Annotated in this window: 55 protein-coding genes and 1 pseudogene (1 of these 56 cut by a window edge); 31 read left to right on the forward strand and 25 right to left on the reverse strand. The window is 59.1% G+C overall.

Going from position 1 to position 56665, the window contains the following annotated elements; translation table 11 throughout:
• Positions 1-232 (reverse strand): hypothetical protein (locus tag B7L09_RS32185; RefSeq protein WP_217902020.1); only part of this gene is annotated, 232 nt, incomplete at its 3' end.
• Here B7L09_RS32185 and B7L09_RS24835 point away from each other — a divergent pair.
• On the forward strand, positions 224-757 hold the full coding sequence (locus B7L09_RS24835) for a gluconokinase (protein WP_094471060.1): 534 nt from the start codon (positions 224-226) through the stop codon (positions 755-757). The genes B7L09_RS32185 and B7L09_RS24835 overlap by 9 nt on opposite strands.
• An 82-nt stretch (positions 758-839) precedes the next feature.
• Positions 840-2192: a GntP family permease gene (locus B7L09_RS24840; RefSeq protein WP_094471061.1), complete on the forward strand. Its 1353-nt coding sequence runs from the start codon at positions 840-842 to the stop codon at positions 2190-2192.
• Positions 2193-2305: 113 nt separating this feature from the next.
• On the opposite strand, the gene alaC is transcribed toward B7L09_RS24840, so the two are convergent.
• Positions 2306-3523 (reverse strand): alanine transaminase, encoded by a 1218-nt coding sequence (alaC, locus tag B7L09_RS24845; protein WP_094471062.1) that lies wholly within the window; start codon positions 3521-3523, stop codon positions 2306-2308.
• A 138-nt stretch (positions 3524-3661) separates the two neighbouring features.
• On the opposite strand from alaC, the gene B7L09_RS24850 reads away from it, so the two are divergent.
• The 3 genes from B7L09_RS24850 to B7L09_RS24860 all read left to right on the forward strand — a co-directional run bounded on the left by B7L09_RS24850 (position 3662) and on the right by B7L09_RS24860 (position 5681).
• Positions 3662-4324: a LysE family translocator gene (locus B7L09_RS24850; RefSeq protein ID WP_094471063.1), complete on the forward strand. Its 663-nt coding sequence runs from the start codon at positions 3662-3664 to the stop codon at positions 4322-4324.
• Between the two features lie 68 nt (positions 4325-4392).
• Positions 4393-4878, forward strand: a complete 486-nt coding sequence (locus tag B7L09_RS24855) for a GyrI-like domain-containing protein (protein WP_094471064.1) — start codon at positions 4393-4395, stop codon at positions 4876-4878.
• 305 nt (positions 4879-5183) lie between these two features.
• The gene (locus B7L09_RS24860; RefSeq protein WP_094471065.1) at positions 5184-5681 is read left to right on the forward strand and encodes a GNAT family N-acetyltransferase; all 498 of its coding nucleotides are present in this window, start codon (positions 5184-5186) and stop codon (positions 5679-5681) included.
• 134 nt (positions 5682-5815) lie between these two features.
• Here B7L09_RS24860 and B7L09_RS24865 read toward each other — a convergent pair whose 3' ends face one another.
• Positions 5816-6421, reverse strand: a complete 606-nt coding sequence (locus B7L09_RS24865; RefSeq protein WP_094471066.1) for a pyridoxamine 5'-phosphate oxidase family protein — start codon at positions 6419-6421, stop codon at positions 5816-5818.
• Positions 6422-6428: 7 nt separating this feature from the next.
• Positions 6429-6914: a GNAT family N-acetyltransferase gene (locus B7L09_RS24870; RefSeq protein ID WP_094471067.1), complete on the reverse strand. Its 486-nt coding sequence runs from the start codon at positions 6912-6914 to the stop codon at positions 6429-6431.
• Positions 6915-7055: 141 nt separating this feature from the next.
• Here B7L09_RS24870 and B7L09_RS24875 point away from each other — a divergent pair, with 141 nt between their 5' ends.
• The 4 genes from B7L09_RS24875 (at position 7056) to B7L09_RS24890 (ending at position 9661) form a co-directional block, all read left to right on the forward strand.
• Entirely contained in the window at positions 7056-7481 is a 426-nt protein-coding gene (locus B7L09_RS24875; protein WP_094471068.1) for a YybH family protein, read from the forward strand.
• An 81-nt stretch (positions 7482-7562) separates the two neighbouring features.
• Complete coding sequence (locus B7L09_RS24880) at positions 7563-7907, forward strand: YciI family protein (RefSeq protein WP_094471069.1); 345 nt, start codon at positions 7563-7565, stop codon at positions 7905-7907.
• 27 nt (positions 7908-7934) lie between these two features.
• Complete coding sequence (locus B7L09_RS24885; protein WP_094471070.1) at positions 7935-8426, forward strand: SRPBCC family protein; 492 nt, start codon at positions 7935-7937, stop codon at positions 8424-8426.
• Entirely contained in the window at positions 8426-9661 is a 1236-nt protein-coding gene (locus B7L09_RS24890) for an RNA polymerase sigma factor (RefSeq protein WP_094471071.1), read from the forward strand. Before B7L09_RS24885 ends, B7L09_RS24890 begins: the two co-directional genes overlap by 1 nt.
• 121 nt (positions 9662-9782) lie before the next feature.
• Here B7L09_RS24890 and B7L09_RS24895 read toward each other — a convergent pair whose 3' ends face one another.
• On the reverse strand, positions 9783-10637 hold the full coding sequence (locus tag B7L09_RS24895; RefSeq protein ID WP_094471072.1) for a LysR family transcriptional regulator: 855 nt from the start codon (positions 10635-10637) through the stop codon (positions 9783-9785).
• Between the two features lie 90 nt (positions 10638-10727).
• On the opposite strand from B7L09_RS24895, the gene B7L09_RS24900 reads away from it, so the two are divergent.
• Positions 10728-11162 (forward strand): multidrug/biocide efflux PACE transporter, encoded by a 435-nt coding sequence (locus B7L09_RS24900; RefSeq protein ID WP_094471073.1) that lies wholly within the window; start codon positions 10728-10730, stop codon positions 11160-11162.
• Between the two features lie 151 nt (positions 11163-11313).
• Here B7L09_RS24900 and B7L09_RS24905 read toward each other — a convergent pair whose 3' ends face one another.
• Entirely contained in the window at positions 11314-12072 is a 759-nt protein-coding gene (locus tag B7L09_RS24905; RefSeq protein WP_094471074.1) for an SDR family NAD(P)-dependent oxidoreductase, read from the reverse strand.
• A gap of 121 nt (positions 12073-12193) precedes the next feature.
• Between B7L09_RS24905 and B7L09_RS24910 the strand changes: the two genes are divergently transcribed.
• Positions 12194-13090: a LysR family transcriptional regulator gene (locus tag B7L09_RS24910; RefSeq protein ID WP_094471075.1), complete on the forward strand. Its 897-nt coding sequence runs from the start codon at positions 12194-12196 to the stop codon at positions 13088-13090.
• 130 nt (positions 13091-13220) lie between these two features.
• Here B7L09_RS24910 and B7L09_RS24915 read toward each other — a convergent pair whose 3' ends face one another.
• Both B7L09_RS24915 and B7L09_RS24920 read right to left on the reverse strand, forming a co-directional pair.
• A complete protein-coding gene (locus B7L09_RS24915; RefSeq protein WP_094471076.1) occupies positions 13221-14837 on the reverse strand; it encodes an inorganic phosphate transporter in 1617 nt (538 codons plus the stop codon).
• 220 nt (positions 14838-15057) lie between these two features.
• Positions 15058-16080 carry a transporter gene (locus B7L09_RS24920; RefSeq protein WP_094471077.1) on the reverse strand — a complete coding sequence of 341 codons (1023 nt, stop codon included), beginning with the start codon at positions 16078-16080 and terminating at the stop codon, positions 15058-15060.
• Positions 16081-16363: 283 nt separating this feature from the next.
• Here B7L09_RS24920 and B7L09_RS24925 point away from each other — a divergent pair, with 283 nt between their 5' ends.
• Complete coding sequence (locus tag B7L09_RS24925; protein ID WP_094471078.1) at positions 16364-17986, forward strand: methyl-accepting chemotaxis protein; 1623 nt, start codon at positions 16364-16366, stop codon at positions 17984-17986.
• Positions 17987-18190: 204 nt separating this feature from the next.
• Positions 18191-18535, forward strand: a complete 345-nt coding sequence (locus B7L09_RS24930) for a hypothetical protein (RefSeq protein WP_094471079.1) — start codon at positions 18191-18193, stop codon at positions 18533-18535.
• Here the strand turns inward: B7L09_RS24930 and B7L09_RS24935 are convergent.
• From B7L09_RS24935 to B7L09_RS24945, 3 genes are all read right to left on the reverse strand, one after another.
• Positions 18532-19710, reverse strand: coding sequence for a GAF domain-containing sensor histidine kinase (locus B7L09_RS24935; protein ID WP_094471080.1), 1179 nt, complete (start codon positions 19708-19710; stop codon positions 18532-18534). The genes B7L09_RS24930 and B7L09_RS24935 overlap by 4 nt on opposite strands.
• Before the next feature lie 137 nt (positions 19711-19847).
• Positions 19848-20153 (reverse strand): PepSY domain-containing protein, encoded by a 306-nt coding sequence (locus B7L09_RS24940; RefSeq protein WP_010457288.1) that lies wholly within the window; start codon positions 20151-20153, stop codon positions 19848-19850.
• A gap of 249 nt (positions 20154-20402) precedes the next feature.
• Positions 20403-21530: a glycerophosphodiester phosphodiesterase gene (locus tag B7L09_RS24945; RefSeq protein ID WP_094471081.1), complete on the reverse strand. Its 1128-nt coding sequence runs from the start codon at positions 21528-21530 to the stop codon at positions 20403-20405.
• Between the two features lie 235 nt (positions 21531-21765).
• Between B7L09_RS24945 and B7L09_RS24950 the strand changes: the two genes are divergently transcribed.
• A complete protein-coding gene (locus tag B7L09_RS24950) occupies positions 21766-22092 on the forward strand; it encodes a DUF2025 family protein (RefSeq protein ID WP_094471082.1) in 327 nt (108 codons plus the stop codon).
• A gap of 123 nt (positions 22093-22215) precedes the next feature.
• On the opposite strand, the gene B7L09_RS24955 is transcribed toward B7L09_RS24950, so the two are convergent.
• Positions 22216-22539, reverse strand: coding sequence for an antibiotic biosynthesis monooxygenase family protein (locus B7L09_RS24955; protein ID WP_094471083.1), 324 nt, complete (start codon positions 22537-22539; stop codon positions 22216-22218).
• A complete protein-coding gene (locus tag B7L09_RS24960; protein WP_094471084.1) occupies positions 22536-23243 on the reverse strand; it encodes a CTP synthase C-terminal region-related (seleno)protein in 708 nt (235 codons plus the stop codon). Before B7L09_RS24960 ends, B7L09_RS24955 begins: the two co-directional genes overlap by 4 nt.
• Before the next feature lie 15 nt (positions 23244-23258).
• Here B7L09_RS24960 and B7L09_RS24965 point away from each other — a divergent pair, with 15 nt between their 5' ends.
• Positions 23259-24200, forward strand: coding sequence for a LysR family transcriptional regulator (locus tag B7L09_RS24965; RefSeq protein ID WP_094471085.1), 942 nt, complete (start codon positions 23259-23261; stop codon positions 24198-24200).
• Positions 24201-24207: 7 nt separating this feature from the next.
• On the opposite strand, the gene B7L09_RS24970 is transcribed toward B7L09_RS24965, so the two are convergent.
• Both B7L09_RS24970 and B7L09_RS24975 read right to left on the reverse strand, forming a co-directional pair.
• On the reverse strand, positions 24208-24744 hold the full coding sequence (locus B7L09_RS24970) for a DUF1003 domain-containing protein (protein ID WP_094471086.1): 537 nt from the start codon (positions 24742-24744) through the stop codon (positions 24208-24210).
• Positions 24745-24883: 139 nt separating this feature from the next.
• On the reverse strand, positions 24884-25492 hold the full coding sequence (locus tag B7L09_RS24975; protein WP_094471087.1) for a TetR/AcrR family transcriptional regulator: 609 nt from the start codon (positions 25490-25492) through the stop codon (positions 24884-24886).
• Positions 25493-25703: 211 nt separating this feature from the next.
• On the opposite strand from B7L09_RS24975, the gene B7L09_RS24980 reads away from it, so the two are divergent.
• Both B7L09_RS24980 and B7L09_RS24985 read left to right on the forward strand, forming a co-directional pair.
• Positions 25704-26762, forward strand: a complete 1059-nt coding sequence (locus B7L09_RS24980) for an MBL fold metallo-hydrolase (protein ID WP_094471088.1) — start codon at positions 25704-25706, stop codon at positions 26760-26762.
• 131 nt (positions 26763-26893) lie between these two features.
• Complete coding sequence (locus tag B7L09_RS24985) at positions 26894-28423, forward strand: amidase family protein (protein WP_010457273.1); 1530 nt, start codon at positions 26894-26896, stop codon at positions 28421-28423.
• Between the two features lie 99 nt (positions 28424-28522).
• On the opposite strand, the gene B7L09_RS24990 is transcribed toward B7L09_RS24985, so the two are convergent.
• The 3 genes from B7L09_RS24990 to B7L09_RS25000 form a co-directional block, all read right to left on the reverse strand.
• Positions 28523-28795: an XRE family transcriptional regulator gene (locus B7L09_RS24990; protein WP_141213502.1), complete on the reverse strand. Its 273-nt coding sequence runs from the start codon at positions 28793-28795 to the stop codon at positions 28523-28525.
• Between the two features lie 11 nt (positions 28796-28806).
• Entirely contained in the window at positions 28807-29124 is a 318-nt protein-coding gene (locus B7L09_RS24995) for a helix-turn-helix domain-containing protein (RefSeq protein ID WP_094471089.1), read from the reverse strand.
• A gap of 93 nt (positions 29125-29217) precedes the next feature.
• Positions 29218-29985: an AraC family transcriptional regulator gene (locus B7L09_RS25000; RefSeq protein ID WP_094471090.1), complete on the reverse strand. Its 768-nt coding sequence runs from the start codon at positions 29983-29985 to the stop codon at positions 29218-29220.
• A 112-nt stretch (positions 29986-30097) separates the two neighbouring features.
• Here B7L09_RS25000 and B7L09_RS25005 point away from each other — a divergent pair, with 112 nt between their 5' ends.
• Positions 30098-30913, forward strand: coding sequence for a sulfite exporter TauE/SafE family protein (locus B7L09_RS25005; RefSeq protein WP_094471091.1), 816 nt, complete (start codon positions 30098-30100; stop codon positions 30911-30913).
• A 152-nt stretch (positions 30914-31065) separates the two neighbouring features.
• The gene (locus B7L09_RS25010; RefSeq protein ID WP_255142562.1) at positions 31066-32163 is read left to right on the forward strand and encodes a hypothetical protein; all 1098 of its coding nucleotides are present in this window, start codon (positions 31066-31068) and stop codon (positions 32161-32163) included.
• A 30-nt stretch (positions 32164-32193) separates the two neighbouring features.
• Here the strand turns inward: B7L09_RS25010 and B7L09_RS25015 are convergent, their stop codons facing one another.
• The gene (locus tag B7L09_RS25015) at positions 32194-33180 is read right to left on the reverse strand and encodes a hypothetical protein (RefSeq protein ID WP_094471092.1); all 987 of its coding nucleotides are present in this window, start codon (positions 33178-33180) and stop codon (positions 32194-32196) included.
• A 288-nt stretch (positions 33181-33468) separates the two neighbouring features.
• Here B7L09_RS25015 and B7L09_RS25020 point away from each other — a divergent pair, with 288 nt between their 5' ends.
• Entirely contained in the window at positions 33469-34566 is a 1098-nt protein-coding gene (locus tag B7L09_RS25020) for an HNH endonuclease (protein WP_010457266.1), read from the forward strand.
• Positions 34567-34725: 159 nt separating this feature from the next.
• On the opposite strand, the gene B7L09_RS25025 is transcribed toward B7L09_RS25020, so the two are convergent.
• The 5 genes from B7L09_RS25025 to B7L09_RS31750 all read right to left on the reverse strand — a co-directional run bounded on the left by B7L09_RS25025 (position 34726) and on the right by B7L09_RS31750 (position 38495).
• Positions 34726-35259, reverse strand: coding sequence for a BRO-N domain-containing protein (locus B7L09_RS25025; protein ID WP_094471093.1), 534 nt, complete (start codon positions 35257-35259; stop codon positions 34726-34728).
• 432 nt (positions 35260-35691) lie between these two features.
• Positions 35692-36942 carry a ribonucleotide-diphosphate reductase subunit beta gene (locus B7L09_RS25030; protein ID WP_094471094.1) on the reverse strand — a complete coding sequence of 417 codons (1251 nt, stop codon included), beginning with the start codon at positions 36940-36942 and terminating at the stop codon, positions 35692-35694.
• A gap of 517 nt (positions 36943-37459) precedes the next feature.
• Complete coding sequence (locus B7L09_RS25035; protein ID WP_094471095.1) at positions 37460-37744, reverse strand: hypothetical protein; 285 nt, start codon at positions 37742-37744, stop codon at positions 37460-37462.
• A gap of 188 nt (positions 37745-37932) precedes the next feature.
• Entirely contained in the window at positions 37933-38196 is a 264-nt protein-coding gene (locus tag B7L09_RS25040) for a DUF2790 domain-containing protein (RefSeq protein ID WP_094471096.1), read from the reverse strand.
• A gap of 116 nt (positions 38197-38312) precedes the next feature.
• Complete coding sequence (locus B7L09_RS31750; protein WP_141213503.1) at positions 38313-38495, reverse strand: hypothetical protein; 183 nt, start codon at positions 38493-38495, stop codon at positions 38313-38315.
• Between the two features lie 161 nt (positions 38496-38656).
• Here B7L09_RS31750 and acs point away from each other — a divergent pair.
• The 7 genes and pseudogenes from acs to argR all read left to right on the forward strand — a co-directional run bounded on the left by acs (position 38657) and on the right by argR (position 46696).
• Positions 38657-40615: pseudogene (gene acs / locus B7L09_RS25045) on the forward strand (acetate--CoA ligase).
• Between the two features lie 699 nt (positions 40616-41314).
• Positions 41315-42088 carry an ABC transporter substrate-binding protein gene (locus tag B7L09_RS25050; protein ID WP_094471097.1) on the forward strand — a complete coding sequence of 258 codons (774 nt, stop codon included), beginning with the start codon at positions 41315-41317 and terminating at the stop codon, positions 42086-42088.
• A 91-nt stretch (positions 42089-42179) separates the two neighbouring features.
• Positions 42180-42869, forward strand: a complete 690-nt coding sequence (locus B7L09_RS25055) for an ABC transporter permease (RefSeq protein ID WP_094471098.1) — start codon at positions 42180-42182, stop codon at positions 42867-42869.
• Positions 42866-43564 (forward strand): ABC transporter permease, encoded by a 699-nt coding sequence (locus B7L09_RS25060; RefSeq protein WP_094471099.1) that lies wholly within the window; start codon positions 42866-42868, stop codon positions 43562-43564. The genes B7L09_RS25055 and B7L09_RS25060 overlap by 4 nt, the downstream gene beginning before the upstream one ends.
• A gap of 1 nt (position 43565) precedes the next feature.
• On the forward strand, positions 43566-44678 hold the full coding sequence (locus B7L09_RS25065; RefSeq protein WP_094471100.1) for a M14 family metallopeptidase: 1113 nt from the start codon (positions 43566-43568) through the stop codon (positions 44676-44678).
• 27 nt (positions 44679-44705) lie between these two features.
• Positions 44706-45470, forward strand: coding sequence for an ABC transporter ATP-binding protein (locus tag B7L09_RS25070; RefSeq protein ID WP_094471101.1), 765 nt, complete (start codon positions 44706-44708; stop codon positions 45468-45470).
• Between the two features lie 245 nt (positions 45471-45715).
• The gene (gene argR, locus B7L09_RS25075; RefSeq protein ID WP_094471102.1) at positions 45716-46696 is read left to right on the forward strand and encodes a transcriptional regulator ArgR; all 981 of its coding nucleotides are present in this window, start codon (positions 45716-45718) and stop codon (positions 46694-46696) included.
• 2 nt (positions 46697-46698) lie between these two features.
• On the opposite strand, the gene B7L09_RS25080 is transcribed toward argR, so the two are convergent.
• Positions 46699-51564 (reverse strand): dermonecrotic toxin domain-containing protein, encoded by a 4866-nt coding sequence (locus B7L09_RS25080; protein WP_094471103.1) that lies wholly within the window; start codon positions 51562-51564, stop codon positions 46699-46701.
• 286 nt (positions 51565-51850) lie between these two features.
• On the opposite strand from B7L09_RS25080, the gene B7L09_RS25085 reads away from it, so the two are divergent.
• The 4 genes from B7L09_RS25085 to astD form a co-directional block, all read left to right on the forward strand.
• Positions 51851-53071 carry an aspartate aminotransferase family protein gene (locus tag B7L09_RS25085; RefSeq protein ID WP_094471104.1) on the forward strand — a complete coding sequence of 407 codons (1221 nt, stop codon included), beginning with the start codon at positions 51851-51853 and terminating at the stop codon, positions 53069-53071.
• A 205-nt stretch (positions 53072-53276) separates the two neighbouring features.
• Complete coding sequence (gene aruF / locus B7L09_RS25090) at positions 53277-54296, forward strand: arginine/ornithine succinyltransferase subunit alpha (protein ID WP_094471105.1); 1020 nt, start codon at positions 53277-53279, stop codon at positions 54294-54296.
• 70 nt (positions 54297-54366) lie between these two features.
• Entirely contained in the window at positions 54367-55392 is a 1026-nt protein-coding gene (gene astA, locus B7L09_RS25095; RefSeq protein ID WP_094471106.1) for an arginine N-succinyltransferase, read from the forward strand.
• Positions 55389-56665, forward strand: the 5' portion of a protein-coding gene (astD, locus tag B7L09_RS25100; protein WP_176457767.1) for a succinylglutamate-semialdehyde dehydrogenase. It continues 193 nt past the right edge of the window; 1277 of the gene's 1470 nt are visible here — the first part of the coding sequence; its start codon is at positions 55389-55391; its stop codon lies beyond the right edge, outside the window. The genes astA and astD overlap by 4 nt, the downstream gene beginning before the upstream one ends.

Genomic DNA, 56665 nt, shown 5'->3' on the forward strand with positions numbered 1-56665 from the left:
GGAGGTCATCAGGCGGTTGCCAAACAAAAATCGAGGCACTAAGGTAGCGCTGTCTCGATGCAGCTGCAAATGCGTGAGCGGGGTTTGCCTGATCCCCGCTTTTTGGCATTGGGAACGAACATGCTGCAACCCACAAAAATGACAAGAAGGCGTCGGCAACTTCTGCTTTTGATCCAGTGTCATATCTGGCAAAGGTAGCGCTGTCTGCGCGCTGAGGTGTTACATGAATCATTCCATCACCGCCCTGGTCATCATGGGCGTTGCCGGTTGCGGCAAGTCNNGCGTCAGCGAAGCCTTGTGCCTCCTGAACGGCGCCACCGCCATTGAAGGCGACACTTTCCACCCTGCCGCCAATATCGAAAAGATGAGCGCGGGTATCCCCCTGAACGACGAAGACCGTGCCGGCTGGCTCGACAGCCTGTGCGATGAATTGCGCCGCGTCGACGCTCAAGGCCAGCGCCCGGTGCTGACCTGCTCGGCCCTCAAACACAGTTACCGCGAACGTCTGCGCAGCGCCTTGCCGGGCCTGGGCTTCGTGTTCCTTGAGCTGACCCCTGAAGTCGCCGCTGATCGTGTCTCCCATCGGCCNGGCCATTTCATGCCNGCAACCCTNATCGACAGCCAGTTCGCCACCCTTGAATCGCCCGTGGGCGAGCCCCTGACCCTGGCTCTGGACGCTTCGAACCACAGCGTCGACCAATTGGCGAAGCAAGCTCATGACTGGTGGCAGGCCCATGGCCTGAAACAGGCCGTATGAGTTTTTTCCGAAGAGATAGCGCTGTCCTCATGGCTCGCGAATTACCCGCTTTAATAACAACAACAACCAGGAGACACCCCTAATGTTTGGCATGTCCCACGAGACGTTCCTGCTGCTCGATGCAGTGGTCACGGTGATCGGGCTTATCGTCCTGATCACCAAGTTCAAGTTCCACCCCTTCATTGCCCTGATCATCGCCGCAGCCTTTCTCGGGCTGACCTCGGGCATGCCCGTGGACAAGATCATCAAGGCGTTCCAGGACGGCTTCGGCGGGGTGCTCGGCTTTGTCGGCATCATCCTCGCGCTGGGCACGATGCTCGGCAAAATGATGGCCGAGTCGGGCGGGGCGGATCAGATTGCCCAGACGCTGATTCGGGCGTTCGGCAAGGACAAGGTGCAGTGGGCGATGATGTTCGCCGCGTTCCTGGTCGGCATTCCGCTGTTCTTCGAAATCGGTTTCGTGCTGCTGATCCCGCTGGTGTTTATCGTCGCGCGTCGCACGGGTGTGTCGCTGATCAAAATCGGCATCCCGTTGCTCGCCGGCCTGTCGGCAGTGCACGGCCTGGTGCCACCGCACCCGGGCCCGCTGCTGGCCATCGGCGTGTTTGGCGCGGACATCGGCAAAACCATCCTGTACGGCCTGATCGTCGCGCTGCCGACCGCTATTATTGCCGGCCCGATCTACGGCACTTTCATCGCCAAATACATCCCCGGCCATCCTAACCAGGAACTGGTGGATCAACTGGCTCGCGAGCCGGATTCCGCCGAGCTGCCGAGCTTCAGCATCACCCTGATCACCGTGCTGCTGCCGGTGTTCCTGATGCTGCTCAAAACCTTTGCCGACGTGGTGCTGCCGGAAGGCAATTTCGCACGCTCCTTCATGGACCTGGTCGGTCACCCGATCTCGGCGCTGTTGCTGGCCTTGCTGCTGTCGCTATACACGTTCGGCCACCGTCAGGGCATGGGATCGAACAAGATTCTGAAGTTGCTCGACGCCAGCCTTGCGCCAACCGCCGCGATCATTCTGATCATCGGTGCCGGTGGTGGCTTCAAGCAGATGCTGGTGACCAGCGGTGTGGGTGACGTGATCGGCCACATGGCAGTGAACGCGCAGATCANGCCGATCCTGCTGGCNTGGCTGGTGGCGGCGGTGATTCGCGTGGCCACCGGTTCTGCGACCGTGGCGACCATTACCGGCGCGGGGATTGTGGTGCCGGTGGTGGGCATGATTCCGGGTGTGAACCGTGAGCTGCTGGTGTTGGCGACGGGGGCGGGGTCGTTGGTGTTGTCTCACGTCAACGATGCAGGGTTCTGGCTGGTGAAGCAGTACTTCAACATGACCGTGGCCGAGACCTTCAAGACCTGGACGGCGATGGAAACCATCCTGTCCATCGTTGCGCTGGGCTTTATCCTGCTGCTGTCGATGTTCGTTTAAGCAACACCGCAACGCTTTTGTAGGAGCCGGCTTGCTGGCGATGCAGACGACTCGGTTTAACTTCTAACCGAGTCGATGCCATCGCCAGCAAGCCGGCTCCTACAGGTTCGGTATCAGGCGTTGGTTTTAGTGACTAGCCCATCCGCCCGGAACATCCCGCGAATACCGCGCACCGCCTGGCGAATCCGGTCCTGGTTCTCGATCAGCGCAAAGCGCACATGGTCGTCACCGTACTCACCAAATCCAACACCCGGCGAGACGCAAACCTTGGCCTCGGCCAGCAGCTTCTTGGCGAACTCCAGCGAGCCCATGGCGGCATACGCCTCGGGGATCTTCGCCCAGACGTACATCGACGCCTTCGGATTCTCAACCATCCAGCCCAGCTCATGCAGGCCTTTGACCAGCACGTTACGGCGTTGGCGGTACTGCTCGGCGATGTCTTTCACGCACTGCTGATCGCCTTCCAGCGCCGCAATCGCCGCCACTTGCAGTGGGGTGAAGGTGCCGTAGTCGTGGTAACTCTTGATCCGTGCCAGGGCGTTGACCAGCTCCGGGTTGCCGACCATGAAACCAATACGCCAGCCGGCCATGTTGTAGCTCTTGGACAGGGTGAAAAACTCCACCGCAATGTCCTTGGCGCCGGGTACTTGCATGATCGACGGGGCTTCCCAGCCGTCGTAGACGATGTCGGCGTAGGCCAGGTCATGCACCACCAGCACGTCGTATTGCTTGGCGAGGGCGATCACCCGTTCGAAGAAATCCAGCTCCACGCACTGGGCGGTGGGGTTCGACGGGAAGCCGAGGATCATCATTTTCGGTTTCGGGATCGAGCCGCGAATCGCGCTTTCCAGTTCCGCGAAGAAGTCCACGCCCGGAATCAGCGGCACCGAGCGCACCTGGGCGCCGGCAATCACGGCACCGTAGATGTGAATCGGGTAGCTCGGGTTGGGCACCAGCACGGTGTCGCCCTGGTCCAGGGTGGCCAGCATCAAGTGCGCCAGGCCTTCCTTGGAACCGATGGTCACGATGGCTTCGGTTTCCGGGTCGATGTCCACTGCATAGCGGTCTTTGTACCAGCGCGAAATCGCTCGGCGCAGACGCGGAATGCCTTTGGAGGTGGAGTAGCCGTGGGTGTCTTCACGCTGGGCGACGGTGACCATTTTTTCCACGATGTGCGGTGGAGTGGCGCCGTCAGGGTTACCCATGCTCAAGTCGATGATGTCTTCGCCGCGCCGACGCGCAGCCATCTTCAGCTCGGCAGTGATATTAAAAACGTAAGGGGGGAGTCGATCTATGCGCGCAAAGCGGCGCGGCGAACCTNGGTNAGCCATTGTTGCCTCGGTAACGTGAGCGCCCGGAACCGTCCGAGCGACGCTGGCCACTGCGGTGGCCTGTGGCGGAATGTAAGGGCTGTTGTGGCACACTGTCCAGCGACTCTGTAAACAAATTTGTCCGAAGGAACCCGGTTGATGGAATTTACCAGCGGCTTTCTGCTGAGCCTTTCGCTGTGCCTGGATATCGGCGTGGCCAATATCGCGATGATCACCCTGGCGATGCAACGCGGCTATTTTCAAGGCTTTGCCCTGGGCTTGGGCACCTGCGTCGGTGACCTGATTTACGCGGTGCTGGCGTTGGCGGGCATGACCGTTTTGCTGCAATACGAAACCGTGCGTTGGGTGCTGTGGATCGGCGGTTCAGCGTTGCTGGTGTACTTCGCGGCGAAGATGATTTATTCGGCGATTCACCATGAAGCGGTGCTGGCGCAGTCCGCCGAGGTGGGGCAGAACTCTCACCGCAAAGAGTTTTTCCGCGGGATCTTCCTCGCCATGTCGTCACCCAGCGCCATTCTCTGGTTTGCGGCCGTGGGCGGCACGTTGATCGCGCGCTCCGGTGGCGGTGATGCCGTCAGCTCGGCGCTGTTTCTCGGCGGGTTTCTGTGCGCCGGGGTGCTCTGGTGCGTCGCGTTGTGCTTCGCCGCGAGCCACGGCGGCAAGTTGCTGGGCGACAAACTGCTGCGTTACTCCTACATGGCATCGGCGGCGATCTTCTGCTATTTCGCGGTGTACGTGATTCTATCGGGCTATAACGAGTTTGTTGGTGCCGGCGCCGTCGAGCAGTTGCACGCCCTGTAATTTTGCGAATCGGGTTTGGCTTCTATACTCGAAGAGGAACCCACTTTTTTCGTCTCAGGAGTTGAGTCATGGATGAGCAAACAGGCGTAAAACCGGCCGAGCCACGCTTCGAACACGGGCACTTTCTGCTCATTGCAGGGCTGGGTGGTCGATTTACCCAGCAGACCACACAAGGCATTCCCGAACTCTGGGAGAAATTCATTCCCGAGATTGGCCAGATTCCCGGCCAAAAAGGTGAAGTGACCTACGGCATTTGCTGTAATCCCGACGGCAAGGGTGGTTTTGAATACATCGCTGGCGTCGAGATCGACAAACTCGACGACCTGCCCGAGAAGTACCGCTGGGTCGAGGTTCAACCCCAGCATTACGCGGTGTTCGAGCACAAAGGCACACTGGACCAGTTGCCCGCGACCTTTCAGTACATCTGGAAAACCTGGCTGCCTCAGTCTGGCCATCAAGCGGCGGACGCTCCGGAGTTCGAACGCTACAGCGAAGACTTCAACCCGAAGCTCAACACCGGCGTGCTGGAAATCTGGCTACCGCTCAAACCGTAATGAACCGAGCCCCGGACGGGCACTTCACAGTGCCCGTTCGTAGCGTTCGCTGACGTCTCGCATCCCCCCCGCACAACCTCCGTTCCGCTCGATCTATACGCCGTCTTAATACCGCTGCCCCCAATCAGTGTCCGTCCTTGATACTGCTCATGGTGTGTTCCCCCTATCGATGATCAGAGACAGGCAACACCAATAATCCGATCCGATAGAGGTGGATAGGGCGCGTTCGAAAGGAAGCAAGTATTGCTAGAATCGGCGAGCGTTATCCTGTCCTCTCACTCGCCCCAAGGTCGCTGCGATCCACCATGAACTCGTCGAACCCTGTTATCCGAAACGTCCTGTCTGCTGATCTGGACCGCTGCTACGCCATCGAAACCGTTGCCTACGAAGGCGACGAAGCCGCCACCCTGGAAAAAATCGCCACGCGCATTGCCACTTGGCCCGACGGTTTTATCGTCGCCGAAGTGGACGGCGTTGTAGCCGGTTTCATCAACGCCGGTGCGGCGTTTCAGGTTGAAATGTCAGACGAAGCGTTCAAGGAACTGATTGGCCACGACCCGGCCGGGCCGCACGTCGTGATCATGTCGGTTGTGGTGCACCCGGATTATCAGGGGCAGGGGCTGGCGAAGCGTTTGATGGGCGAATTCATCGAGCGCATGCGCGCGATGGGCAAGGCCAGCATCCACCTGATGTGTAAGGAGCGGCACATTCCGTTGTATTCCGGATTCGGCTTTGCCTACATCAAGCCTTCGGCCTCCGACCATGGCGGCATGGCGTGGCATGAGATGGTGTTGGCGTTGTAACCAACCTCTACCCACCACCGAAGATCCCCTGTGGGAGTGAGCCTGCTCGCGATGGCGGTCTGACAGTCGACACTTCTGTTGAATGTTATGCCGTCATCGCGAGCAGGCTCGCTCCCACATTGGTTAGGGGCGTGTCAGTAAAGACTGTCCCGCACCCGCGCCGGCGCTTCCCGGTCATACGTTTCGGCATCGAACTGCCCGGCGTTCAAGCGCTTGTGAAACGCTCCCGCCGTCGGCAGTGCCGAGCGCTCCAGGTGCTTCTCGGGGTTCCACAAGTCCGAACGCACAATCGCTTTCGAGCAATGGAAGTACGCCGCGTCCACCGTCACCAGCATCACCGTGCGCGCCGGTTTGCCGTTCACCGCGAAGCTCTCCAGCAACGCCGGTTCCGCGCTGATCTGCGCCGTGCCGTTGACCCGCAACGTCTCGCCGATGCCGGGAATGATGAACAGCAGCGACACCCGCGAATCGAGCACCACATTGCGCAGCGTGTCGATGCGGTTGTTGCCCGGACGATCCGGGATCGCCAGGGTCTTCGGGTCGATGATTCGCACAAATCCCGGTGTGTCGCCCCGGGGCGAACCGTCCAGGCCGTCGGGGCCGACCGAGCTGATGATCACCAACGGTGAGGCGCGGACCATGGCCTGATAGTCCTCGTTCAGAAAGGCAATCTGCTTGCGCACGGCGCGGTCGTGGGGTTGGCCGTAGATCGCCTCCAGTGCTTCGATGCTGTCGAGCATAACCACCTCAGAAAATCAGACTCATGCGCCGTTCATAACCGATCCGGCCCCTGTACGCCTCGCCGCTGTCGACCCAGCCAAATTTTGCATAGAGCGCGATAGCAGCCTCGTTGTCCGCATCCACCGAGAGTTCCAGCGCTTTGATTTCCGGAAACGCCTGCCGAGCCACGTCGGGCAGGGCTTGCAGGCAGGCCTTCCCATAACCTTTGCCCTGAGCGCGGTGATCGACTTGCAACGCATGCAAGGTCGCGCTGTGTTCATCGGCCCAGGCCGGCAACACGGGCGGGCGTTTGAGCAGCAGGAAGGCCACGGGGATGTCCTCGGCCAGCAGCGCAAATCCTTCGACGCCGGGGCCGGGTTTGGACAGCAAGGTGTGCAAGGCACCGTGGATGTCGCCGGAGAACTTGATCTGTTCTTTATGCACTTCGATGGCCTCGACCTGCTGGCGCTGGCGCGCATTCAGGCTTTCGTAAGGCACGAGTCGGGTTGTCACTGGAGTGTCCTTTTTCCAACGTAAATGTGTGTCGGATTCTAGCGAGTTTGCGTTCATGGATTATTTTTATTTCGACTGTCGATTTGGCGGTGCGCCAGACGACTAAGGGTGTCTTCACAACAAAAACCACGGAGAACCACCATGAGCGCTACCCATGAAATCCAGGCCCTGATCGACACCTATCGTGAGGCAGTCATCGCCAAAAACGTCGAGAAACTCATGCCGTTGTATGCCGACGACATCGTCTCCTACGATGCGGTCAAGGCCCTGCAATTCCGGGGCAAGGCGGCATACCGCGCGCATTGGGAGGAGTGCATGGAAATGTGCCAGGGCGAGCACAAGTTCGACTTCGACCACATGAACATCGTCGCGGACGAGCACATCGCCTTCGCCCATTGGCTGGCCCATTGCGGCGGCACCAACGAACAAGGTGAAACCCAGGCCTGCTGGATGCGTGTGACCGCCTGCTATCGGCGCGATGCCGGGCAATGGCGCATCGTCCACGAACACTGGTCGGCCCCGTTCGACATGACCAGCGGCACGACGCTGTTCAACCTTGAGCCCTGATTGTCGGGCTGTTTATCGGGAAGCAGCGCGAAAATGCCAATCAGCAGCCATAGTTGATCAGTTCGATCCGGGAGAGCCCACATGAAGTATCTATGCCTGGTCTACAGCAACGAACAGGCGTTGCACTCGCTGCCCGACAGCCCTCATGACGCCGAGTGCATGGCCTACGCCGAGGCGATTCAGGGCAGCGGCCGGATGATCGCGGCCGAGGCGCTGGAGTCGGTGCAGACCGCGACCACCGTGCGCAGGCGCAATGGCAAGCTGTCGATCACCGACGGGCCGTTTGCCGAAACCAAGGAGCAGCTCGCCGGGTTTTACCTGATCGAGGCCAAGGACTTGAATGAAGCGATCCAGGTCGCCGGCAATATCCCGGCGGCCCGGGTCGGCAGCGTCGAGGTGCGTCCCGTTCGCCAGTTGAATCCCTGAATAACAATCACAAGACAGGAGACCTGCATGAGTCCGCAACCTTATAAACATCAGCCTGCCGAATTCGAGCTGTCCATCAGTCGTCTGGTCGACGCGCCGCGCCGCAAGCTCTTCCGCGCCTGGACCGAGCCGGCCCTGCTCGTTCAGTGGTGGGGGCCGCATGGCATGACCACGCCGGAATGCGAAATGGACCTGTGGGTCGGCGGCCAGTTTCGCACCCTGATGCGCGCGCCGGACGGGACTGAGTATCCGACCATGGGGGTCTTCCTCGAGATCGTCGCGCCTGAGCGACTGGTGTTCACCGACGCGTTTATTCCCGGCTGGATTCCTTCGGGCAAACCCTTCATGTCGGCCGAAGTGACCCTCGAAGACAGGGACGGCAAAACCCTCTACACCGCCCGGGCCATGCACTGGTCCGAAGAAGACCGCCAGGCCCATGAGGCCATGGGGTTTTACGATGGCTGGGGACAAAGCCTTGATAGGTTGGTGACGCTGGTGACTGAAGGCATGCCGGACTGATGACTGATGCGTCGGTCACGGCTCGGGTCGAGCAGGTCTACCGCGAGGACTCGCGGCGGATTCTGGCGACGCTGATCCGCTTGCTCGGCGATTTCGACCTCGCCGAAGAGGCCTTGCACGAGGCGTTTTTCGTCGCGGTCGAGCGTTGGCAGCGTGACGGCGTGCCGGACAACCCGCGCACCTGGCTGGTGTCCACCGGGCGCTTCAAGGCCATTGATGTGTTGCGTCGGCGCGCGCGCTTTGCCGCGTCCCGGCCGATGTTGATCGCTCAACTGGAGGAGCTGGAGCAGGCCGACTGGAGTGAGGAAGACGTGGAAGATGATCGCTTGCGGCTGATCTTCACCTGTTGTCACCCGGCCCTCGCGTCGGACGCCCAGGTGCCGTTGACCCTGCGCGAAGTGTGCGACCTGACCACGGAAGAAATCGCCCGCGCCTTTCTCTCGGCACCGGCGACCATCGCCCAGCGCATCGTGCGCGCCAAAGCGAAAATCCGTGACGCCAAAATCCCTTATCAAGTGCCGACACTGGCGGAACTGCCCGAGCGTCTCGACAGTGTGCTCAGGGTGGTTTACCTGGTGTTCAACGAGGGGTATTCGGCGTCTGTCGGTGCCGAACTGACCCGCGAGGACCTGACACGCGAAGCGATCCGGCTCGGGCGGTTGTTGATGGAGTTGCTGCCGGAATCGGAAGTGATGGGGCTGCTGGCATTGATGCTGTTGCATGAATCACGACGCCCGGCCCGGACGTCGGCGAGCGGTGAGTTGATTGTGCTGGATGAACAGGACCGCTCGTTGTGGGATGCCGGGATGATTGCCGAGGGTTGTGCGCTGGTGGAAGCGGCGCTGACCACCGGGCGGTTCGGGCCTTATTGCCTGCAAGCCGCGATTGCGGCGGTGCACGCCGAAGCGCCCACGGCGGGGGAGACCGACTGGCAGCAGATTGTGGGGTTGTATGACGTGCTGCTGGCGGCGGTGCCCTCGCCAGTGATCGAATTGAACCGTGCAGCGGCGATCTCCAGGCGAGACGGGCCGTTGGCGGGGTTGGTGTTGGTTGACGGGATTCTGGAGCGGGGGGATTTGCTGGACTACCACTTGGCGCATTCGGCGCGGGCGGATTTTTGTCGGCAGTTGGGAAGGAGTGAAGAGGCGCGGGTGGCGTATGAGCGGGCGCTGGCGTTGACGCAGCAGGTGCCGGAGCGGCGGTTTATCGAGGCGCGGATCAAGGCGTTGAAGTGATGTAAGCCTGCTGGCCCCATCGCGGGCAAGCCCGCTCTCACAGGGTTGGCGCCCCGCTCTCACAGGGTTGGCGCAGAACCTGTGGGAGCGTGGCTTGCTCGCGATAAGGGCTGAATGACCTTCATTCCAGCATCTTGCCGAGCAACCAACTGCCCGCCGGCCCCGGCGGATGCAGCCGCGACCACAAGGCATCGACAAACACCGGTTTCGGCCAGCCCCGAACGTCCAGTTCCTGCAATGTCCCCGGGCCAAACCGCTCCACCAACCATCGCGGCAACGGTGCCCAGCCAAACCCGCCCTGGGCCATTTCCAGCAGCATCAGGTAACTCGGCGCCGACCAGACGCGGCCCTTCGCACGGCTTTCATACGGATTGACGATCGTCGCCAGACGCAACTCCCGATGCTGTTGCAACACGTCTTGATCGACGAGGTCCAGCGCCGCCAATGGATGCTCGCGGGCCACAAACAGGGCAATCTCCGTCCGCTCCTCCACGGTCGAGCTGACCAGGTCCGGCGGGTAACTGTCCTGTTTTTCGGCGAAGGCCACATGCGCCCGACCGCTTTGCACCAGCGCCACCAGGTCATCGCATTCAGCGATCAGGCATTCGAGTTCAAGGTCCGGATAACGCTGATCGAACGCACTCAGCGCCGCTTCGAAACGGTCGGACTGATAGGTGTCGGAAATCGCCACCGTCAGCTTCGGCTCAACCCCTTGGGACAGTTGGCTTGCAGTCATTTCCAGGCGGCTGGTGGCGGCCAGGATCTCCTCGGCCCGCTGCAGCATCACGTGCCCGGCCGGGGTCAGGCTCGGCTTGCGGCTGCTGCGGTCGAACAGGACCAGGTTCAGATCGATTTCAAGGCTCGCGACCGCTGCACTGATAGTCGACTGACTGCGTCCCAGCTTGCGCGCTGCCGCAGAAAACGAGCCTTGCGTCGCCGCCTGGACAAACGCTTGCAACACTTCCTGAGAGGCCATGAACTATCGCCTTGATCGATGGTTATTGATTATGAAGTATCGGCGTGAGACCGGATCATGGCAACCACAGTCACTCAGGGAGTCCCGATCATGAGCGTCAACAAATCCATTACTGAACGTATTTTCCAGGCCATCGGTTTCGAAGTGCTGGCCATCCTGATCTGTACGCCGCTACTGGCGTGGATCATGGACAAACCGATGATTGAAATGGGCGCTGTCACCGTTGTGATTGCCGCGCTTGCTCTGGGTTGGAACGTGGTCTTCAACGGTCTGTTCGATCGCTTGCTCAAACGCTATGGAATCGTCCATAACGCCTGGGTACGGGTTGTCCATGCGCTGCTGTTCGAAGGCGGGCTGGTGGCGATGGGGGTGCCGCTGATTGCCTGGTGGCTGAACGTCAGCCTGTGGCAGGCGTTCCTGCTGGACATTGGCGTGTTGCTGTTTTTCCTGCCATACACCTACGTTTATCACTGGGCGTATGACGTGGTGCGCGAGCGCGTCCTGATGCCTCGCGCAGTCAGTTGATCGCTGTTGTTTTTGTGGCGAGGGGGCAAGCCCCCTCGCCACAAGTTCGAGTTACAAAAACATCCCGCCCGACGCTTCAACGGCAGGTACCGTCAGTTGATCGCTGTTGTTTTTGTGGCGAGGGGGCAAGCCCCCTCGCCACAAGTTCGAGTTACAAAAACATCCCGCCCGACGCTTCAACGCGCTGGCCATTGATCCACTGGCTACCCGGTGCCAGCAGCAATGCAATCGCAGCGCCGATGTCATCCGGCTGACCCACCCGACCCAACGCGGTATTGCTGGCGACGTAGCTGTTCACGTCGCTGTTATCACGCACCGTGCCACCGCCGAAATCGGTTTCGATGGCGCCCGGTGCCAGGGTGTTCACAGAAATGCCGCGGGCACCCAGTTCCTTGGCCTGGTAACGGGTCAGCACTTCCATCGCGCCTTTCATCGCCGCGTAAGCGCCGTAACCCGGCAAGCTGAAACGGGTCAGACCGCTGGACACGTTGAGGATGCGCCCACCGTCCGCCATCAGCGGCAGCAGGTTCTGGGTGAGGAAGAATGGCCCTTTCAGGTGGATGTTCATCAGCAGATCGAATTGGGCGACAGTGGTGTCGACGAAGTTCGCGGTCAGGCCGATGCCGGCATTGTTGAGCAAAAAGTCGAAGTGCTGGCGATCAAAACGGCTGTGCAACACGTCGGCGACCTGGGTGGCGAACGCTTCGAAATGTTCGCTTTGGCTCACATCGAGTTGCAGCATCACCGCCCGAGCGCCGAGGCGTTCGATGTCGGCGACCAGTGCCTGCGCCTCATCGGCCTTGCTGTTGTAGGTGCCGATAATGTCGACGCCTTGGGCGGCCAGATGCAGGGCTGCGTTTTTGCCGAGGCCGCGGCTGGCGCCAGTGATCAGTGCGATTTTAGTGTTCATGGGACTTCCTCAAGGGTGGTGAGTGACGGTGTGGAGGAAGTTTATTTATCCGGCGTATGGTGATAAACAGACTGAAACTGGAATCACTGGTCGGTTAAACCGAACAATAGAGGGGCCGCCCATGAACAAGCTGGAACTGCTGCGCACCTTCGTTCGTGTCAGCGAGATGTCGAGTTTTACCTTGGCGGGCGAAAGTCTGGGCGTGCCCCGGTCGACCGTTTCGGAACACGTTCAGGCGTTGGAAGCGTTGTTGGGGACGCGCTTGTTGCAACGCACTACGCGCCGGGTTCAGGCAACGCAGGACGGCCTGGTGCTGTACGAGCGCAGCAGGGATTTGTTGTCGCACATGGATGAAATTGAAGGGCTGTTTCGTCAGGATGCGGCGTCGCTCACCGGGCGGATTCGCTTTGACATGCCGAACTTTTTGGGCCGCCAGATGGTGCTGCCGCGCTTGCCGGAATTCATGGCGCTGCACCCCAACCTCGAACTGGAAATCAGTACCACTGATCGTCGGGTCGATTTGCAGCGGGAAGGCTTTGATTGCGTCGTGAGGGTCGGTGCGCAGCCGGATCAATCGGTGGTCGCTCGCCGCGTGTGTGATTTTGCGATGGTCAATTGCGCCAGTCCCGCCTACTTGCAGCGCTTTGGCGTGCCGGAAAGTCTTGAGGATCTGGCACACCATCGACTGGTCCATTACGTCGGCGTACTGGGTTCGCGCTCGGAGGGTTTTTTGTACGAGGTGGACGACATGTTGCATCGATTGCCGATGGCGGGCAGCGTCACTGTGAACAGCACCGACGCCTATGAAGCGGCGTGCCTGGGGGGATTTGGTCTGATTCAGGCGCCGGTCAAGGGCATGCAGTCGCATTTGGATAGCGGTGATCTGGTGGCGGTGTTACCGCAGTTCAGCGCACCGTCGATGGAGGTCTCGCTGCTCTACGCCCGGCAACGGCATTTGCCGCTGCGGGTGAGGGCGTTCATGGACTGGCTGGCAAACGTCATACAGTCCACAACTTAACGCGATCCGTGTAGGAGCCGATTTGCTGGCGATCCAGGCAACGCGGTGTGTCTGTTTCACCGTGTTGTCNNGAGACCGCGTCATCGTTCTTCGCGGGCAAGCCACGCTCCCACAGGGGTATGTGGTGGGGCTAGAAGAGTTGGGTAAACAACCAATACAGGCTGCCCGACAACAAGATCGCCGCCGGCAAGGTCAGCACCCAGGCCATCAGCAGGTTGCGGATGGTCTTCATCTGCAACCCGCCGCCATTCGCGACCATGGTCCCGGCCACACCCGACGACAATACGTGGGTGGTCGACACCGGTAGCCCGAACATATCCGCTGCACCAATCGTCAGCATCGCCACTGTCTCGGCCGACGCACCTTGTGCGTAAGTCAGGTGGGTCTTGCCGATTTTCTCACCCACGGTCACCACGATGCGCTTCCAGCCCACCATGGTGCCCAGGCCGAGGGCGATGGCCACGGCGATCTTCACCCACAGCGGAATAAAGCGTGTGGAATTGTCGATCTGTTGCTTGAACAATTGCAGTTTGCCTTGGGTGTCAGCGTCGAAATTGCCGACCTTGTCCTTGTCCATCAGGCGAATGGTCTCGCTGGTCAGGTACATGTCGTTACGCACGTTGCCGACGGCTTCGGCAGGGACTTTGGCCAGGGAGCCGTAACCCTTGACCTCTGCGCCGATGCTGCCCGTGAGGGCAGCAAGGGCCGGGATCAGTTGCGGTGTGGCTTCCTTGCTGCGCACGTATTCGGAGAGCACCGGGCGCGGATCGGCCGGGGCCGGCATCGGCGCGCTTTTCACCAGCGCTTGCTGGGTGACTTCGGCGACGGCGGCGAACTGCAAGGACTGCTCGGCGGGCATGGTGCGGTTCAGCGCATAGGCCATCGGCAGGGTGCCGACCAGAATCAGCATGATCAGGCCCATGCCTTTCTGGCCATCGTTGGAACCGTGGGCGAAGGACACGCCGGTGCAGGTGACGATCAACATGCCGCGAATCCACCATGGCGGCGGGGTGTCGCCNNCCGGTGCCTTGTACAGTGCGCGGTTCTTGACGAATGCACGCAAAGCCAGCAACAACAGCGCGGCAAAGCCGAAGCCGACCANCGGTGACAGCAGCAGGGCATAACCGATCTTGATCGCCTGGCTCCAGTCCACGCCGCTGGTGCCGTCACGCCCGTGCATCAAGGCATTCGCCACGCCGACGCCGATGATCGAACCGATCAGGGTGTGCGACGACGAGGCCGGCAAGCCCAGCCACCAAGTGCCCAGGTTCCACAGGATGGCGGCAATCAGCAGGGCGAAGATCATCGCGAAACCGGCGGATGAGCCGACCTGCAAGATCAGCTCGACCGGCAGCAGGGCGATGATGCCGAACGCCACGGCGCCGCTCGACAGCAGCACCCCCAGGAAGTTGAAGAACCCGGACCAGGCCACCGCGAAGTTCGGCGGCANCGAGTTGGTGTAAATCACCGTCGCCACCGCGTTGGCGGTGTCGTGGAAGCCATTGACGAACTCAAAGCCCAGCGCGATCAGCAGCGCTACGCCGAGCAGCAGGAATGGCGTCCAGGTGGTGACCACCGTGCCGAGTTCGTGCATGTCGTGCATCAGGCTGTANGCGGTGAACAACAGCCCGCTGGCCAGCACCCCGAAAAACACCACGAGGGTGAACAGGCTGGGTTTTTTATCGAATTGGGGCCTGGCGCTACGGGCGGGAGCCTGGGTTTCGGCGGTGTAGGAGGGCGTAGCCATGAAGGACAATCCTGAGGAAGGAAGGAGTGTCCGTCATGATCGTTGCCAAATGTTACAGAGAGACTGCCTTGGGTCAGGGTTTGGGTTGTTTGCTGATCCGTTAATCAGAATTCACTTCGGTTTTGAGGCTCGCCACAGGGGTTTGATGGCGTTTTGAGGATCAATAATAATTCACTTCGGTTTTGAGGCTCGCCACAGGGGTTTGATGGCGTTTTGAGGATCAATAATCCTGGCGCTTGCGAAACGCCCAACGCCCCGCAATCACGGTAAACGTCGCGACCAGCGCCACCAGAATCCAGAACCCCTCTGGATCCCCCGACAATGGCACCCCACCCACGTTCATGCCGAAAAAACCGGCAATGATATTGATCGGCAGCGCCAGCACCGTCACCACCGTGAGGGTGAACAGCGTGCGGTTGCTTTGCTCGTTGAGGTTGGCGGCGATCTCTTCCTGCAACAGCTTGATGCGCTCACCCAAGGCCATCAGGTCGTTGATGATCAGTGCAAATTCCTCGGTGGACTTGCGCAGCTCCTTCACGTCCTCCTTCTGCAACCACTGCGGCGGCCGGTTGAGAAGTCGCAACAACGAACCCGGCTCCAGCGCCAGCAACCGTTGCAGACGCACCAGCACCCGGCGATTGGCACCCAGTTCTGCACGGTTGGTCGACAGCCGTGATGACAGCAACTCATCTTCGATCTGATCGACACTGAGGCTGGTCTTGCGCACGATCTGGGTCAGCACCTCGCCCTGATCGCGCAGCAAATGCACGAACAATTCCAGCGGCGAACGGAAGCGTTCACCGGCCTTCACCGACGAGCGCAATTTATCCACCGAGTGCAACGGTTGCAGGCGCGCACTCACCAGCAAGCGGCTGCGGGCGCACACCCACAGCGTGGAGATATCCGAGGAGACCATGCTGCTGAAGTTGAACACCACGTCGTTGACCACCGCCAGCAGGGCCGAGTCGACATGCTCGATACGGGTGGAGCGCGAGCCCTCGTGCAGGGCTTCGAAAAACTCATCCGGCAATGCCAGGTGGCTTTTCATCCAGCGCTCGCACGCGGCATGCGCGAGGTTCAGGTGAAGCCACAGAAATTCATCGCTGTCGTCCGGTTGTTGCAGGCATTGCAACGCCTTGGCCGAGTCGATCTCCCGACCACGCTCACCGGGGCGAAAACTGAAACCGTAGAGCAGACCAAACAGGTCCGGGTCGCGATGGCTTTGGTCGATGCTGTGGTTCATGAGGGCTCGCAAGAGGGGCAATCGCTCGATGTAGCAGGGTGACGGCTGGGTTCACTTGAGCCGCATCATCGCAAGCCTGGATGACGATTTTGTGACGAAAAAGTGACCGCAAACGATTGCGTTGCCGGTGGTCGGATACATCTCAAGAACCGCTCTGGCACGCCGATCACGCTTAGGTTAAGTTGCGCGCCCTCGGCCAGCCGCCGACGTCGCAGACAGGGAAGTCCGGACACCTTTCACGCTTGGTTACGGCGTGTCTCACCCCTGTCATGAGTATTACTCGATGCTGCAAAAATCCCTGAGAGCACAAATCCTCGCGTTGCTGAGCGGCAGTCTGTTGGCGATGTTGCTGATCGCGCTGGCTTGCTTTCACTTTCTGTCCAGCGGTGTTCAGAGCTACGCGAACCTGATCGAAGGCCCGTTGCACACCTCGCAGTTGATCGACGAAGCCAACCTGCAATTCAAGGTGCAAGTGCAGGAGTGGAAAAACGTATTGCTGCGCGGCAAACAGCCCCAGGACCTGGACAAATACTGGAAGCAGTTCGAGGACCGTCAGCGCGATGTGCAGGGCATTCTCGGTGAGCTCGCCGGGCAAAAAGGTATCGAGCCGCAACTGAAAACCCGCATCGAACGCCTGCGTGACGAACACCGTCTGCTGGGCGCTGCCTATCAAAAGGGCCGTGATGCCTATGTGGCGGCCGGCGCCGACCCAACGGCTGGCGACGCTGCGGTCAAAGGTGTCGACCGTGCCGCCAGCGAACAGATGACCGAATTGGTCAGCGAATTGCGCAAGCAGGGGGCCGAGCAATCGAAGCAGATCAGCGCCGATGCCGATCGCACGGTGTTGCTGGGGATCATTGTGATGCTCGCCTCGGGTCTGTTGATCGGCCTGTTGAGCCTGTGGCTGGTCAACCGCAACCTGGTTGAACCGATCCGCAAACTGATCGACTACGTCGCGCAACTCAGCCAGGGCAAGTTTGCCGACCGCGTGGCCAGCACCCGTCAGGATGAGCTGGGCAAGTTGGCGATCGCGGCCAATACGCTGCGTGACTTCCTCGCCGAAACCTTCAACCGCTTGCAGCGCAGTGCCACCGACCTGGTAAGTGCCAGCGGCGAATTGAATTCGATCGCCGGCCTCATGGCCAGTGGCACCAACGAGCAGTTCAACCGCACCGATCAGGTGGCCACGGCGATGAACGAAATGTCGGCCACCGCCCAGGAAGTCGCCCGTCACGCCGCCGATGCGGCACGTGCCGCCGACGATGCCGACCAGTCCGCCCAGCACGGCGAAAAAGTCATGCAGGGCACCATTCACACCATCACCCGGATGCGCGGCGAAATCGCCAATACCGCCACGGTCATTCGCCAGCTGGAAACCGACAGCGGACGCATTGGCAAGGTGCTGGAAGTGATTCGCGGCATCGCCGAACAAACCAACCTGCTGGCGCTCAACGCGGCGATCGAAGCGGCCCGTGCCGGTGAAGCCGGACGCGGTTTTGCGGTGGTGGCCGATGAAGTGCGCAGCCTGGCCCANCGCACGGCGGCGTCGATCATCGAGATCAACCAGATCATCCAGACCGTGCAAACCGGTGCGGTGGACGCGGCTCAGGCGATTGAAAGCGGCCAGTCGCGCAGCGAAGAAAGCGTCGAGCAAGTGACCCAGGCTGGCGCCATGCTGGAGCGGATCACCCATGCCGTGGAAGCCATCCGCGACATGAACCGCCAGATCGCCACCGCCGCCGAAGAACAGACCTCGGTGGCCGAGGACATCTCACGCAACCTGACTGAAATCACCAGCATTGCCAGCACCAACCTGGACAACGTGCAGCGCACCGAAGCGGCCGGCCGTAATTTGCATGGGTTGTCGGGGCAGTTGAATGAAGTGACGGCGCGTCTGAGCGCTTGATGGCAGGGGCTGTAGGCCCGAGTCGGTACGCAGTCGATCTCGGTCCTGCTTAAATCTGTACGGGAAGGCTAAAGGTAAACGTCGTGCCCAGTTGCTCGGTGGTACGGGGCACCTGTTAGTTCTGACAGTAGACGATTGCCGTGCACGAGCGTTTGATAGCGCTGCCAGCGCAGTGGCGCTGCTGTATTCACAAGGAGCGTTTTTATGTCTATGGATCTGCAATTAAGTCGTTTGAAAGTAGAAGGGGTTGACGATGGCGAACTCACCGAACCTCTAGGCGAAAATGGTTTGCGGGCGCTAGTCGAAGGCAACCAGAACTACAACAAAGGGGACAAGCTCGAAGTGTTCTGGAATGACGTGTCGGTGTTCACGCATACAATCACGGTGGTTGAAGAGGTGGCAGGTGTGCACTTTTACATTGAAAAACAGTTCATTAAGCTTGGTCCCGTGAAGGCGAATTACACGCTAGCCGACGACTCTGGAAATGTCGCTGTATCGCCCGTTTCTGTAGGCCCGAGTCGGTACGCAGTCGATCTCGGTCCTGCTTAAATCTGTACGGGAAGGCTAAAGGTAAACGTCGTGCCCAGTTGCTCGGTGGAGACGACGTTCAGCTTCCCACCATGGGACTGCGCAATCTGACTGGCGATGTACAACCCCAACCCGAGCCCGGTCTGCGGTGTTCCGCTGGCCGGTCGCGAGTAAGGGCGAAACAGATGGGGCAATGCTTCCTCGGCGATTTGCCCCTGATTTTTTACGCTCAGCACGAATTGCCCATCCTTGATCTGCGCGCTGACGTCTACCGAGCCCTCGGGATCGCCATGGGCAACGGCGTTCGCCACCAGATTGGAAAGCAACTGCGCGACCCGCTCGCGATCGCACTGAATGCCGTGCAGGTCGCCGATGGTGGTGTGGAGGGTGCGTTGGGGATAGATGTTCTGGACTTCTGAAATCACGTGCCGCAAGGCGTCGCCCAGGTCCGGGCACGGTGCGATGTTCACCGGAATGCCACTGCCCAACGAACCACGAGCGAAATCCAGTACGTCATCGACCAGCCTGGTCGCACGCCGGGCGCTGGTGAGGATGTGCCGGGCCCTTTGCTGATTGGCCGGGTCGGGGAGTTTGCGCAAGAGCATTTCGGCGCCGGCGCTGATGGCGAACAACGGGTTGCGCAGGTCATGGCCGAGCACGGCGATGAACTGTTCGCGCAGCTCGGTGTTCTTGCGTTCCGCGATCAGTGCCGCTTCGGTTTTTTGCAGGTTTTCTTCGGCCTCGATCTGCAGCGCCAGCATCCGCGCAAAGGATTCCATGGTGCTCTGGATCGTGCTGGACTTGAGCGGCGCAGGATTGGGATCAAGGGCGCAGATGGTGCCGAAAAAACGCCCGTCGGTGCGGAAGATCGGCACGGCAATGTAGCTTTCGAATTGATAGAGGCGAGGCGTGTGGTGATCGCGGTAGAGCGGGTCTTCACTGGCGTTGTCGATTACCACCGAATGATGCGCCTGGCGAATTTCGTGGCACAGGGTCGTGACCACATCCAGCTCGCCGCCGACCTGCAAACCGAAGTCCAGTTGATCGAGTACGGCGCAAGCGGTCCACGAGTCTTCGGTGACGCGGGCCACTGCGGCGAAACGCAGCCCCGTCAGTTCACGGATCACCTGGAGAATCGCCGGCACCGCGCTGATCCGACCGATTGTGGCAATGTCTGCTGCCGCTGTTTGCCCCATATCAATCAATCTCTGCGTAATCACCGTTGAGGGATTCTAGCGGGCTGGTGCCGTAATGGCGCGTGTTGATTGCGTGAATGCGGCATGCAAAAAAGCCGCACGATCCGAAGATCGTGCGGCTTTGTTTTATACGGGTATCAGGTGTCTTGTTTGTCGCTCAGGACTTTGCCGGTGGTGGCATCGAAGTCCACGTCGAATTCTTTGCCGTCAGCGGTTTTCAGTTCCACTTCGTACTCGTAGTTGTTGAAGTGGTTGTCCAGGTCGGTGTCGGTGATGGTCGCACCCGGGTGCAGTTTCAGCGCCGCCTGGTTCATTTCTTCCAGTGGCTTGATCTTGCCGCTCTTGACCAGCTCAGGGATCTGGTCGACGCGAACGTCAGCCTGAGCCAGGCCAGCGGTGAGGGTCAGGGCAGCAGCAGTGAACAGGGCAGTCAGGGTTTTCATGAGGTTCTTTCCTTGGGGTGATCTGTTTAAGTGAGTCCAGATTAACTGTGGCAACTTAATTCACCCTTAATTCCAAAGACCGTGTCGTTTGGAAGATTTCGCGGACAAGCCTCGCTCCTGCAGGTTCCGGGGTTGCCACAAAAATGTCGGCATCCAAAAATTCTGTGGGAGCNATGTCGGCATCCAAAAATTCTGTGGGAGCGAGGCTTGCCCGCGAAGAAATCGACGCGGTGTCGTGTCAGCTACCGATCAATACCCATTGTTCTGCAGCAACTGCCCAACGGTGCCCGCCGCCGGGCGTTTGTAGAACTTCAGCAATTCGCTGGCGCGGTTGGTGAAGATGCCATCCACGCCGGCGTCCATGACTTTCTGGTAATCAACCGCTTCGTCGATGGTGTAGACGTGCACCAGCAGGCCTTGATCGTGGGTGTACTGGTTCATCCACGGTTTCACCAGGTCCGAATAGCTCTGATCGCCACCCTTGGTCAACGCGGCCGAAGGACCGGTGCCGATCGCACCCTGGGCCTTGGCGTACTCGACCCATTGCTGGAACTCGGCTTTGTCTTTCGGTTCCTGTTTGGCGTAGTAAGTGGCCTTGTCCTTGTCGCCGGACTCGGCAAACGTCACTTTGGATTTCGGCTCGATACTGCCTTCGCCAACCCATAACAGCAGGATCTTCGGCACTTGCGGCATTTCCTTCTCGAGCAGTTCGAGGCTGCTCTTCTCGAAGGTTTGCAGCACGACTTTGCCTTTGCCCTGGCCGACCGCCAGATTGCTTTTCGCCAGTTTGGAACCGGCCGGGCTTAGCCAGCCGCGATCCTGCAATTTATCCTTGAGGTCGCGCTCGAGGCCGGGGAATTGCTTTGGCTCTTTGGTCTCGATGTACAGGCCGGGTTTGTGCTGCGGGTTGCCTTCGGCGATCTTGATGATTTCGTCCAGGCTCAGGATCTTCAGGCCGACGAAGGAAGGACGTGCGCGATCCGGGTATGCGGCGTTGAACCAGCTACCGGCATCCAGGGTTTTCAGTTCGGCGAGGGTGAATGCGTTGGCCGGGCTGTCCTTGCGATCCGGGAATTTGGTGGCCACGTCGGTGGTGCGCTGCAGGTTGTTGTCGTGCAGGGCGAATAGCACGCCGTCCTTGCTGCGTTGCAGGTCCATTTCCAGGTAGTCGGCGCCCAGGTCACGGGCCAGTTTATAAGACGCGGCGGTGGATTCCGGTGCATCGTAGGACGCGCCACGGTGGGCGATCACCGCCGGGTGCGGGATGCCCAAACGGGTTGCCAGAGCCGTCGGGCTGGGCTCGTTGGCGGCCTGTGCCTGGCCGAAGCCCAGCAGCATGCTCAGCAGCAGGGCGCTTTTGGTGAAGGTAACAGGCATGTTCGAGGTCCTTTCGCGTTGAGTTTTCAAAGACGTCTCTTTTAACAACTGAGCGCCGCCAGCGCTATCGCCAGACCGACATAAACGTGTTTAAAGCAGATTTTTTCAGCGCTTTTGTGCAGTTCTTTGCAGTACTCTTGGCCCCGGCGTTTCCCCGGCAGAGGGAAATCCGATTGCTTGTCCTTGCGTGTAAACCATCGTTCACCGGTCGTTAACGACCTTTTGTGAGGTTTATATGCGCATCACTTCCGAGCTTATCTGCCAGGCCGCCAACCAACTCAAAGGCTTCGTCGGCCTCAATCGCAAGACCGGCCAGTACATCGTGCGTTTCAGCGAAGACTCGTTTGGCATGGACGTGGCGGATGACGGGATTATTCCCACCAGTGAATTTGTCTGGGTATCGGGACCGCAACAGGCCATGACGCTCAAGCGTGAGTTGATTCAATTGTTGCTGGACCAGAATATCGATGACCGGATCAATGTGACCGAGCCGTTGCGGGTGTACATGAATCGGCGGGAAGTGCCGGAGATTTCGGCGGTGCGGAGTCTTGTTCAGGGCTGAGGCTTTTGTGGTGTTTGTGCTGGCCTTATCGCGGGCAAGCCCGCTCCCACAGGTTATGTGTCGTACACAAAACCCGTGGGAGCTGGCTTGCCTGCGAGGGCGGCATAAAGGGCAGCACAACTGTTACTGCTGAAACCGATAGTCGCGCTCAACCTTGCACACCCGCGTATGACACGCCGAATACCACGTCGACCGCCCCCGATCACGAATCTCACTGTGCTCAGGATGATGTTTCCACGCCAGAATCGCTGCCTCGCTGGCCCAGTACGACACCGTAATCCCCACCCCATCTTCGCCCCGAGCCGACTCAACACCGAGAAACCCCGGCTGCTCACGGGCCAGTTCCACCATGCGTTCGGCGGCCTCGGCGTAGCCTTGATCGCCGTCGGTGCGCAGAGAGGTAAAAATCACCGCGTAGTACGGCGCTGATGGCGTATCGGCAATCATGGCTGTTGCCGCTTGCAGGCTTCAACCAACGCCCGTGCCAGCGGCGGTAGCGTGCCCTTGAGCGCGGCGCGTTCGGGTTGGAACAGGGTGGCGACGAAAAACGGATGACCCTGGAGCTCCACCGCCCGCAAGTCGCCGGTCGAGTCATGGCCAACGGCGCACAACTGTTGGGTCAATAACTCACGCTCGAACGCCGGATTCACGCCATAGCGGCAGCGGTATCCCTCAACGATCTCAGCGCTTTCGTACACATTGGCGATCAACGAGCCTTTGACCAGATGAATGTTGTCCGTTGCTTCCACCAATGAACAGGTCAGCGGCGTGAGTAACGTGCGTGCTGCATCGGGATGGGTTTCGCCGTGTTCGGCGTCTTCCCAACCCAACACGTTTCGGGCGAACTCAAGCACCGCGTGTTGAAAACCGCCGCAGGTGCCGAGGAACGGTCGCTGCTGTTCTCGGGCAAAACGGATCGCCCGCAACGCGCCGTCCATGTCGCGGTAAGGGCTGGCGGGCACGCACCAGAAACCGTCGAAGTGGTGTAACGGGGTGGCGGCGTTGATGTGATCGGTGGCCAGCCACTGAAATTGCACCTCCACGTTCAGCTGTTCGGCAGCCATGCCGAGCGCCACGGGAATGGCTTGGTGGGCGGTGACCTGTGGGTCGTAGTCACCGATCAGGGCGATGCGAATGGCGGTGGTTTCCATGAGTGATCTCGACGCTTGTTGATTCCTGGCACCCACTATAGATTGGCGTTCACGCATTCAATATTGGCGTTATCCCAAGTGATCAATGCAGCGACGCACTATCGACTCGACTACCCAGACCTGGCGCTGATTCTCGCCTTGGTGCGCGGCGGCTCTCTGGCCCGGGCATCGGCGCTGTTGAAAGTCGACGTGTCGACGGTGTTTCGCGCGGTTCGCCGACTGGAATCCGCGCTGGGTCAGCAACTGTTCGAAAAAAGCCGTGCCGGTTACCTGCCGACCACGCTCGCCCAGACCCTGGCCGAGCAAGCCGAGCATGCAGAACAAGCGTTGGAGGCGGCGCGCATTGGGGTGGAGCAGGGCGGCGAAGTGATCAGCGGTACCGTGCGCCTGACCTGTACCGATTCGGTATTGCAAGGCCTGCTGTTGCCGGCGTTGGCGCGGTTCATGCCCGATTACCCGGCGTTGACGCTGGAACTGAGCACCTCCAACGATTTTGCCAACCTCAGCCGTCGCGATGCCGACATCGCCTTGCGTCTGACTCGCACACCGCCCGGGCATCTGGTTGGCCGACGACTGGCGGATATTTCCTATCGGGTCTGTGCCAGCGCGGCGTACCTGAAATCGGTCGATCCTGAAGACCTGGCCTCGCTGACCTGGATCGCGCCAGATGACTTTCTACCCGACCACCCCACCGTTGCGTGGCGGCGCCAGCAATTGCCCGGCGTCACGCCCGGTTATCGCTGCAACAGCATGTTGTCGGTGACCGAGTTGGTGCGTGCCGGGCTGGGCGTCGCGGCGTTGCCGGACTTTTTGATCGGAGACCAACTGCAACCGCTGACCGGCCCGTTGCACGGCTACGACACCGCCCTATGGTTGCTGACACGTCCGGACTGCCGCGCGTTGCGTTCGGTGGTGACCTTGTTTGATGAGTTGGGGCGGGCGCTTCGATTGCCGTGACCGGGTGCTAATCCTTCGGATGATCTTTCACTAAATGCTGATGCATTTCCGAGGTCAGGTTCTCGATGCGTTCGGTCAGGGTCTTGGTCATTTCGGTGAGCCGGGTGTTTTGCTCAAGCAACGCCAGCAGTTGCGCGGTGTTCTGCGCCGCTTGTGCCTGGCGTTCGCTGTTGGCCACGGCGAGGGATTCGCGGTGCAGGGCGTCGGCGTCGGACTGGGCTTTGTCCCGCGCGGCCTGACGGGTCTGGGCCAGCAGGATCAGGGGCGCGGCATAGGCCGNTTGCAGGCTGAACGCCAGGTTGAGCAGGATGAACGGGTAAACGTCGAAGTGGGTCACGCCAAAGACATTGAGGCAGACCCAGAGCACCACAATCAGCGTCTGGGCGCCCAAAAAGGTCGGTGTACCGAAAAACCGTGCAAAGGCCTCGGCGCGCAGGGCAAATTTGTCGTTGCCGAACGTCGGCGCCAAGTGAGCGTGGGCGCGGTGGAAGCGCAGGTGATCGACGGCAGCGGCGGGTTTGGTTTCGTGGGTCGGGGTGGTCATGATGCTCTCTGCATGGCGCTGGGACTGACGCTCACTATAGCCCCAGCGCCAGTTTCATTCTGAAACACATTGCTGCGGTTTATTCAGCGCGTCCCGTGATTGATCTTTCGGCAGAGATTGTCATTTATGGCAGCTCGATTCAGCGCTGATAACAGGCCAGGAACATGTCCAGCGCCGACTCCACCACGGTGCTTTGCATTTCGTCTGACAGCGCCGGGAGCCCCATGGAAATCTGCGGCCAGAACGCAAAGGATTTGAGCATTCCCTGGATCTGCTGCGCGGCAAATTCGGGGTCGACCGGTTTCAATCGACCGTCCGCCTGGGCGGCGCGAATCCACACAGTCAGACCCTCTTCACGCTCACCCATTCGGGCCACCATGTTCTGCGCGCGCTCGGGAGAATGGATGGTGGCAGCAATCGCCACCCGCGCCAGGTCGAGAAAATTGTCATCGCCCAGCATCTGCAATTTCGCCTGCAACATCAGGCGCATTTGCTCGCGCAGGGGCAGGTCAGGGCGGTAGGACGTTTCCTGCTCTGCCGTCACCCGCGCCCACAGTTGATTGAGGATTTCGGCGAACAATTCTTCCTTGCTGGGGAAGTGGTTGTACACCGTGCGCTTCGACACGCCAGCAGTGGCGGCGATCTTGTCCATGCTGGTGATGTCGAAACCGTTGGCACGGAATTCGGCAATCGCCGCCTGGATGATCGCTTCGCGTTTTCGGTCGGTGAGGCGCTGTGGAGCTGTCATAAGTACGCTTCGGCAGTGGGCAGAGAAGAATTACACTCGGCAGTTTACTTGTGATCGGCTTTGATGCAACCTAGAAACTACACTGTGCAGTGTAATGTTTCGTTAATCCTGCACAGTGAACAATAGAATCTTCGGCTGATGCGTGCGTGCTTTGGCCAATTATCGTCCCACCGTGAAATACCGCTTTGCGGTTTTCTGGAGTCACTCAGTCATGGCCAATTCAATTTCCCCTGCGGACAATGCCTCCACGCCTGAAGCTTCCCGTCAGGCACAAGGGCTGTTCCAAAATCATGTGCCTGTGCAACGTGAAGGCTTTCGAAAGATGCTGCGCATCATGTGGAACATGATTTTCCACAAACCGCGCAACACTCGCCCGACGGCGTCCGTCCCGGTGCAAGCCCTGACCCAGGCCGCGTTGATTGCGGCCCCCAACCACAGCGTCTATCGCCTCGGCCACTCCACCGTACTGCTGAAAATGCGCGGTAAATTCTGGGTCACCGACCCGGTGTTCGCCGAACGTGCNTCACCCGTGCAGTGGGCCGGCCCCAAGCGTTTTCACCAGCCACCGATCAGCCTCGAAGAACTGCCGCCGATTGAAGCGGTGATCCTGTCCCACGACCACTACGACCACCTTGATTATCAAACGGTGCTCAAACTCGCGGATAAGGCCAACTACTTCCTGACCCCACTGGGCGTGGGCGACACCCTGATCAAGTGGGGCGTCGATGCCAGCAAAGTGCGCCAACTCGATTGGTGGCAGGGCACGGAAGTGCATGGCATCCAGTTCATCGCCACACCGTCGCAGCACTTTTCCGGGCGCGGTCTGTTCGATGGCAACAGCACGCTCTGGGCCTCGTGGGTGATGATCGATGGCGACACGCGGATCTTCTTCAGCGGCGACAGCGGCTANTTCGATGGCTTCAAACGTATCGGCGAACAATATGGCCCGTTTGACCTGACGTTGATGGAAACAGGCGCTTACAACGTCGACTGGCCCCACGTGCACATGCAGCCGGAACAGACCCTGCAAGCCCATATCGACCTCAAGGGCCGCTGGNTACTGCCGATTCACAACGGCACCTTCGATTTGTCGATGCACGCCTGGTTCGAGCCCTTCGACCGGATTCTCGCATTGGCCTGGGAACGCAATGTGTCGATCACCACGCCGCAAATGGGCGAGGCGTTCAACGTCATGTATCCGCAGCGGGGAAGAACCTGGTGGTCCGGACTGGAAAATGAAAGCGATCAGGTTGCCACTCAGAACGCCTGATCCTCTGCCGTCGGATGATGTTTCCTACATTGACAGCTCCTTGTGACTGACAGCCGTTTCCTACGGTTTCGGTAGGCTGTGCGGCGGGTGAAATGACTCACCCGCGATTAGCCATATCAAGGATGCTGTAAATGAAGGACGTTTTAAAAAGCCGCATGACGGCACTGGCGCAGATCATTCTGCTATCGGTCACCGGACCTGCATTCGCAGACAGCAACGCCTCCGTCACTGCCCAGTCGCTCGAATATGCGAGCGTCAGCGAGCTTACCGAGCGGATGGCGCGCAACGAACTCACCTCAGTCACACTGGTGGAGTATTTGCAGGCGCGCATCCACACGCTGGACAAGCAAGGGCCGACGATCAACGCGATTATCGAGCTCAACCCACAGGCCATCGACATCGCCACCGCTTTGGACCAGGAGCGTCAGGACGGAAAAGTGCGTGGTCCGCTGCACGGCATTCCTGTTCTGCTCAAGGACAACATCGACACGGCGGATCAGATGCAAACGAGCGCGGGTTCGTTGGCCATGGTCGGCCAGCCTGCTGCGAACGACGCGTTTGTGGTCCAACAGCTGCGTGACGCAGGTGCCGTCATCCTCGGCAAAACCAACATGAGCGAATGGGCTTACGTCCGGGAAATGGGCTTGCCCCACGGTTGGAGTGGCCGAGGTGGCCAGGGTAAAAACCCCCACGTGTTAAATGGCGAAATCTGTGGTTCCAGCTCGGGTTCAGCCGCCGGTGTTGCCGCCGGTTTCGCACCGTTGGCCATGGGGACCGAAACCAACGGTTCCATCGCGTGCCCTGCTTCGGCCAATGGCGTGGTGGGCGTCAAGCCTACGCTGGGTCTGTTCAGCCGATCGGGCATCATTCCCATCACCCGTCTGCAAGATACGCCGGGTACCCTGACGCGCACCGTTCGTGACGCCGCGCTGATGTTCAACGCCCTGCAAGGCGTTGACGCCCGTGACCCTGTCACCAGCGATGCGCCAGTGGGCGTTGACTACACCGCGCTGCTCAACACGGATGCACTGCAAGGCAAAAGAATCGGTTATCCAACCGAGTACGTCGGCACCAACGGCACTGTGCTTCGACCCGGTTTTGAATTCCTGATGGCATTGGCCACACTGGAAGAGCAAGGCGCGACCCTGGTGCCGTTGAGCGTCCGACTGCCGGATATCGATGGCTACTTCAACACCCTCATGGCAGGCATGAAACATGAACTGCCCGAGTACCTGGCCAGCCGCTCAGAGTTGCCGATTCAGACGCTTCAACAGTTGATCGATTTCAACGAACTGAATCCGGGTGCCGAAGGTTACGGGCAGCAAATGCTGAACGACATCAACCAACTGGACATGACCCACTCACAGGCAACCGAGATGTTCGGCGTGCTCAGTGCCAGCTTCAAGGCTGCCATTGATGAGCAAATGGCTGAACATAATCTGGATGCAATGTTTGCCGATGCCGATGGCTACTCGCAATTCAGTGCCGCAGTCGCTGGCTACCCAGCCATTACCGTCCCGTCGGGCATGAACAGCGATGAACTGCCAACGTCTGTGTTCTTTTTCGGCCAGCGCTGGAGTGAACCCCAACTGCTGGCGCTGGCTTACAGCTATGAACAAGCGTCGTTAGAGCGTCAGAATCCGGCGTTTCGGGAGCAGTAAGGTCCAAGACCAAGGCAGGTGATGGTTCAACGTCATGTATCCGCAGCGGGGAAGAACCTGGTGGTCCGGACTGGAAAATGAAAGCGATCAGGTTGCCACTCAGAACGCCTGATCCTCTGCCGTCGGGCCGCTCGCCATGGAGCGGCCCGCGATCTTCGCCACCGTCAGGTCGCGAACGTTTCCGTCGAGAATTTCATCCATTTCCCCCGCTGACAGCCCAAGCCTTTGCGCCGCTTCCACCTTGCCCAACTGACCGGTGTCGAGCAGCATGCCTATCTTCATGAGGTATTCGGCCTTGGCCCTCATCTCACCCACATCGGCAGCACCCGAAGACGGATCACCGCGCCTGTCGCATTCATTGATTCCATTCATCTGCTGACTCCTCACTCAACCATCGCGTAGTCCGCCCGACCCACCGGATCAGGCGTCGACCCTCTCACATTCATCCCCCGACCCGGCGCAAATCCCGGGAAGAACACCAGGCCTTCGGATTCAAACCGATACGCCAACGCCAGCCGGGTGACATCCAGCACATCGCGTTCATCCTCAAATCGAACAATGGCGTCCACGGAGACACCGGACTCCTGCGAGAGCTCTTCCACGCTCCAACCCAGCATCGCTCGGGCCTGGGCACAGTGGGCCGGGGTGAATTGGAAAAGGGCGATACGTTCCAGGGTGATTTTCATCGCAAGAGAGGCCATGGTGTTCTCCGGGCTCGAGAGTGCTAATCCAAAAAGTACTGTTGTTTTGTACAGTTGTTTTGCGCCCGGATCAAACTCATTTTTTGATTTTTGCTATGTCGCCCCCTCCATCCAGACGGACGGTGCCTGTCCCAATACGCGGCGAAACATCGTCGAGAATGCTGCCGGGCTGTCATAACCGAAATCCAGCGCAATACGCGTCACCGGCGTACCCGCCGCCAACCGCGCCAGGGCCAGCACCACACAGGCCCGCTGGCGCCATTGGCTGAAACTCAGGCCAGTCTGCTGGCGGAACAGCCGATTGAACGTGCGCAAGCTGATGTGCAAATGATCGGCCCATTGCTGCGGCGATTGATGCGCATCCGGCCGCTGCAAAAAGCCTTGGCACAACCCCAGCAATCGCGCGTCGACCGGTAAAGGAATGTGCAACGGCAAGTGAGCACTGCGCGCCAGTTCATGCAGCAGCAAGTCGATCAGCGCGCTATCGCGCCCGGCCTCGTCATACGCCAGCGGGATCTCCACCGCCTCCATCAACAAGTGCCGCATCAACGGCGACACACTGATCACCTGGCAACGATCCCCCAGATCAACCACCCCGGGTTCGATATACAAACTGCGCGTGCTCACCCCCAGCATCAGCACCTCATGCGCCACCCCCGCCGGAATCCACACCGCCCGCTGCGGCGGCACCACCCAATTGCCGTCGTGCGTGCTGACCTGCATCACCCCCGTCGCGCCGTACAGCAGTTGTGCTCGCCGATGCGTATGACGGGGCAACACATGGCCGTGGGAATAATCCGTACCGACCGCCACCACCGAGCGGGGCGTGTCATCCAGCAGATTGATCGAAACATTGCGCATTGAGCGGTTTCCAGCAGTTGGCGTAAACGCGAACATTATTGGCTGACTTGCTGAAGCAGGCCAAGGCGCATCGTTCTATTGTCGACCGCTCTCAATCAATGGACGACGCGTGATGTTCTATCTCCTGCTGGCATTTTTCGGGTGCGTGACTGGCGTCACTGCGGTGCTGTTCGGTTTCGGCGGCGGCTTCGTTGTGGTGCCATTGCTCTATCGCATGCTCATGGCTAGCCATGGTGCCGATGACCCCGTCAGCCAATCGGCAATGCACATTGCCGTGGCGACTTCGACCTGCGTAATGATCGTTAACGCATTCATCGCCACCGGCAAACACCGTCGCGCCGGTAATCTCATTCGTCATTATCTGTGGCCGCTGGGCGGGTTCATCGGCCTGGGCGCAATCGTCGGAGCGGTCGCCGCGATGTGGGTGAGTGGCGAGGTGATTCGTTATGCCTTCATCGCGTACCTGGGCGTGACCATCGTCGATTGCCTGTTCCGACGCGGTTTTCTGACAGCATCCGACACCGCAATCCCACGACGATTGGGGAGGGCGGAAGTGTCTGGCGGTGGCGTAGGAATCGGCGCGATCGCGACGTTTCTCGGCGTGGGTGGCAGTGTCATGACCGTGCCGTTATTGCGTCGATGCGGATTGAGCATGAGTCAAGCGACGTCCATGGCCAATCCGCTAAGCCTGCCGGTGGCGTTGGTCGGGACGCTGACTTACATGGCGATGGCGGGGGTTACCGAGTTTGATCTGGAAGCTTGGTTTATCGGGTATGTGGATCTGATGGCGTTTGCGGTGTTGACGATGGGATCGTTGGTGGGGATTCGGTTGGCCACGCCTTGGATCGGGCGGATACCGGATCGAACACATGCGCGGGTGTATATCGGTTTGCTGGTTTTGGTGATGCTGAGTATGTGGGCCAGCTAAATCACCGCTCTATTTCAGGGTTGGTATCCGCAGTTTTTTTCGCAAGAATGAATTTTTGCGCTGACATCATTTTTCGCGGGAGGATGTCATGTCCGTGCGAGGGGACTGACAAAGGATTGATATGCCTGGCGCCAGTGGCCACGCTGTTACTCATGCTGTGTTCCACCGCGCAGGCTGACGATGGACGACGCGTCTTCAGCGGCATGCTGGGCAAGATGCCAATCGTTATGGAAGTGGAAACGTCTAACGCCGAAAACATAAGCGGTCGCTACTTCTATCAAAAGTATCGTAAGGACATAGTTCTCAGTGGCATCAAAAACGGAGAGATGCTGGTACTCGATGAGAGTGAAAACCCTTACGGAGAGAAAAAGCCTCGGCCGCAAATTCATCTGAATATCGAGTCCAATAGGGTGTGGGGAGATTGGAGCAACGACGAAGGCAAAACGTTGAAGATAGAACTGGTGGAAGCCAAGCCGCCAGTAATCCCTACCGGGACTCCTCCTTACCTCGCCAAGCTCCGTGACACCGAACCTTACGAATATCTGCGTCTGCAAGGTCTGACGCTCAAACAAGGAAAGACGGAAACGTTCGATGGCTACTCTTTGCAATGGTGGAGCGAGCCGCAAACAAAGGTGACGTTCTTTGAAATTGTTTCGGGCTACACCCCCGAGGCGCGTGATCGCATCAATCAGTTGTTGATGGGACGTTTATGGCAGGAAGTGGTGGGATATTACGAATGTCTCGCCGGCGGTGGCGTGAACTTCTATTTCCAAACCGTCAAACCGTTGTTGATTACACCAACGGTCATCAGCGTGAGCGTCGGTACTGAGGCCAGCTGTGGCGGCGCGCATCCGGATTACAGCGAGATTGCAATCAATCTGAATGCCAAGACCGGTCAGTCTCTGACTCTTGAAGATGTGCTCTGGGTAGGGCAGGGCAAACCGCTGCATTACGAAGAGCCTAATAACGAACAGTCCTCCGACACATTCACGGCGTATTCAGATTACCGCAACAAAGAATTCGCACCTTGGTTGGTTGGACAGTTGCGTGAGCTTTACCCTGATCAGATGCCTGGCAGCGACGAAAACTGTGCGTACGGCGAAGAAGACCGTTGGCCGTTTCCCACTTGGTATTTCACTGAAAAAGGAATCAAGGTAGGCCCGACGGTTCAGGCAGCCCGTGAGCGGCGTATGGAAGTAAAACGGGAAATATGGGCGTTCGAAAGGCAGCTTAAACTCGAAGCGCAATGAGCTGTGGTGATAACGCCGCAGCCCGGTTTTTTAACCCTTGAACCCCGGCGCCTCACGAATAATAAAGTGATCCAGGTTCTCAATATTCGCACTGAACACCCCGAACGTCTGCTCGGGGTTCTTCTTGCTNGGCACCTGCTTCAACTCCGGCGTGACGCCATAAAAGAAGCAATACAACTCGGCCTCACTGTCGATGGCATGCTTGATCTCTTCCAGAAACGCTTTGCGCTTGCGGTAGTTCTCGATCAGCTTCTTGCTCAGGTAAACGTTGACCGAATACGGCTTCTTCTTCGCCTCATCCGCCTGCTTGAACCAGACCTTCTGTTCGAAATCGATGCGAAAGCTCTGGGTGTAATCCTTGATCTCCTTGATCTTGCCCCAGTAAATCAGCCCTTTGTTGTCCGTCAGGTATTCGATCTTCTTGAAGAACGACCCATAAGGCGCCGTGTGCTCGCCAATCTTCAGCGGCATGCGCTTGAGCAGGTCCTTGTCTTCGAAGTTCGACACAAAACATTCCACCGGATGGGCGAAGACACTGGTCTTGTCCGGCGCTGTTTCACGGCTCGGGTGTTCTGTGTTGCTAGCCTCAGTGGTTGGCGTCGGATCGTCCCGCACCACATCCGCCGCCACCGCCGGGTTCGACGGCTTACGCACATACTCACGCCGAGTCAGCAACAACTCCGACGGGAAATGCTCCTCGCGACTGTCATCCGATTCCGCACCGTCCGCGTCCACACCTGACACCGACGCCTTGAGACTGACATAAGGACAATCCGCCACATGCCGGGTGCTGGGCGTGTTCTTGAAGTGCGGGGTGCGAACGTAGTTCACGTTTTTGGCGTTGAACGTGGTCAACACATTCAACCCATCGAAGGCCGCCCTGCAGGCGTCACTGGGACATTGGAAGTGTTCCTTAGCGGAATCGAACTCCATGGTCTCGTCGAAATTCAAATCGCGCACATCATAGATCGACAACTTGTCGTCGAGGCTGAGGCAGTAGGCGAGGTCGAATTTCATGGCGGGCTCGGGTCCTTGAGTGGGGAAGGGTATTAATAGCGGGAGGCGGGGCGGGTTGCACTGAATGTTTTCAACACACCGCAAAATCTGCGGCAACACACCAAACCTGTGGGAGCGAGCCTGCTCGCGATTCCCAGCATCAACTCAGTCAATCTACCTCGCGCTGACTCAGTAGCAACACGATAACTGTGGCGAGGGAGCTTGCTCCCGCTGACGTATTGAAACCCTTTGGTACTTTGGCAGTTGTAGGAATTTTCCTACGGAAATTGTCAATAAAGGGCAGCGCTCGTGGCGATCAAAGCGGTTTCGAAGGAACGGATAGACAAAGCGTTGCTGGAGTTTGATCGTAAATTTCGGAGTAAACGCGAGTGGCAGGGCTGGGAAAATAACCTAGCTCACCGTTACGCCGTTCACGAGGGCGGTGAACTATATCCGGCGAAAAAAATTGTCTCGTTGGCTACTGGCATTGCCGTAGGAGACTTCTCTGGCGGGCACCCCACTAACAGGTACCTTGAAAAGCGAGGCTTTACTATTGTGGAGTTACCGCGTGGGGAGGGCGTGCCCGTATTGCAGTTCACGCCGGGGGCTGTTTACGACCGGAAAACTGAAATCAATGGACCGTTCGGGGGGAGCCTGCAAAGCGGCATAGCACCGTCTGCTACCTACCCTGCAATATTTTTATTCACTGGCGACAGTGGGGCGCAATTTGGGTATACCGACGATTGGGACAACGGCGCCTATCTTTATACCGGTGAGGGACAAAGCGGACCGATGACTTTGACCCGAGGTAACCGAGCTATTGCTGAGCACGCCGAGGATGGCCGAGCGCTGCACTTGTTTAAGTCCCTTGGCAAAGGTAAAGGCAACGCTTACGTGGGCGAGTTTTCTTGCGCCGACATGTTTGAGCGGACCCAGCCGGATGTTAGTGGCCAGGATCGGACTGCGATTGTTTTTCGGTTAGTCCCTGTGGGCATTCCTGGTGAAATCATTGAAGCTGAAGAACAGGATGAAGATGAGGCTGACTTTTCCGGGTCTCTGGCTGCTGCGCGGTTGGCTGCGCTTGCTGCATGTAAGCCTAGCAGCGATGATTTGGGGCAATCTGCTCCTCGTAAGATCTACCAACGCAGCCGTAAGGTTGCGCACTATGTGTTGATGCGCGCCGAGGGTGAATGTGAGAGCTGTGAGAAGCCGGCTCCTTTTATGAGAAAGGATGGCACGCCCTACTTAGAGCCCCATCACGTAAACCGACTCTCAGATGGTGGGTTAGATCATCCACGCTATGTGGGGGCTGTATGCCCAAGTTGCCATAGGGAAATTCATTCTGGAGTGCACGGGTCGTTGGTGAATGAGAGGCTGAAGCAGCGGCTGGAAGTCATTGAACGCTGATTGAGCGATGCGCCAAGGCTATTGAACCTAATCTGAAGGGCGCTCCAGTCGCTTTCTTATCCCTCGGACGATACTGAGTGGCCATTACGACGTCTACGAAAATTCCTACAGAAAAGACCGACGTATCGCTCAATCTATTCCTACAAAGACACCGCTGCGCTAACCCACCGAATGCTTCGACGATTGAAAGGACTCCAAAACCTTTCGCCACCAAGGCTTAACCACCGGCACCCGCCGCCGCGTGCGATTCAGCAACAGATAAGGCATGTCCCGCAGCCGAATCCAGCCTTCATCCTGCCAATGCAACAAACTCAGCGACATCTCTGGCCAATCCAACAAACTCAACATCGGTCGATCCGCATTCTTCGACGGCGCCGCATCGCGCAAGGCTGGCACCACTTGATGAGTCAACCACTCACGCAACAACTGATGCCCCGGCGCGTAGTGATACACCAATAACGCATACACGCCGGACTCGCTGAGCATCAACCGCCTTTCCGGTTGTCCGTGGTAGTCGATCAGCAAGGTGTGCCGCTGATCTTCATCCAGTTTGCTGACTACGCGATCGCTTAGATGGAAACCCATCAAACGCCCCAGATCTCGGGCGCAGAACCATGGCTGGTTTTCTAAGAGGAGGGCGTGAAGGTCGAGGTTTTGGCGAATGAAGACGGTGGGGGTGTAGGGGTCAGACATGACAAGCCTCCAGGGATGGAAGCGCATGGAAATTGAAGTAGCTAACGCGGATTTCCTTCGGAGAGAAGGGGAGATTTTTAGGCATATCCTTTACACGTAGAGTGGACTTAAGAAATCCCAACGAGCAAAGCCATCACACACCCGAACGACAAATCACCTAAAGGTGATTGCGGATATGAATGAATGGCCAAGCTTTCTACGTTGGGCGTTTCTTAGGCACCTGTAATGGAGCTTAGAGGTGCTTTGAATGGGCATCAATGAGGAAGCCGCTGTAAGTTCTGTAGGAGTTTTAGCGTTGTCGTGTAGGGACGAAAATGGTTGCTCATTTGTCATCCCTATACACGTTGGCTTATTTTTATTTCCTAATAAGACCCTGAAGGCAGGGTCTTATTAGAGGCAAAGCTTAACTGCTGTAGGACAATTGAGAAAATATTAATCCCAGCTCAGCGCCCCACCAGTCTGGTACTCAATAACCCGAGTCTCAAAGAAATTCTTCTCTTTCTTCAAGTCCATAATCTCGCTCATCCAAGGGAACGGGTTAGTCGTCCCTGGATACTCTTCCTTCAANCCAATCTGCGACAAACGACGATTCGCGATGAACTTCAGATAGTCCTCCATCATCGCCGCATTCATGCCCAGCACCCCACGCGGCATGGTATCGCGCGCATATTCAATCTCCAGCTGCGTCCCTTGCAGGATCATCTGGGTCGCTTCTTCCTTCATCTCAGCATCCCACAAGTGTGGGTTTTCGATTTTGATCTGGTTGATCACGTCGATACCGAAGTTCAGGTGCATCGACTCGTCGCGCAGGATGTACTGGAACTGCTCGGCGACGCCGGTCATTTTGTTGCGGCGGCCCATGGACAGGATCTGGGTGAAGCCGCAGTAGAAGAAGATGCCTTCGAGGACGCAGTAGTAGGCGACCAGGTTGCGCAGCAGTTCTTTGTCGGTTTCGACGGTGCCGGTTTCGAACTTCGGATCGGAGATCGAACGGGTGTACTTCAGGCCCCACGCGGCTTTTTTAGCCACCGATGGGATCTCGTGGTACATGTTGAAGATCTCGCCTTCATCCATGGCCAGCGATTCGATGCAGTACTGGTAGGCGTGGGTGTGGATCGCTTCTTCGAAGGCCTGGCGCAGGATGTACTGGCGGCACTCCGGGTTGGTGATCAGGCGGTACACGGCCAGCACCAGGTTGTTCGCGACCAGGGAGTCGGCAGTGGAGAAGAAGCCGAGGTTGCGCATGACGATGCGGCGTTCGTCGTCGGTCAGGCCTTCCGGGTTTTTCCACAGGGCGATGTCGGCGGTCATGTTGACCTCTTGCGGCATCCAGTGGTTNGCGCAGCCGTCGAGGTACTTTTGCCAGGCCCAGTCGTACTTGAAGGGCACGAGTTGGTTGAGGTCGGCGCGGCAGTTGATCATGCGCTTTTCGTCAACGGCGACGCGGGCGGCGGAGCCTTCGAGCTCAGCGAGGCCTTCGGCGACGTCGAGTTTGTCCAGGGCTGCTTTGGCACGGGCGATGGCGGCAGAGTCGTTCGCGGTGACGGCGCGAGCTTCTTGAGCGGCGACACCACCAGCGGTGTCGAGTCGGTCCATGTTGGCTTCAGTNGCGTGGCCGGCGTTGGCGCCTTTAGCGGCGACTTCGCCTTCTTCTTCTTTGTCGAATTCGTCCCAGCTCAGCATGACGTGTCGTCTCCTGCGTGAGGGCTAGATGCCCGTGTGAAAACTGATTGGTTGTTTTTCACACGGCCGTACTGGCCGCGTTGGATAGCGTTTTTTGCAGCGGTACACGCAGGCAAATAAACATAATTTTGTACGGGGTTCCGAGAGCCTCTGAGGGGCGCAGAAATCGGTGAGGACTTCGGCGTGGGCTTCAGACTGGCTGTTATCCCTGTAAGGGAATATTGCAGGCCCGTTTAAGCCGGCATTATAGGGAAATTTTTACGGTCGTGGTGGGGCGAATCCGCGCATGGAGCGGTCGAGAAGGCGGGTTTTTCGGTCGGAGCGAGGGTTTACAGGGCTTTGGCTGGAGATCGCGGGTTAAGATTTTTTTTCTTAAAATTTGAAGCACTACTTTTTTGTTCAAAAAATAGGCAGAAAAAGCGGTTTTTCACTACATGTTGTGTTTTGAGTCGGTTTTCGGTGGTTCAAGACACAACTAAGCCCGACCGAAGCCGGGCTGTAAAGTCACGCTGGATGATCAGCTCAGGCGTGCTGCACCGACGTGATCGGCGCCATCGGCAGCGACTTTGGCCGCACCGGTGTGATCGAAGCCGTCAGCGGCGACTTTAGCGGCACCTGTGTGATCAAAGCCATCCGAAGCCAGCTTGCCGGCACCGACGTGATCGGCACCATCGGCGGCGAAGGAAGCCGAACCGGTATGGTCGTAGTAGGCAGCGGAGCCCGTGCGGTCGAAACCGTCAGCAGCGAACGTGTTGGCAGCCAGGACGGAGAGGGTCAGGGCGAGGATCAGTTTGGTTTTCATGGTAGTGGCTCCAGGTTCGTTGGCGTTTTGTGCCTTGGGTATGGAATGAATGCTACGCCAACTAATTTGATTAAAAAGCGCAAATAAATGCTCAAGTTAATCGTATTTATCGATATGTACGGTTCGGCGCTGCATCTGCCTTGAAAGGGCGGGGCGGATGGGTCGAACCGTTAAAGGCGGGCGGGTGATCAGCCGTTTGTGCAGCCGTTGCCCATGATGCTGTAGCGCAGAATGTGGCGTTGACCTTGGGAGTCGTCGTATTCCATTTTCACCGGAACAACTTCGCACACATTGGGGACTTCACTCATGGAGATAACTTTGGCGACGTCCAGGTGAGTCGAGTAAGTGTATTCCTCGATGGCTGGTTTCTGCTGTGCGACATCAGTCGGGACCTCGTCTGCCATGGCGGTTGCGCACAGGCTGCTGAGGGCCAGAACTAATAAAGCTTTCATTTCAGATTTACCTTTTAGAGGTCGAATGGGGTCACGCAACCTTGTTGGGGTTGCGTGTGGAGCTTGATTAAAGAGTCTTGGATTAACGGCCTTCGTGGGGGCTGCAACTTGGTTAATCACGTTGCCTTGTTGGCGAGACGGATTTTAGGCGTGGGGTGTGCATTCATATAGGTGGGGTTTTGATAAACACCTTTGACAGATTTCGTAACAATCAGCGGATAAGGTGGTAGGAAGGAGTAAATGGCGGTTTCGGCGGTGGGGTTTTTCAGGGGGACCGCGTTATCGTTCTTCGCGGGCAAGCCACGCTCCCACAGGGTTTGCGTGAAGTTCGGAGGTGTGTTTTGGGCTTATCACGGTAATTTGTAGGGTCTTGTTACTACCATCGTCGAATGGTTCTATAGGCCCACCCCGGCTACAACAGGGGCCATACAACAACAACTATGTCACCGAGGTAAGAAAGATGAGTGCGGCTTCCCTGTACCCCGTTCGCCCCGAAGTTCTGGCCAACACGCTGACTGACGAGGCAACCTACAAAGCCATGTACCAGCAGTCGGTCGTCAACCCGGACGGCTTCTGGCGCGAGCAAGCCAAGCGCCTCGACTGGATCAAGCCTTTCACCACGGTGAAGCAGACCTCCTTCGACGATCACCATGTCGACATCAAATGGTTCGCCGACGGCACCCTGAACGTTTCCTACAACTGCCTCGACCGTCATCTGGCCGAGCGCGGCGATCAAGTCGCGATCATTTGGGAAGGGGATGACCCGGCCGAAAGTCGCAACATCACCTACCGCGAGCTGCACGAACAAGTCTGCAAGTTCGCCAACGCCTTGCGCGGCCAGGATGTGCACCGCGGCGACGTGGTGACTATCTATATGCCGATGATCCCCGAAGCCGTGGTCGCCATGCTGGCCTGCACCCGGATCGGCGCGATTCACTCGGTGGTGTTCGGTGGTTTCTCGCCGGAAGCCCTGGCCGGTCGCATCATCGACTGCAAATCCAAAGTGGTGATCACCGCTGACGAAGGTGTTCGTGCCGGCAAGAAGATCCCTCTCAAGACCAACGTCGATGACGCGCTGACCAACCCGGAAACCAGCAGCATCCAGAAGGTCATCGTGTGCAAGCGCACCGGTGGCAACATCAAGTGGAACCAGCACCGCGACATCTGGTACGAAGACCTGATGAAAGTGGCGGGCACTGTGTGNGCGCCGAAAGAGATGGGCGCCGAAGAGGCGCTGTTCATCCTCTACACCTCCGGCTCCACCGGCAAGCCTAAAGGCGTGCAGCACACCACCGGCGGCTATTTGCTGTACGCAGCCCTGACCCACGAGCGCGTGTTCGATTACCGCCCGGGCGAAGTCTACTGGTGCACCGCTGACGTCGGTTGGGTCACCGGCCACACCTATATCGTCTACGGCCCGCTGGCCAATGGCGCGACCACGCTGCTGTTCGAAGGCGTGCCGAACTACCCGGATATCACCCGTGTGGGCAAGATCGTCGACAAGCACAAGGTCAATATCCTGTACACCGCGCCAACCGCGATCCGCGCGATGATGGCNTCGGGCAAAGCCGCTGTTGAAGGCGCTGATGGCAGCAGCCTGCGTCTGTTGGGTTCGGTCGGTGAGCCGATCAACCCGGAAGCGTGGGACTGGTACTACAAGAACGTCGGCCACTCCCGTTGCCCGATCGTCGACACCTGGTGGCAGACCGAAACCGGCGGCAACATGATGAGCCCGTTGCCGGGCGCTCACGGCCTCAAGCCAGGTTCGGCGGCACGTCCGTTCTTCGGTGTGGTGCCGGCACTGGTGGACAACCTGGGCAACATCCTCGAGGGCGTTGCCGAGGGCAACCTGGTGATTCTCGATTCGTGGCCAGGCCAGGCGCGCACGCTGTATGGCGACCATGACCGCTTCGTCGACACCTACTTCAAGACCTTCCGTGGCATGTACTTCACCGGGTGACGGTGCACGTCGCGATGAAGACGGTTACTACTGGATCACCGGGNCGTGTGGACGACGTACTCAACGTCTCCGGCCACCGCATGGGCACCGCCGAGATCGAAAGCGCGATGGTCGCTCACCCGAAAGTCGCCGAGGCTGCCGTGGTCGGCGTGCCGCACGACATCAAGGGCCAGGGGCATTTATGTCTACGTCACGCTGATCGCGGGTGAAGTACCGAGCGAGCAACTGCGTCTGGAGCTGAAAAACTGGGTGCGCAAAGAGATCGGGCCGATTGCTTCGCCGGACGTGATCCAGTGGGCGCCGGGCTTGCCGAAGACGCGCTCGGGNAANATCATGCGCCGTATCCTGCGCAAGATTGCCACGGCTGAGTACGACGGGTTGGGCGATATCTCCACCCTGGCGGACCCGGGTGTGGTGGNGCATTTGATTGATGAGCACAAGATCATGAACGTCGCGTAAGCGCTGATTCTAGAGTCATCGAAGCCCCGCCAGGTGTTGAGCCTGGTGGGGTTTTTTATTAGCTGATGGTTTTGTGTTGGCGGTGCGGACCTCATCGCGGGCAAGCCCGCTCCCACAGGTATTTGAGTTGTGGCGCGGATTGCATGTACTCCAAAAGCCCTGTGGGAGCGGGCTTGCCCGCGATGGCGGCCTGTCAGGTGCAACATAAACAACGACCAATAATTATCGGTGTCCGCTGTAGGTGATTTCCCACTGTTACCCACCCCCATTCAAGTAACTGAATGTGTAACCGCGCGCGCCGAGGCGGGGCATTGGGAAACGCCAGCCCCCATTCCCGGGCCTCTCCAGCCCAGCCAAAAAATAAGACACAACGCTGCGCTTGCCGGATTAGAAGGGTTTGCCAATAATAGGCCCGCAATTTGCAATACAGATAGGTTAACTGTCTTTTGCTCTTGCATGAATTTGCAAGGCTGTCAACGTGCTCAAACGACTTTCTCAGTGCATCTGTAATTAGTTGTCGCATTGAAGAAATATCGGCTTCGGGCCTGTCGTTAGAATGCCGATCACTCGCTCGTTGTTGCTCGTGTTGAAAAAATCGCGCGATTCCTACGACGCAGCATCGCTTTCCGGTTCCACTCACTCGCATATTGGGCTGTTGCTCACTCTGCCGTTTTTGCCCTATACCGATGGAGTCCCAAGATGAAGAAACTTGTGCTGTTGGGCGCCCTGGCGCTGTCCGTGCTGTCCATGCAGGCCTTCGCTGATGAAAAGCCCCTGAAGATTGGTATCGAAGCGGCTTACCCTCCGTTTGCCTCGAAGGCGCCGGATGGCAGCATCGTCGGTTTTGACTACGACATCGGCAACGCCCTGTGCGCCGAGATGAAGGTCAAGTGTGTGTGGGTCGAGCAAGAGTTCGACGGCCTGATCCCGGCACTGAAAGTGCGCAAGATCGATGCGATCCTGTCGTCCATGTCCATCACTGAAGACCGCAAGAAATCCGTGGACTTCACCAACAAGTACTACAACACCCCGGCGCGCCTGGTCATGAAGGCCGGCACTCAAGTCAGCGAAGGCCTGACTGAGCTGAAGGGCAAGAATATCGGCGTGCAACGTGGTTCGATCCACGAGCGTTTCGCCCGCGAAGTCCTGGCCCCGCTGGGTGCCGAGATCAAGCCTTACGGTTCGCAGAACGAAATCTACCTCGACGTGGCCGCTGGTCGCCTCGACGGCACCGTGGCAGACGCTACGCTGCTGGATGACGGTTTCCTGAAAACCGACGCCGGCAAAGGTTTCGCCTTCGTTGGCCCGGCCTTCACCGACGTCAAATACTTCGGCGACGGCGTGGGTATCGCGGTTCGCAAGGGTGACGCGCTGAAAGACAAGATCAACACCGCGATCGCTGCCATTCGCGAGAACGGCAAGTACAAGCAAATCCAGGACAAATACTTCGCCTTTGACATCTACGGCAAGTAACACGTCCCGGCGACAAGTCCGAAATGGCGCAAGCAACAGGATCTCTGAGGTTTGCGCCATTTTTTCATCCCCCTTTTCGAGGACCTGAATCATGTTGAAAGGCTACGGGGCCGTCATCCTCGATGGCGCATGGTTGACGCTTCAGCTCGCCTTGTCGTCCATGGCCTTGGCCATTGTTCTGGGTCTGATCGGNGTTGCATTGCGTCTGTCGCCGGTTCGCTGGCTGGCCTGGCTGGGCGACCTGTATTCCACGGTGATCCGCGGTATTCCCGATCTGGTACTGATCCTGCTGATTTTCTACGGTGGTCAGGACTTGCTGAACCGCGTCGCGCCGCTGCTTGGCTATGACGACTATATCGACTTGAACCCCTTGGCCGCCGGTATCGGCACCCTGGGTTTCATCTTTGGCGCCTACCTCTCGGAAACCTTCCGTGGCGCCTTCATGGCCATTCCCAAGGGCCAGGCCGAGGCCGGCTTTGCGTATGGCATGAGCAGCTTCCAGGTGTTTTTCCGGGTGATGGTGCCGCAGATGATTCGGCTGGCGATCCCCGGTTTCACCAACAACTGGCTGGTATTGACCAAGGCCACTGCGTTGATTTCGGTGGTGGGCCTGCAAGACATGATGTTCAAGGCCAAGCAGGCGGCAGATGCCACCCGCGAGCCTTTTACCTTCTTCCTCGCAGTGGCGGCGATGTACCTGGTGATTACCAGCGTGTCGTTGTTGGCCCTGCGCTATCTTGAGAAGCGCTACTCGGTAGGCGTAAGGGCGGCTGATCTATGATCTTCGACTACAACGTCATTTGGGATGCCATGCCGCTGTACCTCGGCGGCCTGTTGACCACCCTCAAATTGCTCGCGCTGTCGCTGTTTTTCGGCCTGCTGTGTGCTTTGCCGTTGGGCTTGATGCGCGTCTCCAAGAACGCCGTCGTCAANATGGCGGCCTGGCTCTACACCTACGTGATCCGCGGCACGCCGATGCTGGTGCAGCTGTTTTTGATCTACTACGGGTTGGCGCAGTTCGAGGCCGTACGCGAAAGTTTCCTGTGGCCGCTGTTGTCCAGCGCCACCTTCTGCGCGTGCCTGGCCTTTGCGATCAACACCAGTGCCTACACCGCCGAGATCATTGCCGGTAGCCTCAAGGCCACGCCCAATGGCGAGATCGAAGCGGCCAAGGCCATGGGCATGTCGCGCTACAAGCTGTACCGCCGCATCCTGCTGCCGTCGGCCCTGCGCCGTGCGCTGCCGCAGTACAGCAACGAAGTGATCATGATGCTGCAGACCACCAGCCTGGCCTCCATCGTCACCTTGATCGACATCACGGGTGCCGCGCGCACGGTGAACGCCCAGTTCTACCTGCCGTTCGAAGCCTATATCACGGCCGGCGTGTTCTACCTGTGCCTGACCTTTATTCTGGTGAAGCTGTTCAAACTGGCCGAGCGCCGCTGGCTGGGCTATCTGGCCCCGCGGAAGCACTGATATGGAACGCATCGATCATTCATTGCCGTGGAACCACCTGGGCTGCGAGCGCCAACTGAGCGTGTTTCGTTTTGGCAGTGGCGAGCGCAAGGCCTATATCCAGGCCAGCCTGCANGCCGATGAATTGCCGGGGATGCGCGCGGCGTGGGAGTTGAAAAAGCGCCTCACCGAACTGGAACAGCAAGGCGCGCTCAATGGCGTGATCGAACTGGTGCCGGTGGCCAACCCGATGGGCCTGGGCCAGTTGCTGCAAGGCAGCCACCAGGGGCGTTTCGAAGCGGGCAGCGGCAAGAACTTCAACCGGGATTTCGTCGAGCTGAGCGCGCCAGTGGCCGCTGAGCTGGAAGGCCACCTGGGCGATGATCCTCACGCCAATATCCGTTTGATCCGTCAAGCCATGAGCGACGCACTGGCGGCATTGCCGCCGGCCGCGAGCCAGTTGCAAGGCATGCAGCGCATCTTGCTCAGCCACGCTTGCACCGCTGATGTCGTGCTNGACCTGCATTGCGACGCCGACGCCGCGCTGCACATGTACGCGTTGCCCCAGCANTGGCCGCAGTGGCGTTCGCTGTCGGCACACTTGAATGTGAAAGTCGGCCTGCTGGCGGAAGATTCCGGCGGCAGCTCCTTTGATGAAGCCTGCTCGCTGCCGTGGCTGCGCCTGTCGCGTCAGTTTCCGGATGCGCAGATTCCACTGGCCTGTCTGGCGACTACCATTGAACTGGGTGGTCAGGCCGACACCGGTCGCGCGGACGCCGAGGCTTACGCCGAAGGCATTCTGGCGTTCCTCGCCGAGCAAGGCTTGATCAGCGGCGAATGGCCCAAGCCTGCGCAAGAAGCGTGCGAAGGCATGCCGTTCGAAGGCACCGAATTGCTGTTCGCGCCGCACCCGGGTGTGATCAGCTTTTTGCGTAAACCCGGTGAGTGGATCGAAGCCGGCGACGAGATTTTCGAAGTGATCGATCCGTTATCGGATCGGGTCAGCACGGTGTGTGCTGGTACGTCCGGGGTGCTGTTTGCCGTTGAACGGCTACGTTATGCCCAAGCGGGTTTCTGGCTGGCCAAGGTGGCGGGGCGCGATGCGCTGCGTCACGGGCGCTTGCTCAACGACTGACCACCTGTTTTTGTGAGAACCGACCGCATGTACAAACTTGAAGTCCAAGACCTGCATAAACGCTATGGCAGTCATGAAGTGCTCAAAGGTGTGTCCCTGGCCGCCGCGGCCGGCGATGTGATCAGCATCATCGGTTCCAGTGGTTCGGGCAAAAGTACCTTTTTGCGCTGCATCAACCTGCTGGAGCAACCCCACGCCGGCAAGATTCTGCTCAATAACGAAGAGCTGAAACTGGTGGCCAACAAGGACGGCGCCATGAAGGCTGCCGACCCCAAGCAACTGCAACGCATGCGTTCGCGCCTGTCGATGGTGTTCCAGCATTTCAACCTGTGGTCGCACATGACCGCGCTTGAAAACGTGATGGAAGCGCCGGTGCATGTGTTGGGCATGTCGAAAAAAGACGCCCGTGAAAANGCCGAGCACTACCTGGCCAAAGTCGGCGTGGGCCATCGCAAGGATGCGTTCCCGGGCCACATGTCCGGCGGCGAGCAGCAGCGCGTGGCGATTGCCCGTGCNTTGGCGATGGANCCTGAGGTGATGCTGTTCGACGAACCCACCTCGGCCCTCGACCCGGAGCTGGTNGGCGAAGTGCTNAAAGTGATGCAGGNCCTGGCCCAGGAAGGCCGCACCATGGTGGTGGTGACCCACGAAATGGGCTTTGCCCGTGAAGTGTCGAACCAACTGGTGTTCCTGCACAAAGGCATCGTCGAAGAGCGCGGCAACCCGCGCGAAGTGCTGGTTAATCCACAGTCTGAACGTCTGCAACAATTCCTCTCGGGTAGCCTGAAGTAAACCGAACTCCCGTTGCGCACCGGGATAGTGCATGCTTCGCAACCTGAAGGCCGGCTCCGATCCCTGTGGGAGCTGGCTTGCCAGCGATAGCGGTGGGCCAGTTTGCATATTTGGCATAGACATTCCGCCATCGCCAGCAAGCCGGCTCCTACAGTTGATCTCTGTTGGTTTTGAGATTTGCGTTCTTTTACGGGCTAGCATTGGCCTTTGTCTCCATTACTGTTACTCGCTTCGGATAGCCCTCCATGACCGCCCATCGAATTGGTTTCCTGATTTGGCCCAGCACAAAAGCCCTGACGCTTTCGCTGGCTGAGGAGGCCTTGCGTGTTGCCCAGCGTGTGCATCCGGATGTTGTCTACGAATTGTCGTTTTTGCAGGCGGAACCGCGCACCGATGGCGCTTGGCAATTACCCGGTGAGCCGTGGGCCGGCAAGCTCGAAAACTTCCAGAAATTGTTTCTGCTCGCCGATGAGCCGCCGACCACCCTCGCGCCGGCGCTCAGCAGTTCGCTGAAACAACTGGTGCGTGCCGGTTGTGTGATCGGTGGTTTATCCGCCGGTGTCTACCCATTGGCGCAATTGGGTTTGCTCGACGGTTACCGCGCTGCCGTGCATTGGCGCTGGCAGGACGATTTTGCCGAGCGTTTCCCCAAAGTCATTGCCACCAGCCATCTGTTCGACTGGGACCGTGACCGCTTGACCGCCTGCGGCGGCATGTCGGTGCTCGACCTGCTGCTGGCTGTGCTGGCCCGTGATCACGGCGCCGAACTGGCAGGTGCTGTCTCCGAAGAACTGGTGGTCGAGCGTATCCGCGAGGGCGGTGAACGCCAGCGCATTCCACTGCAGAACCGCCTCGGTTCCAGCCATCCAAAGCTGACCCAGGCGGTGTTGTTGATGGAAGCCAACATCGAAGAACCGCTGACCACCGACGAAATCGCCCAGCATGTGTGCGTGTCGCGACGACAACTGGAGCGGATTTTCAAGCAATACCTCAATCGCGTCCCCAGCCAGTATTACCTGGAACTGCGCCTGAACAAGGCGCGCCAGATGCTCATGCAAACCAGCAAGTCGATCATCCAGATTGGCCTGTCGTGCGGCTTCTCCTCGGGGCCGCACTTCTCCAGCGCCTACCGCAACTTCTTCGGTGCCACCCCCCGTGAAGACCGCAACCAGCGGCGCAGCAGCAGTCCATTCGAGTTGTCGTCGGTGCCGTCCGAGCGCGGCTGATGTTACTCGTCGATCTCGGAACCCTCTGAGGTGGACACCTGCATTTCACCTCGGTTGATGACCTCGTCCACGCCAAAATCCGCACGGGTCAGTTCAAAGTAGCGGACCAGTCGCGCAAGGCTTTCCTCCGAAAACGGATTGCCTCTCAAGGTGATGTTTTCAGCAATCTCCACTGGCAATTCCAGCAGGTCGCTCGGCACCTCGGTAATCGCATTCATGCTCAGGTCGGCCCAGTCCAGGTCCTTCAGCTGAAGCAGGCCATCGGGTATGTCAGTGATGCCGGCGTCGTTGAGCAGCACGGTCGACAGTTCGGGCATTTGGCTTAGATCCGGCGTGCGCCCCAGCGGGTTGAAGCCCAGGTCCAAGTAATCAAGCTGTTCCATTCCTGCCAATGCACTTGCCGTCTCGGCTGACAAGCTGACCCGGCAATCGGGGAGCGACAGTGAGCGCAGGCGCCCCATCTTGAAAACCGAATCGGGAATGTCACCAAGGTCACACTCGCGCAGCCTCAGGCTCTTGAGGTTTGGAAAGGACTCGAGGAAGCGCCCGAGTCGCGTGGCGCCCTCGGCACTGTGTACCTCCAGCGCGGAAACATGACTGAAGTCTGCACTCAGGGCCGGCAGTTCTCCATTGATGACCGGACGAACCTTGAGTTCGAACGTCGGCTCAAGTGTGTCGTTGAAATCATCCAGTTCAGACTCACGTTGCCAACACTTCTCAAGCGACTGCTTGAATTCGTCTCGGTTGGCGTGCTCGGCAGCGAGTTGGTCGGCGCTGAACGCTTCGCCTGTCACGGGGTGCCGGTCCGGAACATTGGCAGTCCAGGCAGACAAATCATTTTTCAGTTGGGTGAGCTCTTCTTCAAGGCGCGTCAGATAGGTGCGGCCATCCTCCAGGCTTCCCGGCAATTCGTAGACGAACTCGCTTGTCTGCTCGACTTCCATGCTGGGGTACAGCGCCTTGACCCGATCAACATCGGCCTCGGGGGCAAAGACACCCATGTCGTAGGTAGTTTCGAAGTGGTGTTGTTTGATCAATTCTCGGGCGCTGTTCGAAAGCGGGTTGTGTGTGAGGTGCAGGCCGCGCTTGTCATACAGCGAACTTTCGAATAACCCGGCAGGCAACTCGCTGATGCGGTTGTTCATCAAAAGGAGGGTTTCAAGCTTCGGGTGTTGGAGAAGGCTGGCTGGAATCCCTGTCAGGCGGGTATCGCTCAGGTCCAGGTGCTCCAGTTCGCTCATGGTGTCGATACGCGGCAGGGTTTCAAACGTATTTTTGTACAGGTCCAGCATAGCCAGTTTGTTCAATGACGTCAGTTTCGACCAAGCGGCGGCGTCGACTGTGATGCCGCAATCGCTTAACACCAAGGCGTGAAGGTCTGGCATTCGACTGATGGGGTCGGGGAGGGTGGCCAGGGAAAAGCGGCGCAACTCCAGGCGGCGCAGCCCGCTGAAACCCCGTAGAAACGGAGGAATACCCTGCACGCTGCGGGTACCTTCCAGGGACAGCAGCGACACATGGCTGAAGTCGGCATCCAGTGATGGCAAGTCACCGAGGATCGGCTCTGCAAACCTGAGCACATATTGGGTCACCCCCTCCGGTGTGTCGAAATCCCGGTCGGACTGTCGCCGCCAGCTGCGCTGGATTTCCTGGGCCAGCAAACGTCGATTGTTCCGCTCGGCGTGTTGCTCCAGCTCGCTGAGCGGGCGCCCGGTTTCAGGATGGGCAGTGGGTGATTCACTGACCCAGACGCGCAGGTCCTGATGCAGTCGGGCCAACTCCCTCCTCAAACGTGAAAGTTCTACGCGAGCGCCATCGGGATGAAGTTGCAGTCCCTGAACAATGGACTGCATTTCTTCCGGAGGCAGGTTGGGGTAAACCTCGCGAACCCGGTCGTTGAGCGTCGGTGTCTCGCGGTTGATTCGACTGTAGCCCTCGGCACCACCGGGCAGGCGCATGGTGGTCGGGTCATAGAACGGTTTTCGATGGGGATTTTTGGCGAACAGCCTGCCTAAACCCGGTTGCTCCAGCGCGTGTTCGGCGATGCGCTGTTTAAGTGCCCGGGCGTCTGCGATCGAAGGGTTCAGCTTATTGCGTTGCGCATCCGGCAGTGCCCGGAACAGGGCCTGATAAAAATCACCCGGCGTCGAACCATCGTCTTGGTGAACCTGGTAAGTCCCGTCTTCAGCGCGAATCAGTGTTTTTTGAATGGGCGCATCGGCCTGGCCAATGCTGTCGCGCAAAGTCCCTTCGGCCGAGTAGTCCCGCACTTCGATACGCAATTCGGCTGGCAAACCGGGCAGTGAATTCAGGCTTTGCAAGGCCAGTCGGTGGGTGTCGGTGGTGTCCAGCGCTTCGGAATAAAAGCCTTCACTGGCCCGGGTCGCGCGCACGGCTTCCATGGCTTTGAGCGCAGCATCCTTGAGTCGCTGGGGTGTGCGGCCGGAGTGCAGCTGTTTCAGTTCGGTGCCGGACGCGTTGCTCACCAGTTCCTCGGCGATATCGGTGGGTAATCCCTTTACGTCATCGAGCAGCCGCTGGACGTGCAGGTCATCGGTTTTTTCCAGTGCGCGATAGCGCAGATCGAACAGCGATTTGCGGTAATCCCGGGCGAGTTCGGCGGTCCGTCGTCTGAAGGCTGATGTTTGGGCTTGCGGTGTCGGCATCGGCGTGTCGACAGGCCAGGCGTCGTAGCCGCTCAGCAGTTGATGTTGCAGGGCTGCATCGGCCTTTCGGTAGTGCTCGGGTTGCTCACTGCCGATCTGCTCGATAAAGGTGTCGATGTCCCGGTTGATCTTGAAGCGCTTGATCGTGTCGGTCAGCAGCGAAGGCGGGCGGTAATGTTCGGCATGCATTTCGCGCACGGCGTTGTCGTGGAATCCGCTGACCCGCAGGATCTGCTCGCGTTCGGCGTTGCTGAACGACTCGACACCCTGACCGAGACGACGCATGACCGTTTCCCGATCCCACTCCAGCGGTTGCTCCAGCTCGGTGTGCCAGGCGCCGTGGTTGTTGTGCAGTAAAGAAGGCTGATAAGCATCGGCGCGGGTCGGGTGCTCGATCTGAAACGTGCCGGATGTGCCGTCGGGTTTCACGGCATACAGTTTTCCTTCCAGCGGCAGCAGCGTCTTGCCCCCGTGGCGATACAGGCCAAGCTGATCGGGGTTTGCGCCTTCGGGCAGGCTCTGTGCGTGTTCGTAAGGGGTCAGATCCTGCTTCCAGTAGCGGACTTTTCCTTTCTGTGTTGCGACGGGTTTGAATGGGTCGACCAGCGCGACTGCTTCGCGCGAAAGCAAGCGGCTGAAAGCGCCGGCTGCAATCACACCGCCCACCGCGAATGTGCCCACCTCAACCACAGTTTCAGCGAGTGCGATCAGATGCCCGACGGCCTCTTTTTTCAGTCCTTCGGCCAACTCCACGATGCCTTCGAAGGTTTCGTCGAGTAACTGGTAAGCCATGTAACCCAGCATCACTTCGCCGAGAAGCGGGACGAACGGCAATGCCACGAACGTCGCGATTTCAAGGAGTATCGATCCCACTTTGCTGAAGGCGTCCCACGATGCCCATCGTGCGTTTCTGTCGGCAGTGGCGGTGGAAACGGCCAGCGTGCTGGCATCGTTGAGGATCTTGTTCAGTTGTCGCTGATAGAGATGATTCCACAGGTCTGCGCTGAGCGGCGTCATTGAAAACCGCAGGTTGGGCCTGTCGATGGGCGTTTCGCGCCAGCTCGGCAGCGGGTCGCCACGCGTGTGCTGATGCCAGGTCACGCGCTGGAGGCGACGGTTGAGATCCGCGAAAAAATGCCCTCTTTCCTTATGCTCGACAAAGCGGCTGAAGAACGTCTGGTAGGCGGGGGCGCGCAGCTTGCGGGTCAGTTCGGTCATGAACGCCAGAGTGTTTGGATATTCCTTGAGTGGATGCTCGGGATCGTCGGGAATGTAGGCAATGATCCGTGTTCCCTTGCGGGCGCGCTCCAGGCTCGCTGCGAAAATGACAATCCCGGTCAGGGAGGAGGACATGATGGTCAAGTCATGGCCGTACAGCGGTTGGCCATTGAGGCGCGCCCCCGAACGTCCTTCCACAAGACGCAAGATCGAGTGATAGGCATCCTCTGGAATATCCTTGCGGATATGGGCCATTAGCAGCGCCGCTTTGAGTGCCGTTTTGTGCGAGCTGATCACCTTCGCTTTCAACACTGCGCCGGCCACCGGGTTGGTCAGCCCCAGGTTGTCTTTGAGGTACGTGTTGTACCGGGCGCCGATGTCCAGTTCCCGGCACAGCCGCACAAAGGCTGCGACGGTCAGTTTCTGTTTGACCGCGGGCAGCGTATCGAACTGCCCTGCGGGCGATGGTTCGGTAATGAATGTCGAGGCGGGCTCGTAAGCCTCAGCCGCCATTTCTGATTCCTGAAAGTTATGCAGGACGGCGTCGAGCAGCGACACGGTCCAGGTGCGTGCGGCGCCCGTCTTGATTCCGAACCAGGGCACGGTTTGCGGGATGTACAGGCGCAGGAAAGTGGTGTTGATGTCCAGTTCCAGATCAAATCGGGTTTTCAAGGCTTCGCTTAGAAGAGGTTCGGCGAAGGCGCGTGCGCTTTGCAGTTTCGACAGCGTTGAGTCCAGGCGATTTCGCTGGGTCCAGTGTTCCTGGCCGAGCTTTTTCAGCGACTGGTGTTGGAGGGATGTCGCTGTGGCGTGCCAGTACGGCGTGGCAAGCGAGGCGGTTTTTAGGGCGTCGCGTGTGGTGGCCGATGCTTCCAATACCCAGGTCGGCAGATTGTTGAACAGGTGATGGTAGTGATCGTCCGGCTGCGTGGCGGATTCATTGCCGGTGGCATTAGAGGGGCGATCGTTTTCGTGTCGACTCATGCGCTATTCCCTTAGCGTTTGGATGAGTCACCAGCAAAACAGACGATGACCGGTCTGGTGCGGTACATATTTACCGCACCACTCGACAAGCCTGCCTATAACCTGTGCCGGCAGTTTAAACTGCGCCTTTGCGACCCTATATGTCGCATTGCCGTAAACCCGCGTAAAACCGGGGTTGGCGCTATAAGAAGTTGTCGCTTGGCGGCAAGGCCGCACTGAAAACTGTCCTTACAATCCCTGCATCGCCCGCCAGTTCCAGGCAGGCGTTCCTCTTCAGGAGACTCCGATGTCCGTTGAGCAAGCCCCGGTGCAACGTGCCGATTTTGACCAGGTNATGGTTCCCAACTACGCNCCTGCCGCATTCATTCCTGTGCGTGGCGCCGGTTCCCATGTCTGGGACCAGGCGGGCCGCGAGCTGATCGACTTTGCCGGCGGCATCGCGGTTAACGTATTGGGCCACGCCCATCCGGCGCTGGTCGGTGCGCTGACCGAACAGGCCAACAAGCTGTGGCACGTGTCCAACGTCTTCACCAATGAGCCGGCCCTGCGCCTGGCGCATAAGCTGATCGACGCCACCTTTGCCGAGCGCGTGTTCTTCTGCAACTCCGGCGCCGAAGCCAACGAGGCCGCCTTCAAGCTGGCCCGTCGCGTCGCGTTCGACCGTTTCGGTACTGAGAAGTACGAGATCATCGCTGCGCTGAACAGCTTCCACGGGCGCACCCTGTTCACCGTTAACGTCGGTGGCCAGTCGAAGTACTCCGATGGTTTCGGGCCTAAAATCACCGGCATCACCCACGTTCCTTATAACGACCTGGCGGCGCTGAAAGCCGCTGTGTCGGACAAGACCTGCGCCGTGGTGCTGGAACCGGTCCAGGGCGAAAGCGGTGTGATCCCGGCTGAACTTGAGTACCTGCAAGGCGCCCGTGATCTGTGCACTGCGCACAACGCGCTGCTGATCTTCGACGAAGTACAGACTGGCATGGGCCGCAGTGGCCACCTGTTCGCCTATCAGCACTACGGCGTGGTGCCGGACATCCTCACCAGCGCCAAGAGCCTGGGCGGCGGTTTCCCGATTGCGGCGATGCTCACCCGTGAAGACCTGGCCAAGCACCTGGTGGTCGGCACTCACGGCACCACGTACGGCGGCAACCCGCTGGCCTGTGCAGTGGCGGAAGCAGTGATCGACGTGGTCAACACCCCTGAAGTGCTGGCTGGCGTCAAGGCCAAGCATGACAAGTTCAAGGCGCGCCTTGAGCAGATCGGCGAGAAGTACGGCATTTTCACCAAGGTCCGCGGTATGGGTCTGTTGATTGGTTGCGTGCTGAGCGATGCCTGGAAAGGCAAGGCCAAAGACATCTTCAACGCCGCCGAACGTGAAGGCCTGATGATTCTGCAAGCCGGCCCGGACGTGGTGCGTTTCGCGCCAAGCCTGGTGGTTGAAGACTCGGACATCGACGAGGGCCTGGATCGCTTCGAACGCGCCGTGGCCAAGCTGACGCAAGCCTGATAGACCCTTCGACGCCTGGCATTTCAGGCGTCGAACCAATTTTTGTTTCGTGCTGGATCAAAAGTGTGGGAGCTAGCCTGCTAGCGATGAGGGCCTGATAGCCAACATCATTGTTGCCTGNCCGCTCCCACACTTGACCTTCGCTGGTTTCAAATGCGTGCCTGGCATTTTTTCCTGTGAGTTTTTCGAGTTAAGGAGTGACACCATGCTGGTGATGCGCCCCGCGCAAATGGCTGATCTGGGCGAGGTACAGCGTCTGGCTGCGGACAGCCCGATTGGTGTCACCTCCTTGCCGGATGATGTGGAACGCCTGAGCGACAAGATCGCCGCCAGCGAAGCNTCGTTTTCCGCTGAAGTCAGCTTCAACGGTGAAGAAAGCTATTTCTTCGTCCTCGAAGACTCGACCACCGGCAAATTGGTCGGTTGCTCTGCAATCGTCGCCTCCGCCGGTTACTCGGAGCCGTTCTACAGCTTCCGTAACGAAACCTTCGTGCACGCCTCCCGCGAGCTGAAAATTCACAACAAGATTCACGTGCTTTCCCAGTGCCATGACCTGACCGGCAACAGCTTGCTGACCAGTTTCTACGTGCAGCGCGAGCTGGTGGGTTCGCCGTGGGCCGAGCTCAATTCCCGTGGTCGCCTGTTGTTCGTCGCCAGCCACCCCGAGCGCTTTGCCGACTCGGTGGTGACCGAGATTGTCGGCTACAGCGACGAGAACGGCGACTCGCCGTTCTGGGACGCCATTGGCCGCAACTTCTTCGACCTCAACTACGCCGCCGCCGAGCGCCTGTGCGGGCTGAAAAGCCGGACCTTCCTCGCCGAACTGATGCCGCATTACCCGATCTACGTGCCTTTGCTGCCGGACACCGCTCAAGAAGCAATGGGCCAGGTGCACCCACGCGCACAGATCACCTTCGACATCCTGATGCGCGAAGGCTTCGAGACCGACCATTACATCGACATCTTCGACGGCGGCCCGACGCTGCACGCGCGGGTTTCGGGTATTCGTTCGATCGCGCAGAGCCGCGTGGTGCCGGTGAAGATCGGCGAGATGCTCAAGGGTGTCGGCCGCCAGTACCTGGTGAGCAACGCGCAGTTGCAGGATTACCGCGCGGTGATGCTGGACCTGGACTACGCGCCCGGCAAACCGGTGACCCTGGACCTGGACACCGCTGAGGCCCTGGGCGTCGGTGAAGGTGCGAGCGTGCGACTGGTGGCGGTTTAACGACTGCTTGAGTGTTTAGAAAGCAGCGAAGTTTCGCGGGTGGCGCAAGCGGCCCGTTTGAGGAGATAGCATGATCGTTCGTCCCGTACGCAGCAGCGATTTACCGGCCCTGATTGATCTGGCGCGCAGCACCGGCACCGGCCTCACCACCTTGCCGGCCAACGAAGAGCGCCTGACCCACCGGGTTGGCTGGGCCGAGAAGACCTTTCGCGGTGAAGCCGGGCGGGGCGATGCAGATTACCTGTTCGTGCTCGAAGACGACGAAGGCCGCGTGGTGGGTATTTCTGCCATCGCCGGTGCCGTCGGCCTGCGTGAGCCTTGGTATAACTTCCGGGTGGGGCTGACCGTCAGCGCCTCGCAAGAGCTGAACATCTACCGCGAGATCCCGACGCTGTTCCTGGCCAACGACCTGACCGGCAACTCTGAATTGTGTTCGCTGTTCCTCCACGCCGATTACCGCAACGGCCTCAACGGCCGCATGCTGGCCAAGGCGCGCATGCTGTTTATCGCTGAATTCCCGCAGCTGTTCGGCAACAAGATCATTGCCGAGATGCGCGGCGTGTCCAACGAAGCCGGGCGTTCGCCGTTCTGGGAAAGCCTGGGCCGGCACTTCTTCAAGATGGAATTCAGCCAGGCCGACTACCTGACCGGCGTGGGCAATAAGGCGTTTATCGCCGAATTGATGCCGAAATTCCCGCTGTACACCTGCTTCCTGTCGCCAGACGCGCGCAACGTGATCGGTCAGGTTCACCCCGATACCGAGCCCGCGCTGAGCATGCTCAAGAGCGAAGGTTTCAGCTACCAGGGCTATGTCGATATCTTCGACGCCGGCCCGGCGGTGGAATGTGAGACCAGCAAAATCCGTGCGGTGCGCGACAGCCAGTCACTGGTGTTGGCCATCGGCACGCCGGGGGACGACGCCACGCCGTTCCTGATCCACAACCGCAAGCGCGAAGACTGCCGCATCACTGCCGCGCCAGCACGCTTCGCCGCCGGTACGTTGGTCGTCGATCCGCTGACCGCCAAACGTCTTCAACTCAACGCCGGCGATCAAGTGCGCGCCGTTCCGTTGTCTGCTGCCAGGGAGTCGAAATAATGAATTCGCTATACATCGCAGGTGAATGGCTGGCCGGTCAGGGCGAAGCCTTCCAGTCGCTGAACCCGGTGACCCAGCAAGTGCTGTGGACCGGCGAAGGCGCGACCGCCGCTCAGGTTGAGTCGGCCGTGCAGGCTGCTCGTCAGGCGTTTCCGGGCTGGGCCCGTCGTACCCTCGACGAGCGCATTACCGTGCTTGAAGCCTTTGCCGCCGCGCTGAAAAGCCGTGCCGATGAAATCGCCCGTTGCATCGGTGAGGAAACCGGCAAGCCACTGTGGGAATCGGCCACCGAAGTCACCAGCATGGCCAACAAGATTGCGATCTCGGTGCAAAGCTACCGTGAACGTACCGGCGAAAAGAGCGGCCCCCTGGGCGACGCCACCGCCGTATTGCGCCACAAACCCCACGGCGTGGTGGCGGTGTTCGGCCCTTATAACTTCCCGGGTCATTTGCCGAACGGTCACATCGTGCCGGCACTGCTGGCCGGTAACAGCGTGCTGTTCAAGCCCAGCGAACTGACGCCGAAAGTCGCCGAACTGACGGTTAANTGCTGGATCGAAGCCGGTTTGCCGGCAGGTGTGCTGAACCTGCTGCAAGGCGCTCGCGAAACCGGCATCGCGCTGGCGGCCAACCCGGGTATCGACGGTTTGTTCTTCACCGGTTCGAGCCGCACCGGCAACCACCTGCACCAGCAGTTCTCCGGNCGNCCGGACAAGATCCTCGCGTTGGAGATGGGCGGTAACAACCCGCTGGTGGTGGATCAGGTCGCAGACCTCGATGCTGCCGTNTACACCATCATCCAGTCGGCGTTTATTTCTGCTGGCCAGCGTTGCACCTGTGCACGCCGCTTGCTGGTGCCACAGGGCGCCTGGGGCGATGCGTTGCTGGCGCGNCTGGTGGCGGTCAGCTCGACGATTGAAGTCGGTGCGTTTGACCAGCAGCCGGCGCCGTTCATGGGCTCGGTGATTTCCCTTGGTGCGGCGAAAGCCTTGATGGACGCCCAGGAACTGATGTTGGCCAATGGTGCTGTGGCACTGCTGGAAATGACTCAGCCGCAGGNTCAGGCCGCGTTGCTGACACCGGGCATCCTGGACGTGACGGCTGTCGCCGATCGTCCTGACGAGGAGCTGTTCGGCCCACTGTTGCAGGTGATCCGCTACGCTGATTTTGCCGCGGCGATTGCCGAGGCCAACAACACCCAGTACGGCCTGGCCGCTGGCTTGTTGTCGGATTCCGAAGCGCGTTACCAGCAGTTCTGGCTGGAAAGCCGTGC

The sequence above is a fragment of the Pseudomonas mandelii genome (genome assembly GCF_002251635.1).
Classification (GTDB): domain Bacteria; phylum Pseudomonadota; class Gammaproteobacteria; order Pseudomonadales; family Pseudomonadaceae; genus Aquipseudomonas; species Aquipseudomonas mandelii_B.

What these genes read in the sequence shown, in the direction of transcription:
- B7L09_RS25050 (WP_094471097.1), top strand. Translation starts at nt 41,315, where the DNA reads ATGAAGAAACTTGTGCTGTTGGGCGCCCTGGCGCTGTCCGTGCTGTCC.
- B7L09_RS24975 (WP_094471087.1), bottom strand. Translation starts at nt 25,492, where the DNA reads ATGACAGCTCCACAGCGCCTCACCGACCGAAAACGCGAAGCGATCATC.
- B7L09_RS24855 (WP_094471064.1), top strand. Translation starts at nt 4,393, where the DNA reads ATGGATGAGCAAACAGGCGTAAAACCGGCCGAGCCACGCTTCGAACAC.
- B7L09_RS24940 (WP_010457288.1), bottom strand. Translation starts at nt 20,153, where the DNA reads ATGAAAACCCTGACTGCCCTGTTCACTGCTGCTGCCCTGACCCTCACC.
- B7L09_RS24850 (WP_094471063.1), top strand. Translation starts at nt 3,662, where the DNA reads ATGGAATTTACCAGCGGCTTTCTGCTGAGCCTTTCGCTGTGCCTGGAT.
- astA (WP_094471106.1), top strand. Translation starts at nt 54,367, where the DNA reads ATGATCGTTCGTCCCGTACGCAGCAGCGATTTACCGGCCCTGATTGAT.
- B7L09_RS24860 (WP_094471065.1), top strand. Translation starts at nt 5,184, where the DNA reads ATGAACTCGTCGAACCCTGTTATCCGAAACGTCCTGTCTGCTGATCTG.
- B7L09_RS24910 (WP_094471075.1), top strand. Translation starts at nt 12,194, where the DNA reads ATGAACAAGCTGGAACTGCTGCGCACCTTCGTTCGTGTCAGCGAGATG.
- B7L09_RS24875 (WP_094471068.1), top strand. Translation starts at nt 7,056, where the DNA reads ATGAGCGCTACCCATGAAATCCAGGCCCTGATCGACACCTATCGTGAG.
- B7L09_RS24935 (WP_094471080.1), bottom strand. Translation starts at nt 19,710, where the DNA reads ATGGGGCAAACAGCGGCAGCAGACATTGCCACAATCGGTCGGATCAGC.
- B7L09_RS24985 (WP_010457273.1), top strand. Translation starts at nt 26,894, where the DNA reads ATGAAGGACGTTTTAAAAAGCCGCATGACGGCACTGGCGCAGATCATT.
- B7L09_RS24900 (WP_094471073.1), top strand. Translation starts at nt 10,728, where the DNA reads ATGAGCGTCAACAAATCCATTACTGAACGTATTTTCCAGGCCATCGGT.
- B7L09_RS25025 (WP_094471093.1), bottom strand. Translation starts at nt 35,259, where the DNA reads ATGTCTGACCCCTACACCCCCACCGTCTTCATTCGCCAAAACCTCGAC.
- B7L09_RS24955 (WP_094471083.1), bottom strand. Translation starts at nt 22,539, where the DNA reads ATGATTGCCGATACGCCATCAGCGCCGTACTACGCGGTGATTTTTACC.
- B7L09_RS25080 (WP_094471103.1), bottom strand. Translation starts at nt 51,564, where the DNA reads ATGAGTCGACACGAAAACGATCGCCCCTCTAATGCCACCGGCAATGAA.
- B7L09_RS24895 (WP_094471072.1), bottom strand. Translation starts at nt 10,637, where the DNA reads ATGGCCTCTCAGGAAGTGTTGCAAGCGTTTGTCCAGGCGGCGACGCAA.
- B7L09_RS25035 (WP_094471095.1), bottom strand. Translation starts at nt 37,744, where the DNA reads ATGAAAACCAAACTGATCCTCGCCCTGACCCTCTCCGTCCTGGCTGCC.
- B7L09_RS24880 (WP_094471069.1), top strand. Translation starts at nt 7,563, where the DNA reads ATGAAGTATCTATGCCTGGTCTACAGCAACGAACAGGCGTTGCACTCG.
- B7L09_RS24950 (WP_094471082.1), top strand. Translation starts at nt 21,766, where the DNA reads ATGCGCATCACTTCCGAGCTTATCTGCCAGGCCGCCAACCAACTCAAA.
- argR (WP_094471102.1), top strand. Translation starts at nt 45,716, where the DNA reads ATGACCGCCCATCGAATTGGTTTCCTGATTTGGCCCAGCACAAAAGCC.
- B7L09_RS24920 (WP_094471077.1), bottom strand. Translation starts at nt 16,080, where the DNA reads ATGAACCACAGCATCGACCAAAGCCATCGCGACCCGGACCTGTTTGGT.
- B7L09_RS24990 (WP_141213502.1), bottom strand. Translation starts at nt 28,795, where the DNA reads ATGAATGGAATCAATGAATGCGACAGGCGCGGTGATCCGTCTTCGGGT.
- B7L09_RS25005 (WP_094471091.1), top strand. Translation starts at nt 30,098, where the DNA reads ATGTTCTATCTCCTGCTGGCATTTTTCGGGTGCGTGACTGGCGTCACT.
- B7L09_RS25000 (WP_094471090.1), bottom strand. Translation starts at nt 29,985, where the DNA reads ATGCGCAATGTTTCGATCAATCTGCTGGATGACACGCCCCGCTCGGTG.
- B7L09_RS25040 (WP_094471096.1), bottom strand. Translation starts at nt 38,196, where the DNA reads ATGAAAGCTTTATTAGTTCTGGCCCTCAGCAGCCTGTGCGCAACCGCC.
- B7L09_RS25010 (WP_255142562.1), top strand. Translation starts at nt 31,066, where the DNA reads ATGCTGTGTTCCACCGCGCAGGCTGACGATGGACGACGCGTCTTCAGC.
- B7L09_RS24865 (WP_094471066.1), bottom strand. Translation starts at nt 6,421, where the DNA reads ATGCTCGACAGCATCGAAGCACTGGAGGCGATCTACGGCCAACCCCAC.
- B7L09_RS24885 (WP_094471070.1), top strand. Translation starts at nt 7,935, where the DNA reads ATGAGTCCGCAACCTTATAAACATCAGCCTGCCGAATTCGAGCTGTCC.
- B7L09_RS24960 (WP_094471084.1), bottom strand. Translation starts at nt 23,243, where the DNA reads ATGGAAACCACCGCCATTCGCATCGCCCTGATCGGTGACTACGACCCA.
- B7L09_RS24890 (WP_094471071.1), top strand. Translation starts at nt 8,426, where the DNA reads ATGACTGATGCGTCGGTCACGGCTCGGGTCGAGCAGGTCTACCGCGAG.
- B7L09_RS24995 (WP_094471089.1), bottom strand. Translation starts at nt 29,124, where the DNA reads ATGGCCTCTCTTGCGATGAAAATCACCCTGGAACGTATCGCCCTTTTC.
- B7L09_RS24945 (WP_094471081.1), bottom strand. Translation starts at nt 21,530, where the DNA reads ATGCCTGTTACCTTCACCAAAAGCGCCCTGCTGCTGAGCATGCTGCTG.
- B7L09_RS24930 (WP_094471079.1), top strand. Translation starts at nt 18,191, where the DNA reads ATGTCTATGGATCTGCAATTAAGTCGTTTGAAAGTAGAAGGGGTTGAC.
- B7L09_RS24905 (WP_094471074.1), bottom strand. Translation starts at nt 12,072, where the DNA reads ATGAACACTAAAATCGCACTGATCACTGGCGCCAGCCGCGGCCTCGGC.